This is a genomic window from Lactobacillus sp. CA30L (assembly GCF_059900845.1).
The window spans coordinates 115,344-172,476 of the sequence record NZ_JBWXGB010000003.1 but is presented as its reverse complement, the minus strand read 5'-3'; the positions used below and the strand labels follow the sequence as shown (position 1 = coordinate 172,476).

Below are 57,133 nucleotides of genomic sequence, written 5' to 3'. Positions count from 1 at the left end.
AGAATTGTGCTTGATCGCATTAACCGCTTTTGAATTTTACTTGAATCGGTGATTTTCCAGTCGGACCAAGATATATTCTTCTTCTTTTTAGTGGCACGTTTGCCTTTTTCTTCTTTTTGTCTTTGCGCCTTCTTCAATTTTTCAACGTGCTTTTTTTGATTACGGTAAGTAACTGTCTGCTTTTCCCGCTCCTTTTTCATCGCTTCGCAAAGCTGAACGTATGTTCCGCTGAATTGACTTACTTTTTTATCTTGTAATAACCAGACGGTGTTTACCGTTTGTTCCAAAAAATGGCGGTCATGACTAATAATTAAAACTGGTTGTGCCAAATTATTTACCAATTCAACTAGCCAGGACTGCTGGTCAATATCAAGATTAGACGTAGGCTCATCCAAAAACAATAGTCCAGTCCTGCAATGTTGTAGTCTATCCACTGCTTCTACAATAGCAGATTTTTCTTTTTCTCCCCCGCTCTCTTCATCATAATCCAGTATCTGGGGTACCGAGACAATTTGACAATTACGCTTTACCTGTCCTGTAATATCAAAAACCACTGGTTCATCATTTAACGCTTTGAGCAAAGTTGTTTTTCCAGCACCATTGTTTCCAATCAATCCGATGCGCTGTCCTTCTTGGATATTCAGACTACTTATGCGAAGCAGCTCTTCATTCTTATATTCAAGTTTAAGATTACTTATTTTGAGATATTCCATGCGGTGACACCTACCCTTCAGTAGCAGCTGCCAAAGTAAAAATTAGCAGCGAGCTTAACGGTTAATTGATTTCTGAAAGTCTGCTTATTTCCTGGGAAATTTTTTGAATCTCATTCATTGAAGAATCCGACCGGGCCATCAATTGATCTCGTTTAAATTTTAGAAGTTCCAGCTGGTTATCTTGCTGGGCATTCTTCTTGCTAACAAAGGTGGTGGGCAAGACCAGCTGCTGCTTCTGAATCTTCCAGGTGGTGAAATTAAGGTTATCCAAAAACTCTTGGTCGTGGGAAACGACAATTACGGCAAAGGGGTAGTTCTGCAAGAATTCCTCTAGCGCTGTGATGGCGGATAAGTCCAGGAAGTTCGTAGACTCATCCAGGATGAGCAGGTTGTGCCGGCCGAGCAAGACTTTAGCCAGCTTGAAGCAGATCAGTTGGCCGCCACTCAGGTTGCGGATTTCGGTTTGCAAAAATGGTCGCAGGTGCAGGTCGCCCAGCAGCTGCATGGTTGCAGTATTGTCGAAGATGCTCGTCCGTTGAATTTCTGCTTGCACGGTCTTGGATGACGTTCTTTCCCGGGTCATGTTTTGCCGAAAGAAGCCAATCTTCACCTTAGGGTTAACCCACTGCACAAGATTGTTCCGCCATAATTCTCCGAGAAAGACGGACTTGCCGCTGCCGTTAGGCCCAACGAGCGCAATCTTCATGCCATTCTTGATTTTCAACTGACTGGGTATTGCAAACAAGTTTCGTTTCCCAATCGCAATTTTCTGCGGCTCAATTCGTAAGAGAGTGGTGTTTTTAGGCAATTCAAGGTTATCGAATTGTATATTATTGAGCGTGATTGAATGCCGCACTACCGGCTTTTTCAATTTAGCCGCTTCTTTTTCAACGCGTTTTTCCAGCACTTTGCTTGAGCGCAGTATCCTTTTTTGCGTTCCGCCTAGATGAAGCTTCTTATCCTTCCAGTCGGACCAGGAAATATTCTTTTTCTTTTTATTGAATTGCTGACCCGTTAACTCGCGTTTTTTCTGGGCCTCTTTTAATTTGTGGACTTTTTTCTCCTGGAGCTGGTATTCAAGCGTCTGCTTCTCCTCTTCCTTCTCTTCCACTGCAACAAGCTCATCATAAGTACCACGATATTCCCTAACCTTGTGATCCTTAACCTGCCAAACCGTGTTAGCCGTTTGCCTCAAAAAATTCCGGTCGTGACTAACAATGATTAGGGGCTGGGGCAGGCTGTTGAGCAGCTGAACCAGCCAAGCCTGCTGCTCGATATCCAAGTTCGACGTGGGTTCGTCCAACATAAGCAGGCCATTGGGGTACTGCCGCAAGCGTTGAACCGCGGCAATGATCGCGGCTTTTTTACGTTCACCACCACTTTCCTCATCGTAGGTCAGAATCTGGGGCACTGAGATAATTTGACAATTGCGCTGGACTTGTCCTGTGATGTCAAAAACTACCGGTTCATTGTTCAAGACTTTGAGCAGTGTTGTCTTGCCGGCACCATTTGCTCCAATTAGTCCGATATGTTGTTTTTCTTGAACGTTTAAACTCGTCACTTCAAAGAGCTGTTCGCCCTGGTACTCTAGTTTGAGATTGTTTATTTTGAGATATTCCATGTGTAACACCCACTTTTAAACGGTGCTTTAGCTTTTGCGTAAAGAAAAAGCACTGCTAACCGATTGCCTAGAATCAGGTTAGCAGTGCACAAAAAGCCAGTGTCACAAAGAGACAACCGCACAAAGTTCATTACTAATTTCTGATCATAGGCAAAAGCATGCACAAGACGTGCACAGATTATTAATCCCTTTTTGCTTATTAATAAAATCAGAAATTAGTTCTTCATTTTAGGCAGTTACCTCGTTTTCTTAAGTTAGACTTAATATATCATTGTTTTTTAATTTTGCCAAGTAGTTTATCCAGTTTCTCTTAACGCGGAAAATCAGTCCACCTTGGCAAAGACCTCACACACCATCGGCGCTTGGGGGTAAAACTTTTTGCCCGCCCTTTCATATTCTTGCTTAAAAAAGCGGTCATGGATTTTCCGCCAGTTTTCATAAGTGCGATCGCCTTCATGGTAGGCATGTTCAACCGAAATCAAATTATAGGGCACAATTTCTACCACCTTTTCCTGGACCACACATACCGGACTCCCAGCGCTGGTCAGAACAATGCCCCACTCGCCGACTTGAGGCAATTCATCGTTCTGGTCGTATAACTCATAAGCCGACGTCGTTGCCGTTTTAATTCCACGCTTTACTAGAGCGGCCAGTCCGTCTGGATCATCGCCAAAGGCCCAGGCATCAACCGGCGTGTCCACTGCCATACTGTGCCGCTTGCAAAAATTTTGCCAAAAATCTTTAACTTCCTGGTTCATTATAGCCACCATTCCGGCGTTAATTCGCCTATTAGCGCTACCTTGCCCTGCTTGTAATCCAGCATCACTTCAACGCTCCGGTAATCTTTTTCCATCATCTCGACGATAAACTCGCGGCAGGCCCCGCATGGCGCACCGGTCTTGCCGTTGGACATCACGGCCAACACCCGGGCAATTCGCGTTTCGCCCTGCGTAATCATGTTAAATAGGGCATTGCGCTCAGCACAGACGCCTAATCCGCACGCCGTATCGATGCAGACCCCAGTATAAATCTGGCCGGATGCACCCAAGACCGCGGCCGCAACGCCGCCAGCCTCCATATGCGGTGACAGTGCGTGGAAGCCTTGCACGCGCTTGGCTGCCTGGTACATTTCTTGCCATTTTTGATCCATCATACATCTCCTTAATTGGCTCTGCAAAAATGCAGTCCATATCACTTCGACGTTAAATTTTTCGCCATGAGAATAAATTCATAGGTGCCCCCATTTGACGGTGCTTGTTCCGCGCCGGTGACCGTAAAGCCTGCCCTAGACCTTAAGGGCGCTCTTGTTGAAGCTGGCTACCGCTAGGATAATCGTATCGCGGTTTTGCATCCGCCGCACGTAGTCCTCAATCAACCGCATTAACTGGATGCCCAGGCCGTGGCCGGTTAAACTTGGAGCCATGCCCAGGCCAACTTCTATCTGGCCCGGTATGGTCGTCTCCTCCAGGCAGAAAAAAGCGACGAGTTGGCTCCCTTCGTCCAAGACCTGGAAGTAGCGGTCGCCCCGCAACGTGGGCGACATGATCTCCTCGTAGTCCTCTTGGTCATTTTCCATGTCATAGAAGGCGTACTCGCCATCGTAATGCCAATCTTGGGCAATAGCTGCTGCGTTCTCCTGCGTCAACTGCCCAATTGTCTGAAAGGTATTTTGCTTCATTGAATTCCTCTTTTGTTGAATTATAAAAGTAATTTTATATTAATTATATTTTAATAAATTTTCAAGTGCAAGCTTAATGCCCATTGATACCAAAAAACTCGTTGCTACCTAGATTATAGTAACAACGAGCTCAGAAATTTTTATCAGCTATATAGTATTGGTTAAGAGGCTACTTCTGCGTGGCTTGATATTTTTCAATTCCGTGCAGCAGGCGTTTAAGACCGTCTTCCACCATTGCTGGCGGGCAGGCCAGGTTCATGCGGATAAAGTCGTGGCCGTTGCCGCGGTAGACGCTGCCCGGCGAGACAATCAGGCCCGTTTCGCGCTGCAGGTATGCGGCTAGGGTTTGGCTATCCGAACTCACCGCATGCACGTCCAGCCACATGAGGTAGGTCGCCGTCCCCGCAACTACATGGACGCCGGGCAGGTGCAGGTCAATGAATTTTCGCGCATAGGCAAAGTTGTCGTTCAACTGCTTAAGCAGGGCTTGCCGCCAAGCGTGGCCCTCCTCGTAGGCCGCGATTGTCCCCGGAATGGCCAGCAGATTCGGCTCGGCCACCTCGTCACTGTTGAGACCACGGTTGACCATCGCCCGCAGGTTTTCACGTGGAACAATAACGGTGGCTGCATGCAGCGCCGCCACGTTGAAGGTCTTGCTGGGTGAAACAAGGGCGATCACATTATCTTGCGCCTTGCCCGTAACCGTAAAAGCCGGCGTGTAATCCTCACCTGAACGAACCAGGTCGCCATGGATTTCATCAGATACCAGCACCACATGATATTGGTGGCACAAGTCAGCCACCCGCTGCACTTCCGCACCCGTCCAGACTTTGCCAATTGGGTTGTGCGGGTTGCAGAAGATCATCATCGTAGTCAGTGGTTGGGCCAGCTTTTGTTCAAGATCATCCCAGTTAATCGCATAATCTTCACCATCAAAGAGTAAGTCATTGGATAAAACGTGGCGGCCGTTATTCTCAATCGAGTTATAAAACATGTTGTAGACTGGTGCCTGCACGAGAACGTTATCACCAATGTGGGAAGCGCGGCGGACAATCGCTGACAGTGCGGGGATAACGCCGGTGACGAAGATCATCCACTCGCTCTGCGGCCGGTGGCCGTGCTCCCGCTCATACCAGTCCGCCACAGCGGCAAAGTAATCGGCTCTTGGCCATTCGTAGCCAAACGCGCCCAGGTCAATCTTGTTTTTCAGTGCCCTGATTATTTCCGGCGCCGTTTTAAAGTCCATGTCGGCCAGCGCCATCGGAAGTTCACCCGGCTTGACATCCCACTTGACGGAATCAATCTGACTTCTATCCGGTGCGCTGCTAAAATCATACTTGTTCATTGTTAATCCCTTGGTTCTTGGTTTTGATCTGAATGTGTTGTCTTCAATCCAATTTTAGCACAAACAATTTCCGTTTGGTCGGGTTCAACCTTGTCTGAATCCACAATCAGCTCGCCAATTGCGGGGGCTGCAATCTTGCCCGAAATGGGGTTCTTGACGCTGTCAATTTTACTCGTGATTTCCGCTGTTACACGTGAAACGTATTCGAAGGCTAGGTCAGTGTGAAGCAGACTCGTATTTTTGATTTCTAACTCATCGATGTAGTTAAGCCCCTGCTCACTCTCAATCGTGCAGTTGACAAACTTAAGCTTGTGTCCGTTCCAAGCTAAATATTCGCCATCAATCGTGGAATCATAGACCGTTACGTTCTCACAGTTCCAGAACGCGTCCTTGGAAATAAAGGTTGAGTTATGCACCTCGACGTTTTTGGCACCGTCAAAGACATAATTGCCGATCACGCTGACGTGGTCCAGGTAGATGTCTTCGCTGTCCTTGCCGAAGTAGTCGCCGCTAATCGTGCTATTCGTGATCCTGATGTCCTTGCAGGTCCACATCGTCTCTTCCGCATTGGCAAAGTGCACGTGGTCAAGCACGATTCCTTGTGCCCGCCTAAAAAGCTTCGGCGCCTGGAGCGCGGAATTCCTGACCGTAATATTCTTGGTGTACCAGATTCCGCTGCGGGCCATCGTCTCAAAGGTGGTATTCTCAACTTCAACGTCTTCATCGTACCAAAGTGGATACTTCCACTTAAAAATCGAATCTTGCAGCTTAATGTTGCGCGCTTCTTTTAGCGGCGATTCGCCCTGGCCAAAGGTAACGCCCGTTAGCGTAGCATCCCTAAGGCCGAACAGGCTGCGCTCTCCTTCGTAATAATGGTTTTTGATGCTATTCATTTTTCATTCTTTCCATATATAATTTTGCGGTAAGTTTGTAGACTAAATGCGCGAAAGCCCCTTGCCTCCACGCACCTTTTTATGTCTATTAATTATCCGCCTCTAGCCGCGCAAATAAAAATACTTATTAGTTAGCCTTTTCAATTACAAAAAGTAATACTTCTTCATATTGCAAAGATATAACTATTGGTAATCGATCATAATTAGCAATCGGTATTTCCCATTACTGACTTTATGGCTAATAATGGTGTTAGAAAAGCTGCTGACGTCAGCAGCAATTATTAGCACTGCAAACATATTAAGGAGATTACATAATGGTTAAAAAACAAACAGCTGGTCGTGACAACTTGGGTGAATTCGCACCCAAATTTGCCGAATTGAATGATGACGTGCTATTTGGCGAGGTCTGGTCGCGTGAAGACAAAATGAGCGCACATGATCGGAGCTTAATAACCGTTTCAAGCCTAATAACCCAGGGCGTGCCCCAGGTAAAGGCTCACATAGCAATTGCTAAACAAAACGGCGTTACTAAAAGTGAAATGGTTGAACTAATCACCCATGTTGCCTTTTATGCCGGATGGCCAAAAGTCTGGTCAGCATTTGCAATTGCACAAGAGGTTTATTCGGATCAAAAATAATGTTTGGTGAAAAAGCCGCCTTGCAAGATAAGCTTTAGCTTATTTACGGAAATCACCATTTTATCAGAAGCACTTTAAAATATTATTTCACTCACGCTATTACAGAAAGGAGCGGCGCTGTTTCTGCACATTGACCTGCCTGCAGCTGCAAGAATTTATCCCGTATTAAATTTTTGCCTAACACTAATACCCCCATTTAAAAACGTACGCAGTAGGCATATGAACAGCAAATCGACGCCTAAACAAAAGATGTTAATTTTGAACATTAACGGCAAGCAATTTACCGCATCACTGGCCCCCAATTCCTCGGCTCAAGCACTAGTCGACTGGATTGGTTCCACTGAAAAGACCTTAAAATCAGATGACTATGGCAGCATGGAAAAAGTCGGCGAATTAGGCACAAACTTGCCGCAAAACGACCACCCAAGCCGGCGATCTGATTCTCTCTCAAGGGAACAAGCTTGTAATCTATTACGAGCCGAATTCATGGAATTTTACCAGACTAGGCAAAATCAACGACCTCAACGTTAAGGAATTCAAGCAATTGCTCGGCCACGGCCCGGTGACCGTCAAATTATTGATTATTTGTTTTTATGAGGGCAAATGTTCTTTTTAAACATTTGCCCTCACTTATCATGGGAAGAAGGAATTTCACTATGATTAGACCAAAAATAACGCTTTTTATTCTGACTTCACTAGATGGCCGGATTACCGGCGATTTTAGCAAAGCCTTGCCGACAAAATACACTTCTAAAATCTTCCAGCAAATAGGTTTCGAGCACTCGCTGACCGAAGACTATAACTTCCAAGGGTGGATCTACGGCAGCAACACCTCCACTTCATACTTTGCCAAGGGAACACCCGTTATCAATGAAGCGGTGCCCGAAGTGCCTGCGGGCGACTATATCAGTCCCGTTGCCCACGACGTTTACTACATTGCCTTAGACCGCAAGGGCCGCCTCAACTGGTCATCGGACACGACCAGCTACGAGGGGCATCCGGCTGGGGTAATTGAAGTATTAACCGATACGGCCAGCAACGGCTACAAGCACTTTCTGCGGGAACGAAATATTTCTTACCTAATGGCCGGACACGAAAATATTGACCTTCCCCTATTGTTGTCCAAGTTAGTCAAAATTTACCACATGAGCAATGTATTGTTAGGCGGCGGTGGCATCTTGAACTGGAGTTTCCTTTCGGCCGGGCTATGCGATGAAGTTGCAATGCTGGTCGCCCCGGCAATCGACGGGCAGCCCGACAGTGCACGCTTGTTCAACTCTGCGTTTACCCAAGATCCCCACCCGATTGGCTTTACGCTGAAGGAATGTCGCGTGCTAAAAGAAGGCAACCTGTGGCTGCGCTACACGCCCAACAACGTAAGTGCACGCGACAAAGTTGATCAGCAGGTTTAAGCCTTTGAAACAAAACTAATTAAAAATTGAACGCAAGCAAAACACCAAACTACTAGTATGTAATTTGGTGTTTTTTTAGTTTTATTTATCATTTAACGTATCAGAAATACAGCAATTGAATTTGTATACCTCAATGTTTTTGGAACCAGTAAAATTCGGGACATAAGAAATAATGCTGCTAGCATCCCTAACCAGTTCGTATTCTGCATTCTCTTTAACGTTGAAACATCAATTAAAGAAGCGCCCTGCTTCCTTACTTTTAACGTCATAATTATCCCCCGACTCTGAAACATCAATTATCTTTATACCGTAATTATGCGTGTAATACAGATACGAGCAAACTTGTCTTAGCAATTGATTACGTGATTTTAAATTATTTACCCAAAATAACCAAAATCTCTTAAAACAAAGGGTCTAATACCAATTCGTACTTGGCATTAGACCCTAATATATGATTTCCACATAAAAATTGTAAATCGCTCTGTTATTCAGCAATTTCTGCTACAACTGTACCTTTTTCAACTTTACCTTCAGCAGTCAAATTAACGAGCTTATCCTTTAAACTAGGGAATAACAAAATCATACTAGCTTTTTTACCCTTTTTTTCAATTAAATCCAGATCCATTTTTCCCAAAGCATCGCCCTGCTTAACCTCTTGGCCAGCCTCAACCTGAATCGTAAATGGTTCGCCCTTTAATTCAACCGTGTCGATTCCTAAGTGTAACAGAACTTCATGATCATGGTCATCGGTTAAACTAATGGCGTGTCGTGTTGGGAACACGGATACTACCGTACCAGTAACTGGTGAACAAATCTCACCGGCTGTTGGCTCAATCGCAAAGCCTGGACCCATCATCCCGCTTGAAAAAACACCGTCATTTAATTCTGTTAATTCTTCGATTGTTCCCGTCACTGGTGCTACAATTTCTTGCTTTTTACTCTTTTTTAAAAATCCAAACATCTTAAATCCCTTCAATAAAATGATTAATCCTAGTCAGTGCTTCCTTAATCTCAAAACGGGGCATTGCTAAATTAACACGGATAAAATCAAAACCATCCTGAACAAAGTCGAGGCCAGATTCCAGGATGACCCCCGTTTCAGTTGCCAGCTTTTGGGTCATCTCAATTCCGTTCATCCCTAGATCACTTACCTTAATCCAGAGCAAATAGGACGATTCCATCGGCATAAGCATCAACCGGTTGTCTTTTAGCATTGACTTGGCTAGGCGATAATTATCAGAAACATATTCAACCATTTGATGGCGCCAATCGGCACCCGTCTCGTATCCTGCAACTATAGCATTTACACCGAAAATATTTGGCGAAGTAATGGAGTTTTTACGATAATTATCACGTAACCTTGTGCGTAAAGCAGCATCGGATATTACAGAATAAGACGTTTTCAATCCGCCTAGGTTAAAAACCTTATTTGGCGAAACTAAATAAATTAAATTATCTAGGTATTTCCCGGGTAATTTTAGTGACGAATAATGCGTATCTTTATTATCCAGAATATGCTCGCTATGAACCTCATCGCTGACCATGATTACGTGATACTCTAAGCACAGCTTGGCAATATGTTCGACTTCTTCCTGCGTCCAAACACGGCCGGAAGGATTGTGGGGGTTGCAGAAGAAAAAGAGTGCGGGCTTTTGCCGTTTCATCTTTTCCTCTACATCTTGCCAGTCAATGTAATATCGGCAATCATCATGGATTTCTAGCGAGCTGGTAACAACAGGAATATCATTGTCCTTAGCACAACGTGCAAATGGTTCATAACACGGGGTTAGCATCATTACGCCATGCTGATTCGAACAAAATTGCTGCACCAAGTTATACATAGTAGCCACGCTGCCATAGCCTAAGGTAATCCAGTCCTTTTTTATATCCACATGATGACTGCTTTTTTGCCAATTAATCACTGCCGAATAGAATTTATCATAGGTATAGGTATAGCCAAAGGTGCCATTCTTGCTTATTTCTACTAAGGTATCAATAATTCCCCGTGGTGCCTTAAAATCCATATCGGCAATCCACATGGGAATAAAATCATCTTGAATCGGGCCAAAGCGTTTTTCAATAATAGAACGATCCCATTTACGGCAATGACTGGCACTACGATCTACTACTTCATCAAAGTTATACTTCATCAATTATCATATTCTCCCAATATTTTATCCTAAATTGTTTTCTTTACTAAGAAGTAGCCAATTTACCCTGCTGATCAATTAACTGATCAAACTTTTGCCGGACGGTTGCAATCTGGGTACCGATAATAACCTGTACATTGTGCTTGTCTAAAACAATCACGCCCAATGCACCGGCTTCTTTCAGTTGATTCTCATTAACAAGGTCAGTATCTCTAACAATTAAACGTAAACGTGTGACACAATTGTCAACGTTAACAATATTAGCTACACCACCTACGCCTGCTAAAATATTTGGTACGTTAAATCCACTTTCATCCTTGTTATCAGCACTAGACTCTTCACGCCCGGGCGTTTTCAAATTAAACCTCTTAATTGCCCAGCTAAAGACAAAGTAGTAGGCCGCAAACCAGACGGCACCGACAATTGGAACAAGCCAATATTTAGTTTGTGGTCCCTGAAGAACCCCAAAAATCAACCAGTCTAAGATACCACCGTCTGTGTTGCCAATTCCAACTTTTAATAGAGCCATGACCATGTAGCCCAACCCAGACATAACACTGTGGAACAGGTACAATGCCGGTGAAATAAACAGGAATAAGAACTCAATTGGCTCAGTAATTCCCGTTACAAAAGAAGCAATTACCCCCGATATTAGCAATCCCTTAATCTTTCTTCGATTCTTAGGAAATGATGTTTTATAGATTGCTAACGCAACTGCCGGCAAAGCGAACATCATTGTTGGCATGTAACCCTGAGACAGAAATGCCGTTGCACTATGGCTAATTGGCAATCCATGCTGCAGTTGCTGGTAAAAAATATTTAGCGCACCAACCACTTTATGGCCAGCTACAATCGCCGTGCCACCTGCCTGCGTAAATCTGACCATTGCAAGCAAAATGTGGTGCAATCCAAACGGAATAAGCAAGCGAATACAAGTACCGTAGATAAACGGACCAAAAATACCCGCCTTTTGGATAATCAAGCCGATCCAATTAATAATTGCGGCAAAAACCGGCCAAATTATTGGAATAATTAAACCCACAACTGCTAAAACAACTGCTGACATAATCGGCACGAACCGGACGCCACTAAAGAAAGCAAATGAATCGGGCAATTGTGTTTTATAAAACCGATTATGCACGACATAGACAATCAAACCTACAACAATACCACCTAAAACACCCATTTCAATTGTTTGAATTCCAAAGGTATTTGATTGGCCGGCTGCTTGCATCTTGCTTACCGGTGCCAATTGTTTGGTAATAGTCAAATAAAAGTTGATTGCCATATTCATGACAAAATAACCAATAAAACCCGAATAGGCGGCAATTCCCTTTTCTTCGCGTACCAAACCTAACGGAATCGCCATTGCAAACATAATTGGCAAGTACGTGAAGGCAAAGCCACCAATAGTTGACAGAAACGAGAATACCAGGTGAACAGGTTGTGCCTGCAAGATTGGCACTAGTTTCATCATGCTTGGGCTTGAAAATGCACTGCCAATTCCTAAAAACAAGCCCATAAAAGCTAATAAAGAAACCGGCAGCATAAATGTCTTACCAAGTCCTTGGAAAAATTCCCAAGCAGTTACTTTTTCACTGTTTTCGTCTTTCTTTTTCTTTTTCATTATTGTCTTCCTCCTGTATACGCTTACAAATTAAAACAGACATTGCACTGAATTTCTAGCTTTCTTCAGCGTAATGTCTGCATTTACAATTTTTGTAATTGCTTACAATTTGTATTCATAAAGGTACTCATCAACAATGATTTCAACTATTTGAATTAAGGGTACCCTAGTCGACAGGTCAATATCATGGTATGAAATATTGGGAACCTGTACTTCAAAGGCCTCACTAACCATACGTGCAAGCGAACTATTAACACTGCCAATAACTCCTACTGTATTAACATGCCTTTTAAACAAAGTTTCAGCGTAACTGCCCATAACCGGTGTCTCACCGGAACAAGAGATTAGAAAAACCAAGTCTTCAGGATCAATTGTGGAAACAACACGTTCAATCTCATCCCATTCAGATCTATTGGAGGCGTTTTTACCAGCAAACATTAGCCGCCTGGCACCGTCAACAGCTACCGTATAAGATGGTCCCAAACCCAAAAATTCTATATGATGGGCTTGATTAATTAATTTTGTTGCACGGTGCAACTTAGTCAAATCTAAATCATCGCGGACAATACTTGGTATCTGCGTTGGGTGCTGTAAAAAATTTGCTTTAGTTACTTGTTCTGGCTCTTCCCCATTAATTGCTTCCTGCAAGTAAAATTTAAATTCTGCTAAATTATGGTACCCCAGCTTTTTAATTGTGCGACTAACCGTTGCAGTTGAAACATAAGTATTCTTGGCAATTTCAATGTTGTCTTCACGCAAAAAGGCCGTTGGGTGCTTGACTAGGTATTCATATACCTGACTTTCTGATGAACTTAGATTTACTTGTTGCCTAGCCAGTTTTCTAAAAAATAAGGACATAAATAATCATCCAATCTATATTTTAATTAATTTAAGCGAGTTACATATAGCTTTAAACAAAGACTAAAAAATAAAGCTTTACTAGCTTAATGCTTAATCTAATTAAAAAATCACATTACTTTGATTCGGTTTGCTTAATCATACCATTATACTTGCTAACTTATGATCCATTAATCAAATCATTTTTGGCGCAAAAAGCAGCGCATATTTATAACCCCTGTTGGCTTTTCCCCTACCTTCTCCTGTCGCTTGCAACGGGTGGCAGAATAAGAAACGTGATGCCCACGTCCAATAATATAAGCGCAATTAATGAATTGAAATCTAAAATATAGTACAAAATACTTACGCAGATCACTACCATGCCCTCAATTTGGTCCCACTTTTGTGCCGTGGTCATGTCGTCTTTTTTGATTGTCTGCTGGTGGGCAACCCACTTGGTTTTCACCCCGAATAATGGCAACGAACACAAAATCGCAAACGTACCAAAAAGGAGCAGGCCAATCTTGCTTTTATTCACAAAATATTTGAAGAGGGCAAAGACAATCTGCACGATAAGCAAAATTTCCAGTGCGTGTTTTTCCGACAGCTTGTTAGTAAACATGTTTTCCCTCACTTGATAAACGAAGATTAGGACGGCAATATATATCTGATTATATTATATGTATTTAAATGTGCAAGAATATTTAATGCTGACCAACAAAAAATGTCGTAAAGCTCGCCCAAGCAAAAACAGGAGAAAGCAATTGTGCTTTCTCCCGTCTTAAAATATTCATTCTGGCGCAGTTTGACCGCCAAGTCAAAGGGCCATTATTTCCGCGTAAGCTTGATCGATTCGAGGGTCGACTCAATTATCTGCCCCTCGGTCAGCTCAGCCGTTACATGCGTGACGTAATCTTCATCCGGCGTTGCAGACATCATCTCGTTGATGGTGTCTCCATCATCATTTTCGCTAGATATTAGGTTGCCAATACCGCGCAGGCCGCTGATCACGTAGCGCCCGGGCTTAATGTCGCGGCCCACCATCCAAAAGCCGGCGCCTAGGACATTTTGGTAGGTATACTTGCTCGGCGTGGGCGTAAAGCTAGTCGCCTCAATGCCCTCGATGCTGATCTTGTCGCCCTTAAGCAGGTTGGTCGTGAACGAAGACAATTCATCGCTGTCAACATCAGGGCCAAGAATGATATTGATGGTTGCCGTCGCATTGGACAGGTTGCCGCTGCCGCGCACGGCCCTGATTACGTAGCGGCCCGGCTTGATGTCCTGGCCCACGTAATACCTGCCGGCGCCCAAGGTAACCGGCCGGCCGGGGTTCCTGTCGTAAAAGTCGTAGTCCTTCTCTTTGGCCGCCGCCGGAATCGCCTTCTTTTTTGGCACCTTCTTAGCAACAGGCTTAGCTTTCTTGTGCGGCTTTTTGGCAGATTTAGCCGTTTTCTGAGTCTGGTGACTTTCCGCCCGGTCAGTTCGGTCACCCTGATCAGCTTCTGAGCCCACCGCAACGAACCATGCAATTATGAAAAACACAATCAGTGCCCATGACCACCAACGCCGGGTCAACAGCTTCCGGGGCGGCTTAGTGCCCTTGGCCTTTGCGACCTGATAGGATTCCGTTTTCTTGATTTTGCGGTCGTCAACAATCATAAAGATGATGAACGCGGCGAGGGCAATGAACCATACGATAGCCAATTTCTTCCTCCTTAAAGCGATTGCCACAGGTTTTGCGTCACTGGCGTTGTGGACATCTGACATTTTATTGATCAGCAGACTTCAGCAGCACGCCGATCAGCCCTTCTTTTCCTTGATATAGGCAATAAGTTTCAGCATCAGCGGCTTGCAGAAGGCGTAGGCGATGCGGACCGTCCAATAGGCAATAACTACCATTACAATGAATATCATTATGAAAAACAGACAGCCAAAACCTTCCCATGCTTCATCACTTATCATCATTGCACTTCCTTCCCGCTTTACCGCTGATAATCGCCGGCCATTACAATTGCCGCCTACTTCTTGCTCCCAATCAGCTTTTCAATCAGAGCATCTTTCCTGGCACCGTCAACAATCCGGTAGTTGGACTGCCACAGCGTCTTGCTCTTGCCCGTCTGCTGCGGGTTTGTGTCGGTGTCAAAGGTGTTCTGCACGAGCCGCGTGCCGACCTTCTCCCAAATATCAATCGGGTCAAACTCCCAGTGCACGTCCTGCTTGTCCTGGTCAAAGGCTAGCAGTGCACGGAAGGCGCCAAAGATCGGCATCATGAAGCCGGCAGAGATGTCATACTTGAGCGGTCTGCGCGTGTATTCCGACTTGAACTGTTCCCTGTTCTCAATGCCCCGCACGGCGCCGAAGTCAGCCTTCTGGTCGTTTTCCTGCTTGAATTCACGGTACTTGGCAGGCATTTCGGCCTGAATGGTTTCGTATAATTCCACCAGTGCCGGGATTTGGGGCGCCAACAGCTTGTAGACGTTGTCCTGCTTGTCGTATTCCCGCTTGTAATCCTGGAAGACCATGGCCTTCCCAGAATAAGCCGCCCTCGGCACTTGACTATCATTCGGAAACTTCTTAATATTAAAGGCAAACATCAACTTAATCAGGTCGACGATCGGAATGTTCTTCTTGTCGTTGTCCTTGTAAGCAATGTCGTTTGCATAAGGCTCATCGGCAATAGCCTGCTTGATGATGTCAAAGTTGTTGTCCAATTCGTACAGTGCGATATCGCTCACCTGCACGGAAGTGTTGCGGGCATCGGTTAGAGCATTAACGTCCAGCTTGTTGCCGACCACAATTTCCAGTCTGACAAACTTGTCGACATCGGTCGGGGCAGCGTCCCGGTTTTCAATAATCGCGGTGTAGGTATGACCGCCGTCCAGCACGCCGTACTGCTTAAGATCATCACCAAAGTCGACGGTCAACACGCCAGTTGTGTGGTTAAAGGATACGTCCTTAGCCGTGAGCACAAGCCCGCGGTTGTTGATGTCAAAGCTGTTGTTCGAATCCTTGACCGCCTTGATCAGTTGCCTGGCAACGGACGTGGTCATCTTCGGCTTTCTGGGGTTAACCTCAAGCGACAAATCCGCGGGCAGGTCATTAAAGTTGACCCACGCAAAGTAGGTCTTAATGTTGGGGTCCGATGGTGAAATAATCGTCCTGACCGCCACAACCTTGATTTCTTTTTTACTCATTTTGATAATACCTCCAAAAAAACTATTCGGCTTGAGCATGTTTGCTAAACCTTGATTCATATCTTATAATAAAGCTTGAAAAATCTGCAAGGAACCATGGTTACAAATTATGACGGTAAAACAAGAATTAAAAACAAATCTAATCGAAATTGGCAAGATTATTAGGAACCATAGGGCGGATTTGATGCTGCCCAAGTCTTCCCGCGACTACTTCATCCAGGACCGGGTGGCAATGCATCTATTGCCCGCGGACTGGTTGTCCGAAAAATCCCTGACCAACATTGAGAACGGCCGCAACCTGCCGAGCATCGTCACGCTGAAAGCGCTATCTGTTGCGCTTGAGGTTGACTTCATCGGCCTGATTAAAGAGATTGAGCCCTACCTCTACTAAAAAATCAATTTAACGCAAAAAAGCGGCACCCGTCTATTCTTCTGAATAAGCAGATATCGCTTTTTGAATTGTTATTATGTTTTAAAATTATGCTTTCTAGCTCTCTGCAATGAAGTGATACATATCACCCGACTGAATGTAGTTAACCTGAAGTTCATGACTGTTAATTGCGTCGGGCAACCACGCTGCCATGTAACGCATCCCCGCCTCTTCGGTATTGAAGTGCCCAATCTGCACGATGGACTTGTTCAGGCCCAGCATGTTGCTGTCACGAATATATTCTGCCAGCGTAAAGTCAATCATCTCCAACGTCAATACGCAGTCGATTTTTTCTTTATCAATCAAGGTAATTAAATCGTTGGCACCACCTAGGTTATGAAACGGAATTATTGCCTTCTTTACCGGCGTATCAGGATTGCCCTCGATTCTGCAGCCATTCAGATGCAGCGCCGAAACCAGGTGTTCACCGATTCTTCTTGCAGTTGTCTTTTGGGGAAATACCAAGTATAGTGGCGTGCCAGCAAAGTTCTTCAGATACTGGGTCCACCCCAGCTCCTTGACGTAGCCGTAAAATATGCCATCGGCCCATCCGTCAGGGCTTTCGCTAGCGGGTATACCCGAATGAATATGATCATGATCACGCCTGACCACAATTTGGTACTTGTCTAAAAGCTTGCGTTTGGCCGCAAACGTCGCATTTTCAGCCTCTTCAAGCCAGTCAGTGTAATCGCCATGATTCCAAAACATTGCCTCGTGGCAAATAATCAGGTTGGCTCCCCGTTTATGCGTCTTTTCAATCACGTCTACGCTGGGCCAGCACGTTGTCACAATGCCTGTGCACTTGTCATTTAAATGCTCCTGGCCGTAAAGCACCTTGTCCCTATCAGTGTCATGACCCAGTTTAGCAAGCTTGCCCGCGCTCTTTTTGCCATTAAGTTCTTCTGTATCGGCCTCACCACGTTCGTACTGAACTAGATTGTCAATCACTTGTGCTATTTTCATTAACCATCACCTGCTATTCGTCCTCTACGCTATTCTCAATTTGTTTTAAGTGAATGACCAGATAGAGCCGTTCGCTGCTATTCAACTGATAATCCAGTTCCTGATAAAAGTAATCTTGCAATTTTTTTAATGTCTCCTTTAATTCGGGAAACTGCTTCAAAAACGACGTAAGAATTTTTTTGTTGTCCGATGACGGATCATCTATATAAGTATTGCTGCCCTGGATCTGCGTCAGCAAAAAGCGCAAGTGAACCGTCAACCGTTCAAGAGCAGTGGGCTGCGCTGGATAGCCTAAATTCGCAATAATTATTTGCAGGACTTTGCTTAAATGCAGCGCAACAAAATTCTCACTTGTTGGCCGCTTTTCGTTAATCGGGCTCATTTCATTTTCTACAAAGTGAATTGCAATCAATCCGGCTTCTCCGGGCGGCAGCGAAACGTTGAACGTTGCGTTTATTCGCTTAACGCTTTCACTGGCTTCTGCATACTCCAATGGGTATACTTCCTTAACGCTGACCAGCGAGGAGACATCGTGCTTGCTGCTCCTTTTAACGGCAAAGTAGATATGATCAGCCAGACTGATAATCAAAAACTGGTTGAAAGTTGTCCCCAACTTTTTTTGCGCGTGTTCAATGATATTTTTAGAAACCGCTAAGTACTCAAGCGGCACGCTTTCCAGCAAATTTGAGAGCGAGTTGAGCCAGCCTGAATCCTTAATGTTTTTGATAAAAGTCTGTACGCCCTTGCCTTTGGATATTTCATCACCCGGACGCTTCTTAAACCCGATTCCGTTGCCAAAAAGAATTGCTTGCTGGTTGTTTTGATCGCTGACCAAAACAACATTGTTGTTGAAGACCTTTATTACTTTCATGTTTATTCCCTATTCATCATCTGCTTCGTCATCACCATCGTATTCGTTCATGTAAATCATCTGCTGTTTAGCCTGATCAACCAGCTTAATTATCTTTTGCCGCGTCAAGCATTCACTAGGGTCCAGCACGATTGACAATGCAAGAGCAAGATTTATCCCCGTAATAACATTGATGTGATGCTCTTTAATCAGTTGCGTGCTGTTTTGATTGACGCTGCCGCCCAGCAAATCTGTCAACAAAAAGATCTGGTCATGCTCGTCAAAGCCATTAATCAACGCGGAAAGTTCTGCGGTGGGAAATTCATTTTCTCCGTTCTGATAAGCACAAATGTAATGCAGATTGCGGACATCACCAGCAAAAAAATTGATTGTTTCGGCCATGCCTTGGGCCAACGTCTTGTGTGAAATAATTACTATTTGTTTCATTTTAAGCCTTAAAAATACCCAGCGCTGCACCAGCCATTGCAATAACAATTACTAATAAAATCAGCGTAGTCATCTTACGTCCCTTTTTCAGCATCCAGTATAGTAGTCCCGTTAAGAGTACCGGCAGCAGCCCTGGCATTATCTGATCAAGGATTTGCTGACCCGTTAGGGAAACCCCCGCCTGGCTAAATTTTAGAGCCAGTTGAAAATTGATGGTTGATGGAATAATCGCACCGATCACTGCAATCCCCAAAATCGAAACGGCATCGGTCAGAGCAGCAAGCTGACCACTCATGTTGGTCATTAAGGATGTACCAGAATCATAACCCACGTGATATGCAAAAGAACGAAGGAAGAAAAACAGGGCATAAACGGCAAAGTAGACCCACATGCCAATGCTATTACCGTGCTTGCCCATCGAGGCCGCAATTGCACCCAGCACCGTTGGGAATAAGACCCAAATCAGCGTATCGCCAATGCCCGAAAATGGTCCCATCAAGGCTGTCTTCAAATCCTGAACTGCCTGCAATGACTTGTTCTTGCCCTTTTCTTCGATAGCCAAAGTAGCACCCGTAATAATCGGTGACATCCACGGATTGCAGTTATAAAACTTGAATTGGTTATCGATTGATGCCTGCAAGCCATCCGGATCATCCCTATAGATTTTGCTGAGAGCTGGGAAGAGCTCCCAAACTAAGGTGGCGGCGAAACCACTATCGTAGTTATACGTGCTGATAGCCAGGTAGTGCCGTCTCATGGCCCGCCATAAATCTTTTTTAGTTAAAACGCGGCCATCTTGTCTAGTTTCATTTTCTTTACTCATCTTCCATATCCTCCTGGGTTAATCCGTTAACAGTAGCACCTGCATTGGTTTCTTTGCCCTTCGAATAATTCATAAACGTTGGAATTGCACCTGCAATACCGATTAGGGCGACACCCAAGACAGGCATCTTTAGGTAGGCAGTTAGCGCAAAGCCCACCAGCAGCCAGTAACCGTATTTTTTCAGCGGCATATAGGTCAGAAGCATTGCCATACCAACAGCCGGAAGCATGCCGCCGGCCACGTTAAGGCCAACGGTAAACCAAGCGGGCATAAAGTTTAAAATGCTGCTGACAACGGTCTTACCGAATAGCACCGCAATAAAGACAGGAACGGCTGATTCCAGTGGCATCAGTGCAGTCATTACCGGAATAAGCATCCTCATCTTGCGATACTGACGTTTATCGGCCAGTTCGTGTGCCTTATTGGTAATAAAGGAATTGAGAATTTTTAACAAAACGTCCAGTTGGATACAGATCATCCCCACGGGAACGCCTAGAGCCAACCCTGCGGCCATGCCCTTGCCTGTGCTAATAGCAACAGCCGTAGAAATTATTCCGGCAACAGCATAATCAGGCGTTGAACTGCCACCCAAGGCAGCTACGCCCAGAGACATTAGCTGAACAGTGGCACCAACAACCAGGCCCATTTGAAAATTACCCAAAAGGGCGCCTACAACACCAGACCAGAACATATAATTCATAGGTACAATCTGTGTCGTTTCAAAATCTAGTCTTTGGATGTATGCAATTAACGTTATCAAAATTACCTGCCATACTGTGAAACCCATTATTAAGCACCAGCTTCCTGATTATTTAAAATTTTAGCAACGTCTACACGATCATCCTGGGGAACATACTGGGAAACTATTTTGCAGCCTTTAGCAATAATTGCCTTATAAGTATCAACTTGGCCCGGCTTGATATACGCCCTCTTCGTCACCTTAATGGCGTTATCAAAGGTTAGGGTCCCGCCCAAGACAAGATTATTTATTTGTTCTCCCTGCTCGAGCAGCTGCAAAAAAATCTCCGGCGTTTGAGACACAACAAAAACCCGCTGCCGGTCGTATTTATGGGCCTTAAAATTATCTAATGCAGTTTGCTTGGCAATGATTGAAACCGCCATGCCAGATGGCCTGCCCAATTTCATCGCCTGCTTCTTTTGTGGGTCACTAGCCACTTCATCATCAACCACCATCACGCGCGTAGCATTTGAGTCCGGTGCCCAAGACGTTGCCACTATTCCGTGAAGTAAGCGATTATCAATTCTTGCTCCTACTATTGCCATTATTTTTTCCTCCTGAAAGACAAAAAACCAAAATATTGTCATTCGTGCACCACAAAAGCACATGAATAAACAATATTTTGGTTTCGCCAGTTTCTAAACTGTAACGATCCGTTACTTATTTTTAATTATATTATTGAAACTATTTTTTGCAAGCGATTTCTTTATCATTTTGTTGCTTCTTTGATTGCTTTTGCAATTTCCAGACACATGTCTTCTGCCTGGGGCTCGCTGCCAAAGAAGTTAAGACTGCCATGATCACATCCCATATACTTGATAACATTCAGTTCAACGCCATGCTTCAGTGCCTTCTTGATAAAGGCCTCTGCCACCAGCGTGATCAGATCATATTGGTTAATGATAAAAGTAATTGGTGGGATTTTGTGCCAGTCCTTAATATTGAAAATATCCACCACCTCATCATGAGGGTCTACCTTATGATGCAAATAATTTTTCTCCATACCAGGTAAAGACTTAATCATTCTAAGAACCCGATTTTTAGCATATTCTTCATCTTCGGGACAAACTTCAAACTTGTTCCAATCATAATAAGGTTCCATATCACTATCGGTTACAGGGTACAGCTCGATTGCCTTTGCAATCACTGCCGTATCATCCATGCGGACAATACAGGAGTTAATCAGCCCGCTGCCGGCACTGTCACCCGCAAGGACAACTTTTTCATTATCAGAACCAAGCCTGTTGTGATTTTGCTTTACCCAGTCAATAATTCCCAGGGCATCGTTAACCGCTGCTGGGTACGGGTTTTCCGGTGCTAAGCGGTAGTGCGGAAAGACAACGGTTGACTGGGCCTGTTCCGCAATATACTTCATCTGCTTGCCAAACTCTTCGATTTTGCCAGTCATGTAGGCTCCGCCATGAAAGTAGATTAAGATGGGGTTCGCCCTAAGCGGGTTTTCCGGTGAGAAGATAAACGTATCAATGTAATGATCTCCATCTACCTCCACTAGCTGCTCATCGAGGTTTACCTCACTGGTAGTCAGATCATAAGTAACATTTTCCGGTCTGTTGCGGTCAAAGTTCAGGGAAAATGGCTTGTTGCCGATTCCCTCATCCATCTTCTTTTGAATAATCATTTTGACGTGTGGGTCGACGATATTAAGCTTCACTTCGCCTTTTTGTCCTGGCACGGGTTTAACGGTCTCTTCTACCCCATTAATCACCTTCTTTAAAGGTTGAGTCTGCAACTCATCAATTAAAGACTTAGGATATTGTCTTTGCTCCATACAAACACTCCTTTTTGCATAAAAAAACCGCAAAAGCATACGCAAAAACATGCTTTTACGGTTTCGCCAGTTTCTAAACTGTAACGATCCTCTTCTAATTTACAAAATCATATTACCATACTTTTTAGTTTTTGGAAAGCGCTTCCCAAAATAAAGCTAATTTATCAAAAAAGCGCGGCCCACTGACGTGAACCCCGCCTTTCGTTTATTCCAACGTCTGGACCCAGCCCTCTGGGCCCTCTTGGTCGCCGTATTGGATAGCGACCAATTCATTATAGAGCTTGGTCGTGATCGGACCGGGATGATCTTCGCTGTAGATGACGTGCTTTTCCCCCTTATAGGTAATCGAGCCAACGGGCGAAATCACGGCCGCCGTTCCCATCGCACCAGCTTCTTTCATCGTGAAGGCCTCCTCCAGGGTAATCTTGCGTTCAACCGGATTCAGCCCCAACTGCGCGGCCAGCTCCAGCAGCGAGCGCTTGGTAATCGAAACCAGGATTGACTTCGACTTCGGCGTGACAAACTGACCCTCCTGCGTGATGCCAAAGAAGTTGGCCCCGCCAAACTCATCAATGTACTTGTGCTGGCGCGGGTCTAAGTAGAGGCAGTCGGCAAAATCCTGTTTGTGCGCCTCGACTGAAGGCAACAGGCTGCTGGCGTAGTTGCCCGACGTCTTTGACCGCCCGGTTCCAGCATAGGCCGCCCGGTCATAGTCGCTGACGAGATATGCGGCCGGAGTTAAGCCCTTGATATAGGCACCCACCGGAACGGCAAAAATTCGCAGGAGGTATTCATCAGCAGCAGTCACGCCTAGAACGTTAGAGGTGCCAACCATGAAGGGGCGCAGGTAAAGCGTTGCACCACTATCATATGGTGGCACAAATTCTTCATTGGCCCGCACCACTTGCTTGACCGCCTCAACAAAACGCTCTTCTGGAAACGGCGGCATGGCTAGCCGCTTTGCAGACAAGCTAAAACGGTGCGCGTTCTGCTCTGGGCGGAAAAGGTTGATCTTGCCGTCCTTGCGCCGGTATGCCTTGAGCCCCTCAAAGATTTCCTGACCGTAATGCAGCACCTCGGCGCCTTCGGACAAGGTAATGGTTGAATCTTCAACCAATTTGCCCTCCTGCCATTTGCCCTCCTTAAATTTGGCCTCATAGCGGTACGGTAAGTCCCGGTACTGAAACCCTAAATTGGTCCAATCGAGTTCATTTGCTTGCTGTTTCATAATATCCCCACGTTTCTTCTATAGCCTGCAATTAGCCAGCGGCTGCTTTAATTTTTATTTAATTACTAGTTAATTTAGACCATGTGCTGCCTTCTGTCAATAGCGAGGACAATTAACTTGCGGACCGACTGCATGTTTCACATGAAACAAAAGCTACCCCGATTCAATCACCCTAATGTTTTTTCACGTGGAACAAAAGAAGCAGGCGCTTTTTGCAATCTTTGACAACAAAAAAGGAGTCGCTCCTTTACGGAGTGACTCCTTAAACCAATACGGCTTAGTTATCCCGGCTAGCCACATCCTTATGCTCGCCAGAAGTGTCTTTTGCCTCAACGTCCAGGATTGCGTCCCCATTGAGGTAAACGTGCTGGTCATCAGCCGTGAATTTGACTTCCTTGGTCGCAGGCTCCTTCATCAGTAGTTTGGCAATCGGTGTTTCCAGATCCTGCTCAACCACCCGCCGCAGTGGCCGTGCACCAAACTCCTTGTCGTAGCCCTTGGCTGCCAGGTAGGCCTTGGCCTCAGGTGCAACCTCGACCTTGACTTCTTTCTTGGCCAGTACGCGCTCCATCTTCTTCAGGTAGAGGTCGATGATCTTGTTCATGTCCGCCTTGGTCAGCGAATTGAATGGCACGATTGCATCCAACCGGTTCAAGAATTCCGGTCTGAAGTAAGCCTCTAGAGCCGTCACCAGCTTGTCATGGTCGACCTTGCCGTCTTTGAGCAGCTTGTCGGAATAGCCGGCGTTCGAGGTCATGATCAGAATCGTATCCTTGAAGGAGACGGTCCGCCCCTGTGCGTCCGTCAACCGCCCATCGTCCATAATCTGGAGCAAGGCGTTGAAGACCTGGGGGTTAGCCTTTTCAATCTCATCAAACAGGATCAGGCTGTATGGTTGGTGGCGAACCTTTTCGGTCAACTGGCCACCCTCGCCGTAGCCGACGTATCCCGGTGCCGATCCGATTAGCTTGTTCACGGCCATCTCGTCCTGGTATTCGGACATGTCGAGCCTAATCAGGTGGTTTTCACCACCGAAAAGCTGAATCGCCAGCTGCTTAGCCAGCTCGGTCTTGCCCACGCCCGTCGGTCCCGTCAACAGGAACGTGCCGGTTGGCCGGTCATTGTCCTTAAAGACCTGCTTGCGCGCAATGGCATCGGTAATGACATCGACCGCCCTATCCTGATCAATAACCGCCTTCTTTAGTTTAGCGGCCAAATCCAGGTTCTTTTGGCCTGCACTGGCGTGCAACTCACTCATCGGAATCTTCGTCTTAGCTTCGATCAAAGCGTAGATGTCCTGGTCGGTGACGCGTGGCGTTGCGGCGTCATCCGCATGGTTGACCTTATCTTGCAGGTTTTCAATCCGCTTTTTCAGTTCGCTAGCCTTTGCATAGTCTTCCTGCTTCACGGCGTTTTTCTTGTCTTCGTCAAGCTTCTTGATCTGCTCATTCAGGCTGGCCACGTCTTGCGGCAGGGTATCCAGGCCTTTTTTAGCGCCCGCCTCATCCATCAGGTCAATGGCCTTGTCCGGCAAGTAGCGCCCCTGAATGTAGCGCTGCGACAGTTCAACGGCCAGGCGCAGGGCATCATCACTATACTTGACGTGGTGGTAGTCCTCGTACTTCTTTTTCAGACCGTTCAAAATATGGATTGTGACCTCAGTTGATGGTTCAGGCACCTGGACCGGCTGAAAGCGCCGGGCCAGAGCAGAATCATTCTCAATCCTGCGGTATTCACCGGTGGTTGTTGCCCCGATCAGGTTGAGGTCCCCACTGGCTAAAGCCGGTTTTAAGATATTGGCGGCATCGCCATTATTGTTTTCCGAATCCGTTGAACCGGCCCCAACAATGTTGTGCAGCTCATCGATAAACAGAATAATATTCGGGTCCTTCTTAGCCTTATCAATTACAGCCTTCAGGCGTTCCTCAAAGCTGCCACGCAGACTAGAGCCGGCCACCATGTCGTTAATATTAACCGCAATGATGTGCTTGTCCTTCATCTTGTCCGGAACGTCACCCTGCGCAATCTTCTGGGCCAGTCCCTCAACGATTGCCGTCTTGCCAACACCCGCCGGGCCCACGAGCACCGGATTGTTCTTCTTCCGCCTGCTCAGAATCTCGATCACTTCCTGGATCTGCTCGTCACGGCCAATCACCGGGTCATACTTGTTTTTCTTCGCCTGCTCAACGAGGTCAACGCCAATCGGCTTTTCCTTTTGTTCCTGCGGTCCCTGAGCGCCCCGGGAGAATTGCTGCGGCGAAATATTCATGCTATTTGCGTAGTGAACCGGAATTGCACCGCTCCCCTCACCAGAATTACTAAAAAAAGTATCGTTTAGTTCTTTAAATAAATTATCAAAATCGTTATCAAAATATGCCATATATAACACCCCTTGCTATAGGTTATAAATTTGTAATTAGCACTCTTTTGCTAGGAGTGCTAATTGCTTACAGCTATTATTATAGCAGGTTATCCACAGAAAGCAATGATTTTGTTTAACTTTTTCCACAGGCTACTGCAAGTTAGTAAGCCCGCCCTTCAAGCTCACAAAAAAAGCCCAACTTCAGCTTTTTACCGCTTAATCTAGGCTCCTTATTCTTATTTCTGGTAAAGTTCAAAGTGGTCCCGCAGGTATTTGGCGGTTAAACCGACACCCTTTTGCACAATACCCACAGGTGTGCCGCTGGCAACAATTTTGCCGCCCTGCGCTCCTCCGCGCGGACCCATGTCAATCATATAGTCACTGTTGGCCATGATGTCGAGGTCGTGCGTAATGGTAACAATGGTTGCCTTCTGGTCAAGGAGCTTCTGCAAAACCTGCAAAAGCGTCCTGACGTCTTGGGGGTGCAGGCCGACCGTCGGCTCGTCGAAGACAAACAGGCTGCCCTTTTGCTGCCGGTGAATATGGCTGGTCAATTTTAGCCGTTGGGCTTCACCGCCAGACAGTGCAGGTGTCGATTCGCCCAGGTGCAGGTACCCCAATCCCATGTCGTGCAGGGTCGTGATGGTCTTGGCAATCCGCGGCTGGTCGTCAAATAGTCTCTGCGCCAAGGCATTATCAACGGAATGGTCCAATACGTCCGCAATGCTCAAGCCCTTCCACTTCACGCGCAGGACGTCCGTGTTATAGCGGTGGCCGCCGCAGACGGAACAGGTCTCCACCATGTCCGGAAGATACTGGATATCAAGTGCAATCACGCCGGTACCGCCACAGGCCGGACAGGCCCCTTCCTTGTTGTTATATGAAAAATGCGCGGCCCGGTACTTTAGCTTTTTCGCTAGCGGCTGCTGCGCAAACAGCTTGCGGAGGTTGTCCATGATATCCGTGTACGTAGCAACCGTTGACCGCTGGTTCTTGCCAACGGGCGTCGAATCAACGCTAATGACGTTCTTGATCCCATCATTAATCAGGTTCGCCACCCAGGCCGGACCGCTGCTACCCTCTTTTTGCGCCTTGAGGGCGGGCAGCAGCGAATCAAAAATCATTGAAGTCTTGCCCGCCCCCGAAAAGCCGGTAATGGCGGTCAGGCGGCTCAGGGGGATCCGCACGTCAACGTGCTCGAGGTTAAAGTGCCTGGTCACCTTGACGCCAACCTCGCCGTGCCGAAAGAGCAGTTTTTTCTCCACTTGCTTGCGCACGTGCAGGGGCTCATCCCCCCGCAGGTAGGGCCCAATCAAAGATTCCCGGTTCGCTATCACCTGTGCCGGTATTCCCTGAGAAATAATCTGGCCACCCTTGCTGCCAGATCCCGGCCCAATTTCAATAATCCAGTCGGCGGCACTGATAATTGCGGCCTCGTGGTCGACCACAACCAGGGAGTTGCCCTGATTGACCAACTCATGGAAGACATCAATCAGCCCCGCAACATTATCGGGGTGCAAGCCGACCGAGGGTTCATCCAAAACGTACAAGACGCCCGTTGTTTCCGTCCGCAAGGTCCGCCCCAGCTGAATACGCTGCAATTCACCCGTTGACAGCGTCGCAGCCTGCCGGTCTATACTCAGGTAATCAAGGCCCAGCTTTAACAGGGGCCTGACTTGGTGCAGCAATTCGCCCGTCAAGTTCTGTGCCAGGTCGGCCATGTTTTCCGGCAGCCACGTCGTAATCTCCTGCATGTAATCCGGCAGTTCCCCTAAGGTTAGCTGCTCAGCCTGGATGATATTCTTTCCGGCAACCTCTTGCTGCCAGCGGCTAGGATCAATGCGAAAGCCGTGGCAGCGCGGACACGTGCTGAAGTGGTAAAACGAATTGATGCGCTCAAGTCCACGCTCGGACTTAGTGGTCTTGCGGGAATTGGCCACGGCATTATAGGCATTTTCATACAGGGCATCGAGGTGGTAAACCCGGCCGGTTGAAGTCGGCAGGTCAATCGGCACCTTCCGTTCCGCCCCGTGCAAGACGATCTCCTTTTCTGCTGCCGTCAGGTCCTTATAGGCAATATCAGTGCGAACGCCTAATTCACGGGCGATGCGCCACATCCAGTTGCGGCCCGGAATCTGCCAGGTAGCCACCGCGCCATCCTCAAGCGACTTGTTTTCATCGGAAATAATCTTCTGATCATCAATCTGTTCAATGGTGCCAAGACCCTGACACTTTTGACACGCACCGTCGGAGTTAAAGGCAAAGTCTTCGGCACTAAAGGCGTAAAATTGGACGCCGCAGGTCGGACAGGTGATCCGCCCCATCGCTTCACCGGTCAAGTCCATCGCCTGGGCAATCTTAATCGTGGCTGGCACCCGGTGCCCATTGGGACAAACGGGCGACCCCAACCGGGAAAAAATCAGGCGTAGAATGTTAAAGACCTCGGTGACCGTCCCAACAGTTGAACGCACGCCGGGAACCGTTGGTCGCTGTTTGAGGGCCAACGCCGACGGAATATGCAGCACCTCGTCCACCTCTGCGCGGCCCACCTGGCTAATCCTTCTTCTGGTATATGCGGCAAGGGAATCCAGATAGCGGCGGGCTCCTTCAGAATAAAGAATGCCCATGGCCAGACTGGACTTGCCGGAGCCGCTCAGACCTGAAATAGCCACAAACTTATGCAGGGGAATGTTAACATTAATATTCTTTAGGTTGTTGACCCGGCCCCCGATTACTTCAATTTTAGTTGGCTGCTCCTTGTAGTTCATCTATGATTATTCTTTCCTTTATTACTAGACTTCAAAATCTTCTTGTGCGGTCGTTTCAGCAGATACTGTCGGATAATCTGAATCACTTGTTTATTTTGGGGCAGGTTCGAATGATCGGCCTGCTTGCCCGTGACGGTCATCGCCGTGTAGCTCTTGACCTGGTTTTGAAAGATAAATTTACCTGCCGCCACGCTTGATTCAGGGACAATGCCGTCTGATTCATAGTTTTTGCCTCCGGATAGAGAATAGACCCTTAAATATCGCGGTAGACGAGACCGTTGCTTGATAAAGTCATCAAGCATCTGCGTCCGCTTTTCAATATTTTTCTCCGAAAAATTATAGGGCGTGCCCAGGGTCAGCAGCCGCCTCATCTTTGTTTCATGCGCATACTGGTCGTAGTAATGCTCCAGCCAGTAGGTCCAAATAAGCCCGCCGTTAGAGTGTCCGAAGGCCTTGAAGTTGTTGAACTTATAATTCTGCATTAGCGCCGCAAAGGCCGCATCAAGCCAGGTCGCCTGCTTTTTAATATTAGCATAGCCGTCTTTATTGTTGGCAAAACCAATAATGATGAAGGGTTCAAAGTCATTCTTGGCAATTGAACCGCTGTAATTCAACTTAGCTTCACGTGAAACAGTAATTTTTAGCACACTGTGCCTGTGCCTGGTCGTCCTGTTAAGTTCGTCAATCAGCTGGTTGAACCGCTCCGTAGTTGCACTCGAGCCTGGCACCATAATTATTGGTGAAAGCAGTGACTTGCTTCTTTCTGCCCTGGCATTATTGTCCTTCTTCATCCACGAAAAACTGGGAATGGCCACCAAAATTAATAATGCAATTAGGAGAATAAGCCATTTATAGTTTGGATTTTTACGCATTGCTTTCGCCCATCTGCCTGCAACTCAATTCCACTTCCACCCTTTCGTTAACTTTAACAACCGGCCACAACAGCAGGAGATCCAATAAAAAGAGCGAAATTGTAAAAAGCAGCGCCCGCCAATTGCCGTTAGTACCCAAAAACGAAATTAAGATGCCCGGTGTGCCTTTCAAAATGGGGTATACACAAACTGGAATAAGGTGCAAACCGATGGCTCCAGCCGCTAACGTCATGTTAATTAATGGAATTAAACTACAAGGCACCATGAAGACCGGATTTAAAATCAGGGGCAGACCGATTGCAAATCCTAAGGTCGAGCCAAACGCAGCCGGCAGGAGATTTGCCCGAGCACAGGCACCGATTTCCAGATTGCTCTTGCGCAAAAGAATGAGAACAATTAATGCCAAAACACAGCTTGCACCACCCATTACGCCGTAACTGTTAATGAGCGAACTACCCAAGAATTGGTAAGGCACGTGCCATGAACTGCCATGCTGCAAAGCAGCAGTCAAGTTTTCTGCAGTAAAAGCATTATTGCTTGTACCCGCAAGCGAACTCAAAGGATAGCCTATCCCTAGCCAGTTCAAGAATGTCACAACCAGTGAAAGCAGCAGCACCTCAGCCAAATTATTGGTTGTCTGAATCCGACTAACAAGCTCGCTAAAGCTGGCAGAATTGTGCATCTTGAGCTGCAATTCGTAGATAATAATACCTAAAAAAATGCCCACCGCAAGTGAAACAGTCAAGGGCTGAGCTGCATTCCAAGCCCGGTATTGCAACCACTTTGTTGGCTCAGACTGAACCGAGTAGTAATTTTTGCCCAGCCAGCGAAAGACCTGCCCCACACCAAAGCCGACAAGCAGCGCAATAAATACGGCATTGACTTCTAACAGGCTGCTAGCAAGCAATTCACGTGCTCCCCTGTCGCTACTCAAAGCATAGGTACAGAACAACATAATTAAAACCGCGGACAAGCCCGCCATCGTTGAGTCTTTATGATACATTTGGGCCGTATAGCATGCCATGAAGTAACTGGTATAAAGACCAAAGACACCAAAGGTGATTTCGACCATCCCATGACAGACAAAAGAACCACTATACCAAACGTAATCGGACATGACCTTATCTAGACTCAAAATATTATAAATCAGGCCATTGGCTGAAAAGAATAGATCTCCAAGTAACTTGAAGTACGAACCAATTACTGCAAGCGGCATTAATATGGCAAGCGTGCGCTGGGCCGACTGTAAAAAAGCCGATTTGCGAATTTTAAGCACGAGTTTGACCGCCAGCTCAATCATATCTTAATCTCCCTATGTTGACTTCATTCCTAACAGCATCCCAATTATACAACGCCAGCTATTTCATAGGTGCAATAACTAACTTATTAACTATAAATTTACCTAAAATGGTATAATACAGGTGATTTTTAAAGAGGTAAGAAGAATGAGTAAGAAAAAAATTGAATTAACTGCAAAAATAGCAAAATTAGCTGCAAAACACCTTGAAACAACAAATGCCAGCTTTGATGACTTGGTCAATGAAGCTCTTAAGTGCTACCTCCTGGACCACCTAAGTTCCAGTCAAATCAAGGACGCCCTCAAAGAAATCGATGATGCCAGCTCTCAATATACGGGCAAGTTATTCCAAAGTGAAATTGACAATCTAAACAAGTATTAGGCTGCTACGTCTCAAATAAATATTAGTCTGGTATATTAGTCTGGTAAATATATTTAACAAAAAAGAGCAAGAAAATGAAGTGAGCCCCAAAAGTCAGATAACTTTTGGGGCTCACTTCAAAAACCTGCCCTTTTTCTATTCAATCAAGTTAGGGACGCGTAGAACCTGCAATAACATCATGCCTAAACTGATTACCAGCAAGGTGGCGGTAGAAGTTCGCCCTAGTCGTTTGCACGTACGGAATCAACCAGATAAAGCCAATTCCCATCGTGATCATCGATAAGATAAACCAACCCAGAAAGCTCAAGTCAAGCACAAAAAGCTCCCACTTATGCCCTGCCATTAGCTGGCGACTAGCAGTAATGGCTTCGGTTGCATGTACTCTTTGACCACTTTCCACCAGGTCGCTAACAATATAAGGCGTCATAGCGTAAGAGAATTGTTTGATGACACCGGGAATAACCAGCAACAATGTCCACAGGTAAAGAAAAATGTAACTCATCAGGTAATTCAAAAATTCGGGAATAAAACGATCATCGGTGAAAACCGAAAAGATTGCTTTGATGAAAGGCAATTTACGGTTACGCGCAAAATTCAAAAAGGTGATGGCCATACTTAGCATGAAGAGCCCACTTAGAAAGGAAATGCTTGAACTGCCGATAAGCCGGCCGCTCCAGTAGCCAGGTTCTGCAACGGAAGCGATCTGTGTACTGTCCCAATTGTTAAAATTGTTTAGAATATTAACGGTTTCTTTAATCCTTGGTCCAAAAATAAGTGCATTAATAATTGTTAGCACTAATGCAACAATTATCGCCCACCCCCAATTACCACGCAGGCTGTTCTTAGCTTCGGTTTTTAATTCTGCTCTACTCATAAATCCGCTCCTTACTTAATATTGAATATATTCTACGCCTATTTCCCGCCGTATAGCAAATGATAAACAAAAATATCGAAAAAAGCCTAGTTCCACCAATATCGGAACTAAGCTCACACAGTGTTTGTGCCGCCATCACTGACCACATATAGAAAAATTTCATTTTCGCTACCGAAGAAAATGAATACCATTCCTATGACGACACAAGGAAATTTTAGCACGCTATGAACTAAAAAACAAGGGTCAGCCAATTATATTTTCACTACTCCGATGAGTGTCCCAATAGACGCTGCATAATTTGATCAATTCGCCTCTTTAACCAGCCGAATTGGCCCATTCGTGTCTTGTTAGTCTGAATAATAATCATTGTCTTAGCATCGTCAGTGGTACGCATAAAGGTATAGTAGCCCTCACCTGCGCCATTAGCCGTCTTAACCTTGAGTTGTTCATCATGATAGAGACCGCCGTTATAGTAAGAGGGCGGTTGCGCCTCATAAAGCAGCTTGCGGCTCTTTCGAGATAACAGCTTGCCAGCCAAAATGTAGTGCAGCACTTTAGCCAGATCATGATTGGACATCACCACTGACCCCGCCCCCAATTCGCTGTGAGCATCACGCAGTGCCACCTGGTGCTTGACTGTGCTGTAGTGGCCAGCCCGGTAAATCATCCCTGGCACCAACTGACTCGCTATAATTTTACTCGGCTTTGACCATAGGAACTCGGTATGTTTTAAACCCAATGGCTGCACATAAGTTGCACGGAATAGTTGTTCATAACTCTTGCCCGTAATTTGCGTGATAATGCCACACAGATAAACATAGTTGAGCGAACTATAATACCACTTGTTAAGCATTTTAGGTACAAAAATCGTCTTGGCAGCATCACTTTGAATGTTGTCCTGATCAGAAATAAAATGCTGCTGGCCCAACTTAGCTCCAGGCTTCAGCTCCAGCCCCGCCGTCATTGTCAACAAATTATGCAGCGTTATTTTGTTTGCGCCAGGTACCTCAGGATAAAATTCACTCAAATGGTCACGCAGGTGCAGCCTGCCCGCCTGTACCAGCCGCATTACTATTGCGGCCGTCATCGACTTTTGGACAGAATTAATTAAGTAACTAGTGTCAGCAGTATTATTTTCAGCGTAATCAAGCAGAACCTTACCGTTCCTGATGACTAACACTGACCCCTTAACCTTCAGGGCGTCAATTTGCTGGCGCACTATTTTTCTTTTAAAATTTCTTTACGACTGCCACCGGCTGGAGTCCTGTCACTCACACTGACTGCGTAGGGCTTATTCTGCCACTTCTTAGTGTAAAAATACTTGTGCAGATTATAGCTATAAGGACCGTCAGGCTGCTGCATGAATGGCCTAACCGCTTCGTCAACGACAACCCAGCCTCGCCAACCGATGTGAATGGTATCTTCCATGAAGTACTTCTCACCGCCACGCCTTGACAAGTCCTTAACATTGTCAAAGCCCTGACTGGCTAACTGGTACTTAATCTTAGAAACAGACTTTTGGTACATCGTCTGTGACAAGCCCGTGTAATCCGCCCATTTCTGGTTAATCGGCGGAATGATGAACAGGACATTGGTGTGCTGCTGGGCAAACTGGTGCAGCATCAACTCGAAGTCGCTATATTCAACAGACTTCGTATAGTCAAACTTGCGCTGGCTGCCTTTCAGCTTAGCCAGATTCTTCTTATTTAGCCGCATCTTAAAGAACTTATTGTTAATACCAAAATCATTGGAAGTGGTATGGGTTGCGGCCTGCTTGTCTGCTATCCGGTCAAGTTCCTTGACTGAATATGTATCTGGCAGGAGCTTGGCCTCATTATTAATCTTCTGTATCCGGTCACGCAACTGGAACGTACTGAAAAACTTATCTTCGTTATTAAGCATGCGCCGCTGATTTTCCAAGACAAAGCGCTGCGGGGCGGACAGTTGCCCACCGCGAGCGATTGTCTTCATCCCAGATTTAATTACCCCCTTTACCTCGGGCATTTGCAAAAAGCGCTTGGCCGCATAACGATTTGTAATACTATCCTTTTTTATGCCCAACAAGAAGTTGCAGGCTTGCAACGGCGAATAGTACAGACTAAACGCCTCCGGATTCTGACCATACTTGGTAAACCACTGCGGCGAAATAATCACTACGGCTTTTTTATTTTGCAACTGTTTGGCCGTGCCCTGCATTTCTAAAAAGTGGGCCAGCGACTGGCTACCAGGGCCGCCCAGTAGGAACGGGCGATAATCGCGGTGATACTTTTCTGCCAGCACACTTGGATGCAGCGGATCCATCCGAGACAATTCACTTGAGCCATAGAACGGTACAAAGCCACTCTTGAAGGCATCCTGCTTAATCCGCGAACCTTTGAAAACAGTCGTAGTCTGCGAGTTAGCCGCCTGGTAGATTGCATCTTGGGAAAAAGTCCGTTCCCACGGCAGGAGAAAGATAACTGTCAGTAAAATAATAGCGCAAAGGACCGGGCCAAAAATTTGCCACAGTCGGCGTTTATTACTCATTTTTTAAATTTTCCACCTTTGCCACAATCTTGCTTGGTGTATCCCACTCAGTGCGATCAAATTCAGAAACAGGCACATCAATCGCAAATTTTTCCTGCAAGTTGAGCAACATCTGAACACTGGCCATTGAATCCATCAAGCCGTTAGCAAATATATTTTCGTCCATCTTAGTGGCCAAATCTTCACCGGTTAAATCTTGTAAAATAGCTAAAACTTCTTTTTTAATATCCATCGTAAAACCTCTAAAATAAAACTACTTCCAACCAAACCATAGCTGGCTAAGGAAGCCGGAAAAAATCAGAAAACTGAAACAAACAACATTGAAAGTCACCAAGATTGCGAGTCCCTTGGTAAATTTATTGGACGGTAACTGGCCCCTATGCTTCTTTTTATACCTGATCCAGCAATCATTGATGATAATCGCCAGCGCATGGAAGAGTCCATACACAATATAATACCACGTCAAGCCATGCCAGAAGCCCATCACCAAGAAAAGCAATAGGTAGGCTGCCTGGGACAGTCTGATCGGGTTCTTGAACAACTTCTTCTTCATCGCGAAGAAAGTAAACCTCATATAGATGTAGTCCCTGAACCAGAAGGATAGCGTCATGTGCCAGCGATTCCAGAATTCCTTGATATTTGGCGAGATAAACGGTTTATTAAAGTTCATCGGGGTGTGAATACCCATGAAATATGAAATCGATACCGCGAAGAGCGAGTAGCCTGCAAAGTCAAAGAAGAGGTACATGCTATAGCAGTACATATAGGCTACAACCCACCAAGATAGCTTCAAACCGCCGTTGGCTGTACCCGCTATCAGAGCCGCTTCCGTAATCTTGGGCAGCCAATAAGTACCAAAGAACCACCCCAAAACAAACTTGTACAGAAAGCCTTGAAACAGGTAGCGCGTTGCCAGCGCTAGGTCAGCAATATATTGCTCACGCTTAGGGGCAGTGTCACACTCCTTAGCAAACCGCCGGTAGCGGTCAATTGGACCTGACGAAAACGTCGGAAAAAACAGTAAAAAGCGCAGGTAGGTGCCCCAGTTAATGTCCTTAATGGCGCCGTCGCGCACCTCCATGATTACCTGCACGGTCTTAAAGGTAATATACGAAATACCTAGAAAGCCTAAGACTCCGGGCATACCTGCTTGCGGAGAGGCGATCTTAACTTTGACCAGTGCCAAGGGGAGAATTGCTAAAATTACTGCGAGATAAAAGATCCAAGTTTTATTTTGTCCTCTTTTGCGGTACTGCTGGTAGCCATATGCGAGCAGCAGCTGGAACAACAAATAAATTATTAGACTGACGCCCTGCTCCCACTTTTCGCCGTCAAAAATGAGAAACAGGAAAAGCAGGGAAAAGACAACCTCGTAGACCTTGAACCGATGGCCGAAATACAGACCCAAAATTATTGGGATGAGGCCAATTAGTAGGTAGATAAAGTATTGTGGATTGCCATAAGGTTGCAAGTTAATGAAATTAAAATGCACTACTTGTTGACCTCCTTAATCACGGTGTTGATGTCTACCTTGCCGTTCTGCGAAATCGGTAGCTCATCACAATAGACAAAGCGCTGCGGGATCATGTACGGCATCAGGTCCTTGGCCAGATCAGTCCGAATTGCCTTCGTAACCTCGGCTTCCGTGTACTTTTCCTTAATGCCATCCTTAAGCTTGATTGCGGCCACAATTTGCTTAACCGTATGGTCCTTGCCATACTTAGGTGCAGCGACCCCGCGGTCGACCAACTTGTTGCGACCGATGTAGTGGTTGATTTCTTCCAATTCAATCCGGTAGCCGTTAAACTTAATCTGAAAGTCGATTCGGCCCCGGTAGAAGAGTAGATCTCCGTCAAAGAAGCCTTCGTCACCCGAACGGTGACTCAGGTACTGGTCACCTGGCTTTTGGAAGAAGGCCTTGGCAGTTTTTTCCAGGTTATTCATATAGCCCTTGGAAGTACTCGGCCCCGTAATGATGATTTCACCCTCGTCGGGCTGGTCGCCCTTGGTCTTGTCGATGGTGATAGTCGTGTCTTCCTTAACCTTACCAATTGGCAAGCGATCATATTGAGCTAGCACTTCAGGCGTGATTTCCACTTGCGTGACGGCAACCGTAGTCTCGGTTGGACCGTACGTATTAAAAATACGGGCTTGGGGAAATCTCTTCTTGAGCATGACGACCTCAGTATGAGGCAATTCTTCACCACAGAAGAGAAAGTGCGTCAGATTAGGATGATGAACCATATCGAACGTCTTGTCTAAAAAACACATCTGGGCAAACGACGGCGTCGATACCCACACGTTGAACTGTAGCTTAGGTAACGTCATAAACAGCTGGGCAAAATTTTGGGTCACGTTGTGCGGCAGGACAACCAACTCACCCGCACCTACAAGTGCTGGATAAAGGCTCATGACCGAAAGGTCGAAAGAATACGGAGCCTGGGCCAGAAAGTGCGGGTGCGGTGGCAAATCAAAGTCCGTCATTTCCCAGTTGAGGAAACTAAGGAGGTTGTTGTGACTAATCTGCACACCCTTGGGCTTACCGCTGGTTCCGGAGGTGAAAATAATGTAAAAATTATCATTGCCGCTGACAAAATTTGCTGGATCGACTGTGTAATCGCCGTTATCAACTGCGGTAGGCTCCACGACTACCATATCTGGCAAGGTGATGGCTGGCAATTTTTCAATAGCCAGCAACGCTTCGGCCCGGGCGACTTCTTGGATTAACACAATTCGCTCAGCATTGGAGTAGCTGGCAATTGGAATATAGGCGTGCCCCGCCTTTACACAACCTAAAAAGCTGGCAATCATCTCGAAGTCTTGCCCACCCCAGATCATCACTGGACTACCAGGCGTAATTTTCAAATTCATAATTTTATGGGCCCATGCATCGGAACGCCGCTTAAGTTCGCCATACGTATTGGTCTTGCCCAGGTAGTCGTATGCCACCCGGTCCGGCTCTGCCAAGGCAATTTCATCGATTTTTTTAATTACATCTTTAATCATATTGTTGAACCACCTTAAAATTCATTATAAATAAAGTGAACCGAAGTAAGACCGCTATATTGATACAAGTAGATTAACCCCATTAAAATAGCACAATAAACAAGTGTTGTCAGAACAAACTTACTGATCCGCTTGCTGGTTGACGTGCGCTTTTCTTTCTTAACCATTGACTTTCATCTCTTTCAATCCCAATAATGTATTACCGAATTATAACACCGATATCAGATATCAGATATATCATTTGCGCTTAATCTTTTACTAAAATTAATTTTTTGCCGCTAGGAACCGTCATTCAGCTTACGACAGGCCCGATAAGCCAAGTAAAGCGAAATTGCAACCACGAATGGAACCAGTACAAGCGCGACAATCATCAAAATGAAAACGTTTTTGTAACCAGCACTGCTCCCTTGCAGTCGCCAATAAGTAGCTAGCAAACAGGATGATCACGGCTAGTTCTCCCCAAAATAAAAATGCGTAACTGTCGACGTCATCTAGCTGAGCTATTCTCAACCAACCCCAGGCCGGCAATATGCACAACCACCCCGTAAAGCGCAGCCAGAAAATAATCTTCTGGCGGTAAACTTGCTGCTTCATTATTCCTCCTCACTTAGTTACTGTAAGACGCCAAAACTCATCTAATTGTAACAGAGCGATTTTCAACAAACAATTCTCCATTATCGAAGCACACTAATTGATGGTTTATTTGCAAAATTTCTGTCTGTAAAATTAAACCGAGAATAATTTTACACGTCAGCTCACATTTTTTATAGCTATAGCCGATTTTTTTACATGTTCCGTATTTTCTTTAACAGTTTTAAAGAAATTCTTTACCCTTTCATAAGAGAATTTATACCTTTGCTTCATAATTGGGGTATATCATCTTAGGTGTAGTAAGTTATGAAAGCTTACTACATACTCCCACTTTTTATTTCATTCATTCTTACTCCTTCAAAGTAGATGAAAACAAACGGGCTCGCACATCTTGCGGGCCTTTTTTCATTATTATAAGATTAAGCTAGAAAATTCTCTATCTAAGAAAGGTCTCACACATGTTTTCACCCACAATCAAGCACCTGCTTGATGAAAAATCTGGTTCATTCATTATCCCCGCGTCGCGCATCGCCTTTGTTGAAGACGATAATCCGTTGTACCACGCCTTCCTAATCTTGACCCGCGTTAAGTATTCTAAAATTCCGGTACTAGACCGCGAAAGCCGTGTCGTGGGTCTGCTCAGTCTGGCAATGATTACCGCTAAGATGCTAGAAACCAACGATATCTCGCTTGATCCCCTAACCGCACTTAAGGTAAGTGACGTCATGCAAACCAAGTTTGACAAAATCAATTTCGTCCAAACGACGCTGGAAACGCAGCTGCACTTGCTGGTTGACAACGCCTTCTTGCCCGTAATTGACGATTACGGCGTTTTTCAAGGACTATTAACTAGGCGGGAATGGATTAAGGCCTTTAACTATATTAGCCATAACCTTGAAAAAGAATACCAGGTGACCCTAAGAGACAGCACCGAAGGCAAAATACAATAAAAGCAGCGATTCATTGATACAGCCAGCTAAGAGGAAGCAATGCTTCCTTCTTGTTTCTGTTAACCGCTGCAGGCAGTCCGCTTAAATTTTAAAAGCAATTTAGACCCAGTCTAAACAAAGCGGCAAACTAGTGCTAAAATAAAAGCAGCAACGTTTTTATCTATTCAGGAGGTAATTTTAACGATGAGTTTCATCAAACGACAGTGGAAGTTCATTCTCGTACTGGCAATTGGGGTAATCGGGCTTATCTGCCAGTTCGGTTTGCATGCTCCCAGTATTTTTCACATCGGCAGCCTGCAATTTCCCGTCCACGCGATTTTAATCGACTTGGTCGGCATAATGATGGCACTTTCCTTATTAAGCGAAATCGCCAGTGACTTTAAAACTGGCCGCTATGGCGTCGATCTTTTGGCTGTTGTAGCTGTTGTTTCCACTATCCTAATTGGGGATATTTGGGCTGAATGGATGATTTTGGTCATGATGACCGGGGGCGAAACCCTCGAAGATTACGCTACTGGACAAGCAGATAAAGAATTACGCTCACTTTTAAGCAATTCACCGACCATTGCCAATAAAATTGTCAACAAGGAACTCGTCGCAGTTGACGTTGACCAGTTGCAAATCGGCGATCACGTGCTCATCAAGCCCGGCGAACAGGTACCCGTTGACGGCCAGGTTGTGAGCGGCGAATCTAGCTTTGACCAGTCGTCACTGACCGGTGAGTCTGTTCCCGTGACCAAAAAAAGCGGTGATGAACTCATGTCCGGCTCGATCAACGGAAATGTGGCCGTTGAAATGGCTGTTACCAAAAAGGCCAGCGATTCAGAATATCAAACGATCGTGGCCCTGGTCCAATCATCCCAGGCCAAGCCCGCAAAATTCGTCAAAATGGCCGATCGCTACGCTGTCCCGTTTACCATTATTTCCCTCTTAATCGGAATTGGCGCGTGGATTCACTCGGGCAACCCGATTAACTTTGCCGAAGTGATGGTGGTTGCATCGCCCTGCCCGCTCTTAATCGCCGCTCCGGTTGCCCTGGTTTCCGGCATGAGCTCAATGTCCAAGAACCACATTATTGTGAAGTCCGGGCCCACGCTAGAGAAGCTGGCAACAGCTCAGACCTTTGCGTTTGATAAGACCGGCACGCTGACCGAAAACCAACTAGTAATCGATGAAGTGGTAGCCGCCGGCCGCGACTTTGACCAAGAACGGCTAAAGAGCTACGCCGCCAGCGTTGAGCAGCAATCAACCCACATTATTGCCAACTCGCTGGTGCATGCGGTCGACAAGGAACTTCTTAAGCCCGCAAAAGACATTAAAGAAACTACCGGCCAGGGCATCAGCGGCCAGGTTGACGGCCACCGCGTCAAGGTCGGCAAACTGGATTTTGTCAGTCCCGGCCAAACAGTTCAAGCCGTAAACGCAACTGCCATTTACATTTCAATCGATAGCCAGTACGCCGGCTATATTACCTTCAAGGACCAGGTCCGGCCTGAGAGTGCGCAAACGGTTGCGCGTCTGCGCCGCCAAACCGGAGCACACATGATGATACTAACCGGAGATCACAAGGACGTTGCCGCTAAAATCGGCCAAGAAGTAGGCATTAAGGACATCCGCGACAGCCTCCTGCCCGCCGAAAAGATTGCGGCAATCAAGAATGTAGGCAAGGAAAAGCGCCCTGTCGTCATGACTGGGGACGGCATCAACGATGCCCCTAGTCTAACCGCAGCAGACGTTGGCATTGCGATGGGGGCCAAGGGTGCATCTGCGGCCAGTGAGAGTGCTGACGCCATTATCATGGTCAATGATTTGTCTAAGATCAATGATGCCGTGGCTATTTCCAAGCACACCATGAAGGTTGCTAACGTTGACGTTTTAACGGCGATCACAATCGTTATTATTATTGAGCTAATTGCATTTACGGGGGTTATTCCCGCATTCTGGGGAGCCATCCTCCAGGAAGTCGTTGACATGATTTCGATCAGTCTGGCCCTCTTGGCAAAGACCAAGCCGAAGAATCCCAAGCAAACCGGGATTGCGACCCCAGCCTAACTCATGCAAGGCAAAAACAAAAGTCATGTTGCAGAACATGGCTTTTTTATATCAGCAAGAAATTTCACGGCTGCATCCAACTTCGCATTAAATCGGGCAAGAAATTAATCAACCCTATCATCAAGCAAGAAGGCCCAGTGAATTATACAGTATGTGCGCAATCACTGAATACCGTAGGTCCTTCGTGGTCGTGTAGACCCACGCTAACACGCAGCCCAGGGCCCAGTAAACAAAAAGAAATTTGGTCAAGTCGGGATCGTGGACGTAGCCGAACACAAAGCCGCTGACAAGTATTCCCAGCCACTTGCTTAGCGTTGTCTTTTGGGCGAAAAAGGTATTGAACAGGAGTCCGCGAAAGATCGTTTCTTCGAATAAGGGCGCAACAAGTGCAACCATCGGGGGGAAAAACACGCCCGCTTGCCGCGAAATGTCATTTAACGCGGCCTCGTTAGTCGACGTCGCATTACTTCCCAATTTCAGCAGCGCCTGGGTCGCGGCACTGGCTGCAACCAGCAGGACAAATCCTAAAAGCGCAATCAGCAGACGACGCACGCTCCAGTGCGGCCGTGCATTAAAGTTCCAGTCATTGCCCTTATCCAGCTGCTTACGGTAAATAACAAACAACAGGAATAACGCAAACGCGGTAACTGCCACTACTAAGAGCGTGTAGGGGACAGCACCCAGATGCAGCACCCGTTCAACTTTAAGGGGATAAAAGTAAAATCCTTGTACCAAGCCATACATTAAAAAAGCCAGGACAAGGGCACCAATATTTCCCAGGAAATAAAACACTTTCTTCATTTAAACTCTCCCCTTTTCTTATTAGCACACCACTACTAGTGCGACTGCTATATATATTATCACAGTATACTACAGATGCTGCCGTTCACTGGGATTTCTCCTCTCATTTATCTATAATGTATTTAACAATCATCGCGTAAGGTGGGAATCATGCTTAACTTTTTTCAGACTTTTGGCCAGAATCGGCCCTTCATCTACCTTTCTTTGCTCCTCCTTGCTACGTTTGTCTTCTTTTTGGTCTTCTGGCTAAAAGAACCGCGCAGTTTGCTCAACGGCATCCTTTTTTCCGTCTTTCTCATCATGCTCGGCATCTGGTTGACCGTCATTGTGCAGTCCACCAATATTCCGGCTTTGACCCTGGCCTATGAGATTCTGCTGGTGCTTTTTTTGGGCGTGATCAACCTTGTGGTCCTCTTTTCGTGGCTGTTCTTTCTGTGGAACGCCTACTTCGTTTGGAAACGTGAAAGTCATACCCTGCCCAACCTGCTGACCCTATTTATTGGCCTATTCCTGCTTGGGGCCTGGGCACTAATTTTGCTCGATCCCTTCAGCAATCTGCCCGTCTGGCTTAAGACCCTTACCTATGCTCCCCTGGCAATCATCGTCTACCTGCTGCTTGTTGCCTACAACTTCCTCATCAGCCTGCTGCTCTACCAGTTTGTTCCCCGCCAATACAACCAGGACTACCTAATCGTATTGGGTGCCGGGCTGGCTGGCGGTGAAACCGTTACGCCCCTTCTTGCCGGACGCATCAACCGGGCCATTGAATACGCCCAAAGGCAGATTGCCAAGGGGCGTGCCATGCCCAAGCTAATCATGTCCGGTGGCCAGGGCAGCGATGAGAAGGTCCCCGAGGCCCAGGCAATGGCCGAATATGCACTGGCGCGGGGCATCAGTCCCGACCACCTGCTGCTCGAAGTCAAATCGAAAAACACCTACCAAAACATGCAATTTTCCGCACGCATCGCCGCTAGCGATTTTGGCAGCACCAAGTTTCGCGCCAAGTTTTTCAGCAATAATTACCACATCTTTCGTGCGGCGCTGTACGCCAAGGCAACAGGACTAAACGCAAACGGCGTCGGCTGCTACACCAGGTTTTACTTTTTGCCCAATGCGATCGTGCGTGAATTTGCGGGCGTTTTGCTTATCAACAAGAAGCACCACCTGCTTGTTGTTTTGGCCATTATCATATTCTATGTTATGTACACCCTCGTTCAGCAATTAACCGGAATCACGTCCCTGTTGGGCTAGCTGATTATACAAATCGATATTTGATATTTATAAAATGCATCATTCACGGTCAAGCTTGTGTTAAACTTACTAATAACGACAAATCAATTTAGATTTACTTTTTTGTAAGTGTTAAAATAATTATTATTTATTAAAAAGGGAACAGCATATGCTTCAATTAAAGAATCTCCGCAAGTCTTATCAGGTCGGCGACACAGTTACCCATGCGCTTGACGACGTTTCAATTTCGTTTCGCAGCCAGGAATTCATTGCCATTCTAGGACCCAGCGGTTCCGGCAAAACCACCCTGCTAAACGTGATTGGCGGCCTGGACCGCTATGACAGCGGCGATCTAATCATTAACGGCAAGTCTACCCAAAATTTTAAGGAAACGGATTGGGACGCATACCGCAATAATTCAGTGGGCTTTGTCTTTCAAAATTATAATCTCATTCCGCACCTGACGATCAGCGCCAACGTGGAGCTCGGGATGAACCTGTCCGGCGTCTCCGCTTCAGAGCGGCACCAGCGCGCGGTTGAGGCCTTAACCCAGGTGGGATTAAAGGACCAGATTGCTAAGAGGCCCAACCAACTGTCCGGCGGTCAAATGCAGCGTGTGGCCATTGCCCGAGCGCTTGCCAACAACCCCGACATACTGCTTTGTGATGAACCCACCGGCGCACTCGACACCGAAACGTCCGAGCAGATCATGAAGCTGATTAAGAAGCTGTCAAATGACCGCTTAGTTATCATGGTGACCCACAATCCCAAGCTGGCAAATGAGTACGCAACCCGGATCGTTAACTTCCAAGACGGAAAGATCCTCAATGATTCCAACCCCTTCACGGCCGCCGGCGAAAAGGACACGTTTAAGCTCAAGCGCACCAAGATGTCGTACTGGAACGCAATCAGCCTCAGTTTTACCAACATCATGACCAAGAAGGGTCGTACCACATTGACCGCCTTTGCGTCGAGCATCGGAATCATCTCAATTGCGATTGTCTTGGCCCTGTCAAACGGCTTTCAAAAGCAGATTGACACAACCATGAGCAAAGCGCTAGCCCAGTACCCCATCACAATCACGCAAACCGCCACTGACATGGACAGCTTCGGCAAGCGCGGCGATGCCGAAAAAAACGTCCGCAGCCGCGGCTACGTCACGGCCAAAAAGGACCGCTTCCAGCAGGTCACGCACCAAAATAAGATCACCCAGAAGTACATTGATTACGTTAAAAAGATTAGCCCCAAATACGCCAACAACATCTCCTACCAGGTTGGGATCACCCTCAACCTGTTAGCGCGAAGCGGTGGCAAGATCAGACGCGTAGAATTTTCGCCGCTTGCCCCTGGTGCCAGCGACCAGCAGGCACTGGCCCAGATGCAGTCGCAAACGGCCAGCGCTTCCTTCATGGGCTCACCCGTTTTTCCTACTGCACTGTCTAAGGGCAAGGGCAACGTGGTCAAAGAGAATTACCAGCTGCTCAGCGGGAAGTGGCCTCACCGGATCACCGACCTCGTTTTGGTTGTTGACAATAAAAACACGATCAGCGTCAACTCGCTGAAAAACCTGGGCATCAAGATCAAAGCCGGTCACAGGCTAAACTATAACAAACTGGTCGGACGCAGGTTCAGGGTAGCAAGCAATGACAGCTATTACCAGGCTTTGCCGACCGGAAACTTTATCCCCCGAAAACCTGACCCGGCCATGTACGACAGCAGCAAGATTGAGCTGCAAATCACGGGCGTCATTCGGCCCAAGAACAAGGACGCAATGGCCCTGCTCGCCGACGGTATTGTTTACAGCAACAAGCTGGCCCAGAAAGTCATTAAGCAAAATCGTCATTCTGCAATCGTTAAAGCGCAAAAAAAATCCAGCCAAAACGTAATCACCAACCAACCGATGAACACGGCGGGCAAGAAACAGGTAATGCAATCTATCGGCGGCTCCACTTTGCCAGCTGGCATCATGATCTATCCGAACAACTTCAACTCCAAGGACAAGGTTTTGGATTACCTGGACAAGTGGAACAAGGGCAAGGCAAAGAAGGACAAAATCATTTACACCGACATGTCCAGCGCCGTGACTTCAATCACCGGCGGATTGCTGGGCGGGATCACGGCCGTGCTGGTTGCTTTTGCCGCAATCTCGCTCGTAACATCGATGATTATGATTGGCATCCTCACCTACACCTCGGTACTGGAAAGAACCAAGGAAATTGGCATCCTGAAGGCGCTCGGCGCACGCAAGAAGGACATTACCCGCGTCTTCGATGCCGAAACCTTTATCCTGGGCGTGTTCTCAGGCGTCCTGGGCATCTGCATTGCCTGGCTTCTGGTCTTCCCCATCAACGGTGTGCTCTACAACATTACCAAGCTGGGCCACGTGGCCCAGTTAAACCCGGTTCACGCTTTGATTTTAATTGTTATTTCAACCATCTTGACCATGCTGGGCGGTCACCTGCCGGCGCGCATGGCAGCTAAGAAAGATGCGGCAGCGGCCCTGCGTAGCGAATAAAACGCGCGTGGCACGTGCAAAAGGCTCGTTTAGTGTTTCATATGAAACATTAAGCGGGCCTTTTTGGCAACGCAAACTTAATAATTATCAGCCAATTAGCAGTTGACAAATTGGTATATGCCAATTTATAATTAGCGTAAAGAATATGGAGGCGCAACGATGAAAATTATTATTACAGAAGACAAAGCCAGCGGCAGTGCCATGGCCTTTGACCTGTTCCGCAGCAGTATTGAAAATGGTGCAAAAGTTATCGGTTTAGCAACCGGCTCGACCCCGGAGAACTTATATGAAGAATGGATTAAGAGCAGCGTTGACAACCGCGATCTGATCAGCATCAACCTTGATGAATACGTTGGGCTGAGTCCGGACAACGACCAGAGCTACCACTACTTCATGCAGAAGCACCTTTTCGACCAAAAACCGTTTAAGAAGTCATACGTTCCCGACGGGCTCAAGGCGATCAAAGACCCCGAAGGCGCTTCAGCGGATTACAATGAGATTATTAAGGAAAATCCGCTCGACGTGCAGCTTTTAGGCGTCGGTCAAAACGGCCACATTGCCTTTAACGAGCCGGGCACCCCGTTTGATTCAGTTACCCATGAGGTCAAGCTGACCGAAAACACGATCAAGGCCAATTCCCGCTTCTTCGCCAATATCGCGGATGTGCCCAAGTCCGCCATCTGCATGGGAATCGCCAACATCATGTCGGCCAAGCAAATCGTCCTGTTGGCATTCGGCACAAACAAGGCCGATGCGGTCAAAAAGATGATTGAAGGGCCAGTTACCGAAGACGTTCCGGCATCAATCTTGCAAAAGCACCCGAACGTAACCGTCATTGCCGACCAGGACGCAGCAAGCAAACTGTCTGATAAATATAAAAATTAAATTCATAACTATGTTTAAAAGAAGTGCAATTGCACTTCTTTTTTTGTCTGCACTGTACTAAAACGATAACGTACATATATCGATGCATATCATTTGTATAGCAAAATAATCAGTATTAAGCTTAAGTTAATATAGAGGGGATGGTGATGAATTGAAACGAAGTAAAAAGTTGTTCATGGTAATAAGCATAATTTTATTGTTGCCTTTACCTGTTTATTTTTTGTGGGAGACCAGCGGTCTTTGGCAAAAATACTTAAAAATCCGGCTGCCCGCCGCCGGCACCCCGGACCCAATATTGACCTGGTACCTAATCGCAATCAGTACGCTGGTTGCACTGGTTCTGCTTATTAGTTTAATAGTCACCCTGTTCTGGCCCGTCCGCCGGTACTTTAACCTGATTCACAAGCATGACGGCCAAATCAAGGTTACCAGCAAGGCAATCAACGGCTTTGTGGCTAGCTCGCTGGCTGGCTTGCCCTACCTAAACAAGGTCAAGGTGGATTCACGGCTCACCAATCACAAGGTAAAAATCAAAATCAGTGGTGACCTGGGCGCTGGTGAAAACGTGGCGGACCTGCTTGACGAATACCTGGAGGAGCTGCGGAAAAACCTCAAGCTGCTCTTAGGGGTTGAACAGAAGCCGAAGATTGTCGTTAAGTTTGTCAATTATCATAATTCCGAAAAGACAGAGAGACGCGTTCAATAAAGGAGGTAGACAATGAAAGAATATTTGCAAAAATACCTCCCGGAAATATGCGGTGCGGCAGTCGGCCTGCTGCTGGCATTCTGCTTTTTGGGACTGGGATTTTTCAAAACTATTTTTGTTATTTTAATGTTGGTTTTGGGTGCTTTAGGCGGGCACTACTACCCCCTCCTAAAAAACCTCAAGAACAAGTAACTCACGAAGGGATTGATGCAAGATGGCACAAAATAATACAACGCAGGGAAAACACGAAGTAAAAGGTGATTTGAATTACGATTCCAAGGTTATCCAAAAAATTATCGGAATCGCACTTTCGGATATCAAGGGGCTTTTAACCATTAACGGCGGTTTTTTCTCCAACCTCGCGGATAAAATCGTTAACAACGATGACGTCACTTCCGGGGTCAACGTCGAGGTCGGCAAGAAACAGGTTGCCGTTGACATCGAGATTGTTGCCGAATACGGCGTCGAGATTACCAAGCTATATGACCAAATCAAGCAGAAGATCTACGACAAGGTCAAGGAAATGACCGGCCTGGACACCGTTGAAGTGAACGTCACCGTCGTTGACATCAAAACCAAGAAGGAACACGAAAAAGATTCGGTCAGTCTTCAGGACCGCATTTCGGACGTGACCCAGGATGCCAAGGAAAAGATCGGCAATACGAAGGACAAAATCGGCGACCAAAAAGATGAGCACGAAGAAAAAAAGGACGACCAAAAGCGGGTTAAGTAGCTAATTGCTTTTGATTACTAAAAAGGGGGTGCACCGTAAGACGCTCGGTGCACCCCCTTTTTGTCTGCTCTTTTAACTAGCTATTTTGCCTTGGTCCTGCGTTTTTGCACGAAATAGTTAAGCAAAGCGATGGCCAGCAAAATCACATTGCCCAGCGCACATATCAACATAATATTGCGTGGTGAAGCCGTTCCCATCATTTTGTTAACGCCGTTCATAACAGTTGGTGAAACAACCGTTCCAACGTTCAAAGCAATCATCAAAATTGATTGACCGGTATTTGAAGTTTCAGCATCCGTTAAAAGACCCATCCAGTTGTAAAGATATGGCAAAACAAGACTGTTGCCAATGCCTAACAATAACAACGAGAATAATAGAAAAACAATATTAGACGAAATAGAAATTAAGTAGTAACCAATAACTTGGATAACGAAACCAATCGGAAATACTTTGTTGCCTATTCGCTTTAATAAAAAACCGAAAAGAGCAGCTGTCACCATGGTAAATATCCTTAAGAGTCCGGTAACCCAGGCCGATGTAGCAGCTGTTCCCATATTTCCTGCAATGATTAGACGAGGCAATGTAAAGTTGGTCGGCATATATAAAATCAAATTGGAAAACATAAAGAAGACAATTAGCAGAACTTCACCCGTAAATTTGAAATGCTTCTTAGTCTTAACCTGTATTTGCCTGTTTTCAGCGTCTTCATCATCAATGCCATTAACAAACAAACCGAATAAAATTATTAATACCAGTGGAATCAGATACACAAGAAAAACTTGGTGCCAGCCGAATGAAACTAACCAGCCAACTACGAAAGAACCGATGGCACTGCCCAGTGTTTGAATGGTGTTTTGATAACCCATCATATGAGCCATTGTGTCTTTGTCTTGCCGGTAAAGCTGGACAATTAAGCTGGTTGCCAAAGCCATAAATAAGCCAAAAGCAAGTCCAACCGCTAGTCGGGAAAGCAAAATAACGGGATAAGAATTGCTAAAATAAGGAATTATTCCTAAAACCGTTACGCCCAATAAACCAATAATAATTGTTTTTTTCTTACCAATAAAGCGAAAAATAAGCGGACTAATTAAAATGCCCACAATTTTCATCAAATTAGGAATAGTACTTAAAGTATCAATTTGTGCTTGACTGACGCCCGGAAAATGCATTAATGGTAATGCAGGAGAAATTGACGGTGCCAGCATAATTGCAAGTGAAATTGACAGAAGAGAGATTTTAAACAGCACACTATTATGTGATAATTTTTTCATAATTTCAGCCTCAAAAATGTTTAGTTTTTAGTGCAGAGATGCAGAGGAAACTGTCTCTGCCTGAGAATCTGTGTCATCAAACATATGATGAGTAATGTAATCTTGTGCTCCGGCCGCGGCAACTGCCCCATCACTTGCAGAAGTCACGACTTGACTTAAATACCTCTTTCTAACATCACCCGCAGCAAAAATACCATTTTTGGTGATGCTCATATCATCCTTAGGGTGAAAATAACCATCTTCATCCGTTGAAGCTAGATCTGCAATGAATGCGGTAGCAGGAATCATCCCACCATAAAGGAAGACACCATCACAGCTTAAATTTTCTTTTTTATCAGTGTCCGTGTGCTTAACGATGATACTTTCAACGTTCATTTCACCGTTAATGGCTACCAATTCACAATTCCAAGTAAACTTCATTTTGGGTTCAGCTTCAGCTAGCTCTTTGTTTTTGCTACTGCAGTCAAATTGTCCCTCAGGATGATTAACGATGACGTCCACTTCCTTTGCGTATTTGCAGGTCATCAGGCCTTCGTTGATTGCTTGATCATTACTGCCGATAACAACAACCTTTTGATTGCGATAAAATTCTGCATCACAGGTTGCACAATAAGACACACCCATACCGGCAAGTTCATCCTCACCTGGAACGTCAAACTTCTTTGGCTGCATCCCCGTTGCAACAATTAGGGCCTTAGCCAGGTAGTCTTCTTTACGCGTATGAACAAGCTTGTAATCATCTTGAAGCATAATTTTTTTAGGTTTAGCCTTAATAATCTTTGCGCCAAAAGATTCTGCATGCCCTTTTAAGTTAGCGATAAAATCCGGACCAGAAATGTTTTTGATTCCGGGATATGACGTTAACTTGGTTATCTGATTGGTTCTGCCCCCTATTTCATCTTTTTCAAGAATTAAGGTCTTAAGCTGATAACGACTACTATATAAACCTGCAGTCAATCCCGCAGGACCTGCACCGATAATTACAACATCATATTTTTCCATGTAATCCTCCTAATACTTATCTATATTTATTTTTAGTTTACATGTGAAGTTCTTAATTTAGATATAGCATTTGCCTATATTAGATAGCGCTTTCTTATGGTTGAAGCCTTATTTTTAATGGTATAAATATTGTGAACGATATAATTTGTAAAACTGCTAAGGAGGTTTTTATGAAGGAATTGGTTCCGGCTTCTTTTGAAGAATTAGTAACAAATGGAAACAGGTGTTTGGTTATGTTTTCTCGTAAAACATGTCCTGTCTGCGCCAAGGTTAAGCCTAAAGTTCTTGATCTTGAACAGGATTATTCGAATATTCCTTTCTATAACGTTGATGTAGTTGCACACCCTAATTTACAGGCAAAATTTCACCTAAAGGGTGTGCCCCACGTCATCTTGTTTGAAGATGGCGAACCGGTTAAGAGACTAACGGGTAATCATGATGAAGATGATTACGCAGATATGCTTGATAATAATTAGGAGGTATCATAATGGGACGCACAGTTTATCCTACTGGAACAGTAAAATTTGACCCAAGTAAAACTTGGAGTGGCTATACGCTTTTTAATGGTGACGGTGAAGGTACTCTGTTAATTGATATGAACGGTAAAATCGTTCATGAGTGGAAGAACCTTCAGGGCTTTCCAAACAAAATGATTCGCGGTGGTAAGGTATTTGGTTCATTAAAAGCACGTGATCGGTATGCTGCCTACCAAGATCAATCTGACGTTACTGAAGTTGATTGGGATGGTAAGAAACTCTGGAGCTTTAACCATAATCAGGAAGTTGATGATGAGGATACCGGAAAGGTTTGGGTTGCACGTCAACACCATGACTACCAAATCGAAGGTAACCCTGTTGGTTACTATGTTCCGGGTCAAGAAAGCAATGACAACTTTCAAAAAATGTTAATTCTTACTCACAATAACTTGAAGAAGAAAAGGGTATCGCCACAGTCTTTGCTTGAAGATGTCTTAATTGAAATCAATCGGTCGGGTGAAATCATGTGGTCATGGAGCTTAATGGATCACTTCAAAGAATTTCATTTAAGTAACATCGAATTGAATGCAATATTCCGTGATCCTAATACACATGATACGGGTGACGAAGGTGAAGGTGACATTTTCCACTGCAACTGTGCGAGTTACTTAGGGCCCAACAAGTGGTATGATCAAGGTGACAAACGCTTTGCGCCTGACAACATTATTATTGATGCACGTGAAGCTAACATTATGTGGATTATTGACCACGAAACAGGCAAAATAGTCTGGCAAATTGGGCCCGATTACACGATGAGTCCTGAACTAAGGACACTCGGTCCCCTTGTTGGGATGCACCATGCACATATGATTCCTAAAGGTTTGCCTGGAGCTGGCAACATTTTAGTATTCAATAATGGTGGCTGGGCCGGTTATGGCATTCCTAACCAAGTCTCTAAGACCGGTATGAAAACTGCTCGGATTGATACTTCAAAGGTAATTGAATTTGACCCGATTACGCTTGAAGTGAAATGGACATTTGACTCTTCTGACTTGGGTGAAACCATGATTTGGCACCAGCACCGTTTCTATTCACCATTAGTCAGCGATACACAAAGATTGCCAAATGGAAACACCTTGATTGATGAAGGAACTGAGGGTAGATTCCTTGAAGTTACTCCCGATAAAGAAGTGGTTTGGGAATATGTTTACCCTCACGTCAATAATTACCTCGTTTATCGGGCATATCGAATTCCTTATGATTGGATTCCACAATTAACTAAGCCTGAAGAGATCGAAGTTACACCGCCAGCAAATGATCAATTCCAAGTCAAAGGTGCTGCTAATCCTAACTTCACTAAAGAAACTACCGTTGAAGTCGAAGGCGCTGCCGGTTATGGTGAGGGAATGGATGCGTGCGTCGACGAACTAGATTAAAAGGTCATTATGCAATTAGTTCAAATTCAAGACGTTATTGCGATTGCAGAATATAAATCAATATCCCAAGCAGCTAAAGAGTTGTTTATTTCTCAACCCACATTAAGTGAGGCACTAATTTCACTTGAAAAAGAATTAGGTTTTCAAATCTTTGAACGGGGTAGACGTGGCGTTACCCTAACTGCAAAAGGACAGGAGATTTACCGAATTGCACAAAATATTCAAAAAAGCGTAGATGAAATAAAAAGCCTCTCTACACGGGGAAAAAGCATCAGCTCTGTTAGACTTACTTCTATTCCGATGATTTCAAGCACTATTTTTATAAATATTATTGACAACCTTTATCGCAAGATGCCAAATTTAAGGATTTATCCTGACGAGGGCCGTCCTAATCAAGTATTAAATAACCTAGAAGATGGAAAAACTGACATCGCTTTTGAGAATATCAATCGCATAAATAAGGAACGTTTTGCGACGTTAATTAATAAAAGCAATATGCAAAAAAAGCTACTGTGCAAAATTCCGGTAGTTGCCATTGTTCCCGCTGACTCACCGATGGCAAAGTTAGATAAAATAAATCGCCAGCAATTGTTTTCATATCATTACCGCCACATTTATCTCACTGACTACTGTGACTGTGATTTCCAGTCGGAAGATATTATGTTAGCCAATCGTGACTTGATACTTAATGCAGTGTCACACAATGTTGGTTACACGATGATGCCAGAAACTGCTATCTTTGATTATGACAATAAAAATATAAAAATAATCACAATGGCAGAAGAAAAAAAGGAGGATTTGTTCCTGCTTTATCCGAGCAAGGAATTGATCACCCCTATCCAAGAGAAAATTATCAACCTAATTACTAATTGTATTAATCAGTTAGGCTACAATAAGTAGCCCACTCCCCCTCCTGAATAACAAATTCAAGGGGGGATTTTTTGTTACCGCTTTGTTTCACGTGTAACAGCTCTTAAAATATGCAATATGCAATCATATTAAACGGCATAAGAACCCTTTACGCTCCTTTGCATTTTTAGATAATTAATTATTAGTCTTGCTTTATTTTAAATATAAGCATTTTTTATTGCAGACCAAATATCCGCTTGACATTACCCGCAATTTTTTAATTTAATTTTTGCTTGTGTACCACAATATCTCGTATTAAACTAGATAAGGATCTATATATTGTATTTAAGAAAGAACGTGATGACAGTTATTGTTTTAAGTGGGCCAATTGGGGCCGGCAAATCCAGTTTAACCAGCATTTTAGCTGAACATTTAGGCACGCAGGCTTTTTATGAGGGGATTGAAGATAATCCCGTGCTTCCCCTCTACTATAAGGACATGAAGCGGTATACCTTTCTGCTCAACATCTACTTGCTTAACCACCGTTTAGCCCAAATCAGTCAGGCCATCCAGGAAAAAAATAGCGTTTCAGACCGTTCCATTTACGAAGACGAGCTCTTCTTTAAGATGAACGCCGAAAACAAGGTGGCTGATCCAACGGAATTCCAGATCTATGCCAGTTTGCTCAAAAACATGATGGAAGACACCCCTGGCAACCCGAGCAAGAAGCCTGACCTGCTAATCTACATTCACGTGTCTCTTGATACAATGCTAGAACGGATTGAAAAGCGCGGACGTTCATTCGAGCAGATCAGTACTGATCCAAGCCTCAAGGATTACTACGCGTGCCTTTTGAGCTACTACGAACCGTGGTATGAAAGCTATCACGAATCGCCTAAGATCAAAATCGACGGTGATAAGCTTGACTTCATTACTGATGAAGCAGCCAAAAAAGAAGTTTTAAGTCAAATTGATGAAAAATTGCGCGCATTGGGCAATTTAGAATAAAGAAGGATCGTGATGACAGTTATTGTTTTAAGCGGGCCAATTGGAGCCGGTAAGTCTAGTTTAACCAGTATTTTAGCCAATTATTTAGGGACCAAACCCTTTTATGAGAGCGTTGACAACAACCCCGTATTGCCGCTTTTCTATGCGGACCCGAAGAAGTATGCGTTTCTGCTTCAGGTGTTCTTCCTCAACACGCGTTTTCGCAGCATCAAGGATGCGTTAACGGATGACAACAATGTTCTTGATCGGTCCATTTATGAAGATGCCCTCTTCTTCCAGATGAACGCAGATATTGGTCGGGCAACCACGGAAGAGGTCGACACCTACTACGAGCTGCTGAACAACATGATGGGCCAGCTTGAGCACATGCCCAAGAAGAATCCCGACCTGCTTGTACACATCAACGTTTCTTATGACACAATGATCAAGCGTATCCAAAAACGGGGCAGGCCGTACGAGCAACTCAGCTACGATGCAACGCTTGAGGACTACTACAAGCGTCTTCTGCGTTACTACAAGCCGTGGTACCAAAAGTACGACTATTCTCCTAAGATGGAAATTGACGGCGATAGCCTCGACTTTATGACTAATGAGGAGGACCGGCAAGTTGTTCTGGACCAAATTGTTGCCAAGCTCAAGGAGATTGGCAAGCTCCCCTCATCCTGGAGCAAGCCAACCGCAGTCGCAATTGACAATTAAATAATATTTTAGTCAAACAAAAAGCCAATCGTGCAGACAACCACGCCTGCTAATTGGCTTTTTTCGTGTTCAAAATAAAATACCTAAAGCTAAGGTCAGTCCAACTGGTCAAGGACTGCGGCAATCCCGTCGTGATTGTTGTCCAGCGTAACCGTAGCAAATCTGGCTTTTAATTCAGCGGGCGCATTGCCCATTAATACCGGGTGCCCTACTGCATTAAGCATCGCCTCGTCATTATAGTTGTCGCCGAAGGCCCAACAATCACCCAATTCAACGCCAAAGGCCTGCGCCAGTTCGCTAACGCCCCTGCCCTTCGTTACGCCCTTGAGCATAACCTCCAGCAAATTAGGCGCAGATTTGACGAAGACCAGCTGCGGGTACAGGCTGCTTAACGCCCGCTGACCCTCATCGAGCACGGCCGGATTCCCCATAATCAAAACCTTGTGTACGCCCCGCAGTTTTTTAACCCCGGCAATGGAACTAGGCGTGGCTTTAAGCTTGACTATTTCTTCTTCCCTCTCAACCAGTGACGGATTATTACCCGGGGAATAGTACCAGTCATAGCCACTGTACACATTCCACGCCGTGCCAGCACACTTTTGCTCAACGTACGTACAGATTGCTGCCGCTGTAGCTGCTGGCATAAATTGCGAACTGAGCGGTCGCCCCAGCTCATCTAAAACCAGCGCCCCATTATATGCGATCATGGGGCATGATTTCATGATCTGCCCCACCACGGTCATAATTGCCTGCGGCATGCGTGCCGATACGGGAACAAAAATATTTCCCTTAACCACTTGCTTGCGAATCGCTCTCAGTGTTTTAGGCGTCACCTTTAGGTCCGAATTGATTAACGTACCATCGATATCTGAGAAAAGCAGTTTAGCCATATTTCCTCCTTAATGAACTTGTCCACCACATACTGGTCAATTTACCTTATTCTACTGGTTGTTTGCACCCCCGGTCAACGCTGCGGCCAATGCTTCTTCGCATTTTTTGTTGTCTATACCTTGACCTCGGCTATAAATAATTCGCATTTGCAATTATTTTACAGAGTGATAAACTATAGCAGTCGGTTATTTTAGACAAAACACGAACATTGATTTGTGGGAGAGGTTACATGAATTTTATAAAGAGTTACTTTCAACTCGATAAATACAAGACTAGCGTTAAGGTTGAGTTCCTTGCCGGACTGACCACTTTTATTAGCATGTCTTACATCCTATTTGTTAATCCCAGCGTTTTGGGCGCAAGCGGCATGGACAAGGGTGCTGTCTTCACGGCTACAGCCCTGGCAAGTGCTCTAGGCACTGCATTAATGGGAATCATCGCCAATTATCCAATCGGCGAGGCACCCGCATTGGGAATTAACGCATTTTTTGCCTACACGGTCTGCATTGGCATGCATGTTTCATGGGAAACAGCTCTGGCAGCCGTCTTCGTTGCTTCGATTATTTTTATCTTAATCACGATGTTTAAGCTCCGTGAAAAAATCATCAATGCCATTCCGTCTGACCTGAAATTCGCAATATCTTCCGGAATCGGCTTATTCATTGCATTCCTGGGCATGCAGGACGGGGGCCTGATCGTCGCCAACAAGTCGACCTTGGTCGGTCTCGGTTCGCTGCACGACCCGGCGGTCTGGATTACCATTTTCGGCTTGCTGGTTACCGTTGTCCTAATGATCCTAAACGTTCCCGGGGCCATCTTTATCGGTATGGTTCTAGCGGCTATTTTTGGCATTGTTACCGGACAAATTGCACTGCCAAGCAAGATCATCTCGGTTGCGCCAAGCATTGCGCCATCTTTTGGGCAAGCAATTTTCCACGTTAAGGACATTAATACCCTGCAAATGTGGGTTGTTGTCCTTACCTTCCTGCTGGTTACCTTTTTCGATACGGCTGGTACCCTGATCGGGCTGGCACAGCAGGCGGGCTTTATGAAGGACAACAAGATGCCACGCGTCGGCAAGGCCTTGGCGTCCGATTCAACCGCGATGATGGTTGGTTCCGTTCTGGGGACTTCGCCGGTGGGAGCATTTGTTGAATCAAGCGCCGGTATTGCCGTTGGGGGCCGGACTGGTCTAACTGCAGTCTTCGTTGCAATTTTCTTCATGATCTCAATGATCTTCAGCCCCCTCTTGGGACTGTTCACTACGCATGTTACCGCCCCGGCTTTAATCATCGTGGGCGTTCTGATGGCCCAAAACACGGCCCATATTCACTGGGATAAAATGGAAATTGCCGTGCCTGCATTCCTAATTCTGATTGGCATGCCGCTGACCTACTCTATTTCAGACGGTCTGGCACTGGGATTAATCACTTATCCAATCTGCATGGTTGCGGCTAAACGCGGCAGAGAAATAACGCCAATGATGTGGATTCTCTTTTTCGTCTTCATCTTCTTCTTATGGGTGTTAAACTTCTAATTTATATACGGTATTTAAAAAGACCGCATTATGATAG

At 45.7% G+C, this 57,133-nt stretch carries 56 protein-coding genes and 1 pseudogene (1 of these 57 running past the window's edge); 19 read left to right on the top strand and 38 right to left on the bottom strand.

The window, feature by feature from the left end:
* The 7 genes from AC2JF8_RS04915 to AC2JF8_RS04885 all read right to left on the bottom strand — a co-directional run.
* Positions 1-713 carry the beginning of an ATP-binding cassette domain-containing protein gene (locus tag AC2JF8_RS04915; RefSeq protein ID WP_500761588.1) on the bottom strand. The gene continues 847 nt to the left of window position 1, outside the view, so the window shows 713 of its 1,560 coding nt (coding positions 1-713); the start codon lies at positions 711-713; its stop codon lies beyond the left edge, outside the window.
* A gap of 61 nt (positions 714-774) precedes the next feature.
* On the bottom strand, positions 775-2,334 hold the full coding sequence (locus AC2JF8_RS04910) for an ATP-binding cassette domain-containing protein (RefSeq protein WP_500761586.1): 1,560 nt from the start codon (positions 2,332-2,334) through the stop codon (positions 775-777).
* 323 nt (positions 2,335-2,657) lie between these two features.
* Positions 2,658-3,092: an ASCH domain-containing protein gene (locus AC2JF8_RS04905; RefSeq protein ID WP_500761583.1), complete on the bottom strand. Its 435-nt coding sequence runs from the start codon at positions 3,090-3,092 to the stop codon at positions 2,658-2,660.
* Positions 3,092-3,484 carry a cytidine deaminase family protein gene (locus tag AC2JF8_RS04900; protein ID WP_500761770.1) on the bottom strand — a complete coding sequence of 131 codons (393 nt, stop codon included), beginning with the start codon at positions 3,482-3,484 and terminating at the stop codon, positions 3,092-3,094. Before AC2JF8_RS04900 ends, AC2JF8_RS04905 begins: the two co-directional genes overlap by 1 nt.
* A gap of 135 nt (positions 3,485-3,619) precedes the next feature.
* Positions 3,620-4,012 (bottom strand): GNAT family N-acetyltransferase, encoded by a 393-nt coding sequence (locus AC2JF8_RS04895; RefSeq protein WP_500761581.1) that lies wholly within the window; start codon positions 4,010-4,012, stop codon positions 3,620-3,622.
* Between the two features lie 169 nt (positions 4,013-4,181).
* Positions 4,182-5,357, bottom strand: coding sequence for a MalY/PatB family protein (locus AC2JF8_RS04890; protein WP_500761579.1), 1,176 nt, complete (start codon positions 5,355-5,357; stop codon positions 4,182-4,184).
* A gap of 2 nt (positions 5,358-5,359) precedes the next feature.
* Complete coding sequence (locus AC2JF8_RS04885) at positions 5,360-6,250, bottom strand: DUF3737 family protein (RefSeq protein ID WP_500761577.1); 891 nt, start codon at positions 6,248-6,250, stop codon at positions 5,360-5,362.
* Positions 6,251-6,564: 314 nt separating this feature from the next.
* Here AC2JF8_RS04885 and AC2JF8_RS04880 point away from each other — a divergent pair, with 314 nt between their 5' ends.
* The 3 genes and pseudogenes from AC2JF8_RS04880 to AC2JF8_RS04870 all read left to right on the top strand — a co-directional run bounded on the left by AC2JF8_RS04880 (position 6,565) and on the right by AC2JF8_RS04870 (position 8,300).
* Positions 6,565-6,888 carry a carboxymuconolactone decarboxylase family protein gene (locus AC2JF8_RS04880; RefSeq protein ID WP_500761575.1) on the top strand — a complete coding sequence of 108 codons (324 nt, stop codon included), beginning with the start codon at positions 6,565-6,567 and terminating at the stop codon, positions 6,886-6,888.
* A gap of 219 nt (positions 6,889-7,107) precedes the next feature.
* Positions 7,108-7,504 (top strand): annotated as a pseudogene (locus tag AC2JF8_RS04875) (cyclophilin-like fold protein).
* Positions 7,505-7,544: 40 nt separating this feature from the next.
* Positions 7,545-8,300 carry a dihydrofolate reductase family protein gene (locus AC2JF8_RS04870; RefSeq protein ID WP_500761573.1) on the top strand — a complete coding sequence of 252 codons (756 nt, stop codon included), beginning with the start codon at positions 7,545-7,547 and terminating at the stop codon, positions 8,298-8,300.
* Between the two features lie 484 nt (positions 8,301-8,784).
* Here the strand turns inward: AC2JF8_RS04870 and AC2JF8_RS04865 are convergent, their stop codons facing one another.
* The 7 genes from AC2JF8_RS04865 to AC2JF8_RS04835 form a co-directional block, all read right to left on the bottom strand.
* Positions 8,785-9,261 carry a PTS sugar transporter subunit IIA gene (locus tag AC2JF8_RS04865; protein WP_500761571.1) on the bottom strand — a complete coding sequence of 159 codons (477 nt, stop codon included), beginning with the start codon at positions 9,259-9,261 and terminating at the stop codon, positions 8,785-8,787.
* Between the two features lies 1 nt (position 9,262).
* Positions 9,263-10,450 carry a MalY/PatB family protein gene (locus tag AC2JF8_RS04860; RefSeq protein ID WP_500761768.1) on the bottom strand — a complete coding sequence of 396 codons (1,188 nt, stop codon included), beginning with the start codon at positions 10,448-10,450 and terminating at the stop codon, positions 9,263-9,265.
* Between the two features lie 46 nt (positions 10,451-10,496).
* Positions 10,497-12,077 (bottom strand): maltose/glucose-specific PTS transporter subunit IIBC, encoded by a 1,581-nt coding sequence (malX, locus tag AC2JF8_RS04855; protein WP_500761569.1) that lies wholly within the window; start codon positions 12,075-12,077, stop codon positions 10,497-10,499.
* 102 nt (positions 12,078-12,179) lie between these two features.
* Positions 12,180-12,935 (bottom strand): MurR/RpiR family transcriptional regulator, encoded by a 756-nt coding sequence (locus AC2JF8_RS04850; protein WP_500761567.1) that lies wholly within the window; start codon positions 12,933-12,935, stop codon positions 12,180-12,182.
* 232 nt (positions 12,936-13,167) lie between these two features.
* Positions 13,168-13,536 carry a hypothetical protein gene (locus AC2JF8_RS04845; protein ID WP_500761565.1) on the bottom strand — a complete coding sequence of 123 codons (369 nt, stop codon included), beginning with the start codon at positions 13,534-13,536 and terminating at the stop codon, positions 13,168-13,170.
* Positions 13,537-13,742: 206 nt separating this feature from the next.
* Entirely contained in the window at positions 13,743-14,618 is an 876-nt protein-coding gene (locus AC2JF8_RS04840; protein ID WP_500761563.1) for a hypothetical protein, read from the bottom strand.
* A 314-nt stretch (positions 14,619-14,932) separates the two neighbouring features.
* The gene (locus tag AC2JF8_RS04835) at positions 14,933-16,108 is read right to left on the bottom strand and encodes an AIPR family protein (protein ID WP_500761561.1); all 1,176 of its coding nucleotides are present in this window, start codon (positions 16,106-16,108) and stop codon (positions 14,933-14,935) included.
* Between the two features lie 109 nt (positions 16,109-16,217).
* Here AC2JF8_RS04835 and AC2JF8_RS04830 point away from each other — a divergent pair, with 109 nt between their 5' ends.
* Entirely contained in the window at positions 16,218-16,499 is a 282-nt protein-coding gene (locus tag AC2JF8_RS04830) for a helix-turn-helix domain-containing protein (protein ID WP_500761559.1), read from the top strand.
* Between the two features lie 96 nt (positions 16,500-16,595).
* Here the strand turns inward: AC2JF8_RS04830 and AC2JF8_RS04825 are convergent, their stop codons facing one another.
* From AC2JF8_RS04825 to AC2JF8_RS04770, 12 genes are all read right to left on the bottom strand, one after another.
* Positions 16,596-17,501: a Nif3-like dinuclear metal center hexameric protein gene (locus AC2JF8_RS04825; RefSeq protein WP_500761557.1), complete on the bottom strand. Its 906-nt coding sequence runs from the start codon at positions 17,499-17,501 to the stop codon at positions 16,596-16,598.
* Positions 17,502-17,514: 13 nt separating this feature from the next.
* A complete protein-coding gene (locus tag AC2JF8_RS04820) occupies positions 17,515-18,372 on the bottom strand; it encodes a PRD domain-containing protein (protein ID WP_500761555.1) in 858 nt (285 codons plus the stop codon).
* Positions 18,373-18,381: 9 nt separating this feature from the next.
* Positions 18,382-18,798 (bottom strand): PTS sugar transporter subunit IIA, encoded by a 417-nt coding sequence (locus tag AC2JF8_RS04815; protein ID WP_500761553.1) that lies wholly within the window; start codon positions 18,796-18,798, stop codon positions 18,382-18,384.
* 1 nt (position 18,799) lies between these two features.
* Positions 18,800-19,621: a PTS system mannose/fructose/sorbose family transporter subunit IID gene (locus AC2JF8_RS04810; protein ID WP_500761551.1), complete on the bottom strand. Its 822-nt coding sequence runs from the start codon at positions 19,619-19,621 to the stop codon at positions 18,800-18,802.
* Complete coding sequence (locus tag AC2JF8_RS04805) at positions 19,614-20,408, bottom strand: PTS mannose/fructose/sorbose/N-acetylgalactosamine transporter subunit IIC (protein WP_500761549.1); 795 nt, start codon at positions 20,406-20,408, stop codon at positions 19,614-19,616. Before AC2JF8_RS04805 ends, AC2JF8_RS04810 begins: the two co-directional genes overlap by 8 nt.
* Positions 20,409-20,410: 2 nt before the next feature.
* A complete protein-coding gene (locus AC2JF8_RS04800; RefSeq protein ID WP_500761546.1) occupies positions 20,411-20,905 on the bottom strand; it encodes a PTS sugar transporter subunit IIB in 495 nt (164 codons plus the stop codon).
* A gap of 164 nt (positions 20,906-21,069) precedes the next feature.
* Positions 21,070-22,149: an alpha/beta hydrolase gene (locus AC2JF8_RS04795; RefSeq protein WP_500761544.1), complete on the bottom strand. Its 1,080-nt coding sequence runs from the start codon at positions 22,147-22,149 to the stop codon at positions 21,070-21,072.
* 205 nt (positions 22,150-22,354) lie between these two features.
* The gene (locus tag AC2JF8_RS04790) at positions 22,355-23,380 is read right to left on the bottom strand and encodes a branched-chain amino acid aminotransferase (protein WP_500761766.1); all 1,026 of its coding nucleotides are present in this window, start codon (positions 23,378-23,380) and stop codon (positions 22,355-22,357) included.
* A 274-nt stretch (positions 23,381-23,654) separates the two neighbouring features.
* The gene (locus AC2JF8_RS04785; RefSeq protein ID WP_500761542.1) at positions 23,655-25,757 is read right to left on the bottom strand and encodes an ATP-dependent Clp protease ATP-binding subunit; all 2,103 of its coding nucleotides are present in this window, start codon (positions 25,755-25,757) and stop codon (positions 23,655-23,657) included.
* A 218-nt stretch (positions 25,758-25,975) separates the two neighbouring features.
* Positions 25,976-28,507: an AAA family ATPase gene (locus tag AC2JF8_RS04780; RefSeq protein ID WP_500761540.1), complete on the bottom strand. Its 2,532-nt coding sequence runs from the start codon at positions 28,505-28,507 to the stop codon at positions 25,976-25,978.
* A complete protein-coding gene (locus tag AC2JF8_RS04775; RefSeq protein ID WP_500761538.1) occupies positions 28,504-29,379 on the bottom strand; it encodes an alpha/beta hydrolase in 876 nt (291 codons plus the stop codon). The genes AC2JF8_RS04780 and AC2JF8_RS04775 overlap by 4 nt, the downstream gene beginning before the upstream one ends.
* A complete protein-coding gene (locus tag AC2JF8_RS04770) occupies positions 29,372-30,679 on the bottom strand; it encodes a PTS sugar transporter subunit IIC (RefSeq protein WP_500761536.1) in 1,308 nt (435 codons plus the stop codon). The genes AC2JF8_RS04775 and AC2JF8_RS04770 overlap by 8 nt, the downstream gene beginning before the upstream one ends.
* Before the next feature lie 145 nt (positions 30,680-30,824).
* Between AC2JF8_RS04770 and AC2JF8_RS04765 the strand changes: the two genes are divergently transcribed.
* Positions 30,825-31,058 carry a hypothetical protein gene (locus tag AC2JF8_RS04765; RefSeq protein ID WP_500761534.1) on the top strand — a complete coding sequence of 78 codons (234 nt, stop codon included), beginning with the start codon at positions 30,825-30,827 and terminating at the stop codon, positions 31,056-31,058.
* Positions 31,059-31,206: 148 nt separating this feature from the next.
* On the opposite strand, the gene AC2JF8_RS04760 is transcribed toward AC2JF8_RS04765, so the two are convergent.
* The 8 genes from AC2JF8_RS04760 to AC2JF8_RS04725 form a co-directional block, all read right to left on the bottom strand.
* Positions 31,207-31,932, bottom strand: a complete 726-nt coding sequence (locus tag AC2JF8_RS04760; protein WP_500761532.1) for a DUF975 family protein — start codon at positions 31,930-31,932, stop codon at positions 31,207-31,209.
* Between the two features lie 262 nt (positions 31,933-32,194).
* Positions 32,195-33,151 (bottom strand): serine hydrolase domain-containing protein, encoded by a 957-nt coding sequence (locus AC2JF8_RS04755; protein WP_500761530.1) that lies wholly within the window; start codon positions 33,149-33,151, stop codon positions 32,195-32,197.
* Entirely contained in the window at positions 33,151-34,458 is a 1,308-nt protein-coding gene (gene dltD / locus AC2JF8_RS04750) for a D-alanyl-lipoteichoic acid biosynthesis protein DltD (RefSeq protein WP_500761528.1), read from the bottom strand. Before dltD ends, AC2JF8_RS04755 begins: the two co-directional genes overlap by 1 nt.
* Positions 34,451-34,690 carry a D-alanine--poly(phosphoribitol) ligase subunit DltC gene (dltC, locus tag AC2JF8_RS04745; protein ID WP_500761526.1) on the bottom strand — a complete coding sequence of 80 codons (240 nt, stop codon included), beginning with the start codon at positions 34,688-34,690 and terminating at the stop codon, positions 34,451-34,453. Before dltC ends, dltD begins: the two co-directional genes overlap by 8 nt.
* Positions 34,691-34,711: 21 nt before the next feature.
* Positions 34,712-35,950 (bottom strand): D-alanyl-lipoteichoic acid biosynthesis protein DltB, encoded by a 1,239-nt coding sequence (dltB, locus tag AC2JF8_RS04740; protein WP_500761524.1) that lies wholly within the window; start codon positions 35,948-35,950, stop codon positions 34,712-34,714.
* Positions 35,950-37,464 carry a D-alanine--poly(phosphoribitol) ligase subunit DltA gene (gene dltA / locus AC2JF8_RS04735; protein WP_500761522.1) on the bottom strand — a complete coding sequence of 505 codons (1,515 nt, stop codon included), beginning with the start codon at positions 37,462-37,464 and terminating at the stop codon, positions 35,950-35,952. The genes dltB and dltA overlap by 1 nt, the downstream gene beginning before the upstream one ends.
* Before the next feature lie 14 nt (positions 37,465-37,478).
* Entirely contained in the window at positions 37,479-37,631 is a 153-nt protein-coding gene (locus tag AC2JF8_RS04730; protein ID WP_500761520.1) for a teichoic acid D-Ala incorporation-associated protein DltX, read from the bottom strand.
* A 130-nt stretch (positions 37,632-37,761) separates the two neighbouring features.
* Positions 37,762-38,058 (bottom strand): hypothetical protein, encoded by a 297-nt coding sequence (locus AC2JF8_RS04725; protein ID WP_500761518.1) that lies wholly within the window; start codon positions 38,056-38,058, stop codon positions 37,762-37,764.
* A gap of 455 nt (positions 38,059-38,513) precedes the next feature.
* Here AC2JF8_RS04725 and cbpB point away from each other — a divergent pair, with 455 nt between their 5' ends.
* Entirely contained in the window at positions 38,514-39,005 is a 492-nt protein-coding gene (gene cbpB / locus AC2JF8_RS04720) for a cyclic-di-AMP-binding protein CbpB (protein WP_500761516.1), read from the top strand.
* A 183-nt stretch (positions 39,006-39,188) separates the two neighbouring features.
* Positions 39,189-41,057, top strand: a complete 1,869-nt coding sequence (locus tag AC2JF8_RS04715) for a heavy metal translocating P-type ATPase (RefSeq protein ID WP_500761514.1) — start codon at positions 39,189-39,191, stop codon at positions 41,055-41,057.
* Between the two features lie 120 nt (positions 41,058-41,177).
* On the opposite strand, the gene AC2JF8_RS04710 is transcribed toward AC2JF8_RS04715, so the two are convergent.
* Positions 41,178-41,858, bottom strand: a complete 681-nt coding sequence (locus AC2JF8_RS04710; RefSeq protein WP_500761512.1) for a CPBP family intramembrane glutamic endopeptidase — start codon at positions 41,856-41,858, stop codon at positions 41,178-41,180.
* A 150-nt stretch (positions 41,859-42,008) separates the two neighbouring features.
* On the opposite strand from AC2JF8_RS04710, the gene AC2JF8_RS04705 reads away from it, so the two are divergent.
* The 6 genes from AC2JF8_RS04705 (at position 42,009) to AC2JF8_RS04680 (ending at position 47,927) form a co-directional block, all read left to right on the top strand.
* On the top strand, positions 42,009-43,109 hold the full coding sequence (locus tag AC2JF8_RS04705; protein ID WP_500761510.1) for a YdcF family protein: 1,101 nt from the start codon (positions 42,009-42,011) through the stop codon (positions 43,107-43,109).
* Between the two features lie 148 nt (positions 43,110-43,257).
* A complete protein-coding gene (locus AC2JF8_RS04700) occupies positions 43,258-45,603 on the top strand; it encodes an ABC transporter ATP-binding protein/permease (RefSeq protein WP_500761508.1) in 2,346 nt (781 codons plus the stop codon).
* Between the two features lie 159 nt (positions 45,604-45,762).
* Positions 45,763-46,488 carry a glucosamine-6-phosphate deaminase gene (locus AC2JF8_RS04695; protein ID WP_500761506.1) on the top strand — a complete coding sequence of 242 codons (726 nt, stop codon included), beginning with the start codon at positions 45,763-45,765 and terminating at the stop codon, positions 46,486-46,488.
* Between the two features lie 151 nt (positions 46,489-46,639).
* Positions 46,640-47,194, top strand: coding sequence for an alkaline shock response membrane anchor protein AmaP (gene amaP, locus AC2JF8_RS04690; RefSeq protein WP_500761504.1), 555 nt, complete (start codon positions 46,640-46,642; stop codon positions 47,192-47,194).
* A gap of 12 nt (positions 47,195-47,206) precedes the next feature.
* Positions 47,207-47,386, top strand: coding sequence for a DUF2273 domain-containing protein (locus AC2JF8_RS04685; protein WP_500761502.1), 180 nt, complete (start codon positions 47,207-47,209; stop codon positions 47,384-47,386).
* A 22-nt stretch (positions 47,387-47,408) separates the two neighbouring features.
* Complete coding sequence (locus AC2JF8_RS04680; protein ID WP_500761500.1) at positions 47,409-47,927, top strand: Asp23/Gls24 family envelope stress response protein; 519 nt, start codon at positions 47,409-47,411, stop codon at positions 47,925-47,927.
* An 80-nt stretch (positions 47,928-48,007) separates the two neighbouring features.
* Here the strand turns inward: AC2JF8_RS04680 and AC2JF8_RS04675 are convergent, their stop codons facing one another.
* Both AC2JF8_RS04675 and AC2JF8_RS04670 read right to left on the bottom strand, forming a co-directional pair.
* Positions 48,008-49,198, bottom strand: coding sequence for an MFS transporter (locus AC2JF8_RS04675; RefSeq protein WP_500761498.1), 1,191 nt, complete (start codon positions 49,196-49,198; stop codon positions 48,008-48,010).
* Between the two features lie 27 nt (positions 49,199-49,225).
* A complete protein-coding gene (locus AC2JF8_RS04670; RefSeq protein WP_500761496.1) occupies positions 49,226-50,200 on the bottom strand; it encodes an NAD(P)/FAD-dependent oxidoreductase in 975 nt (324 codons plus the stop codon).
* Between the two features lie 170 nt (positions 50,201-50,370).
* Between AC2JF8_RS04670 and AC2JF8_RS04665 the strand changes: the two genes are divergently transcribed.
* The 5 genes from AC2JF8_RS04665 to AC2JF8_RS04645 all read left to right on the top strand — a co-directional run bounded on the left by AC2JF8_RS04665 (position 50,371) and on the right by AC2JF8_RS04645 (position 54,668).
* A complete protein-coding gene (locus AC2JF8_RS04665; RefSeq protein ID WP_500761494.1) occupies positions 50,371-50,676 on the top strand; it encodes a thioredoxin family protein in 306 nt (101 codons plus the stop codon).
* An 11-nt stretch (positions 50,677-50,687) separates the two neighbouring features.
* Positions 50,688-52,112: an aryl-sulfate sulfotransferase gene (locus AC2JF8_RS04660; protein ID WP_500761492.1), complete on the top strand. Its 1,425-nt coding sequence runs from the start codon at positions 50,688-50,690 to the stop codon at positions 52,110-52,112.
* A gap of 9 nt (positions 52,113-52,121) precedes the next feature.
* On the top strand, positions 52,122-53,012 hold the full coding sequence (locus tag AC2JF8_RS04655) for a LysR family transcriptional regulator (RefSeq protein ID WP_500761490.1): 891 nt from the start codon (positions 52,122-52,124) through the stop codon (positions 53,010-53,012).
* A 306-nt stretch (positions 53,013-53,318) separates the two neighbouring features.
* Positions 53,319-53,969 carry a deoxynucleoside kinase gene (locus tag AC2JF8_RS04650; RefSeq protein WP_500761764.1) on the top strand — a complete coding sequence of 217 codons (651 nt, stop codon included), beginning with the start codon at positions 53,319-53,321 and terminating at the stop codon, positions 53,967-53,969.
* Between the two features lie 12 nt (positions 53,970-53,981).
* Positions 53,982-54,668, top strand: a complete 687-nt coding sequence (locus AC2JF8_RS04645; RefSeq protein WP_500761488.1) for a deoxynucleoside kinase — start codon at positions 53,982-53,984, stop codon at positions 54,666-54,668.
* Positions 54,669-54,763: 95 nt separating this feature from the next.
* Here the strand turns inward: AC2JF8_RS04645 and AC2JF8_RS04640 are convergent, their stop codons facing one another.
* Entirely contained in the window at positions 54,764-55,558 is a 795-nt protein-coding gene (locus tag AC2JF8_RS04640; protein WP_500761486.1) for a Cof-type HAD-IIB family hydrolase, read from the bottom strand.
* Positions 55,559-55,788: 230 nt separating this feature from the next.
* Between AC2JF8_RS04640 and AC2JF8_RS04635 the strand changes: the two genes are divergently transcribed.
* Entirely contained in the window at positions 55,789-57,096 is a 1,308-nt protein-coding gene (locus tag AC2JF8_RS04635) for an NCS2 family permease (RefSeq protein WP_500761484.1), read from the top strand.
* Positions 57,097-57,133: the final 37 nt, after the last annotated feature.

Excerpts from the sequence above, each read along its gene's own strand:
- AC2JF8_RS04910 (WP_500761586.1), bottom strand. The coding sequence starts at position 2,334 with ATGGAATATCTCAAAATAAACAATCTCAAACTAGAGTACCAGGGCGAA.
- AC2JF8_RS04905 (WP_500761583.1), bottom strand. The coding sequence starts at position 3,092 with ATGAACCAGGAAGTTAAAGATTTTTGGCAAAATTTTTGCAAGCGGCAC.
- AC2JF8_RS04900 (WP_500761770.1), bottom strand. The coding sequence starts at position 3,484 with ATGGATCAAAAATGGCAAGAAATGTACCAGGCAGCCAAGCGCGTGCAA.
- AC2JF8_RS04895 (WP_500761581.1), bottom strand. The coding sequence starts at position 4,012 with ATGAAGCAAAATACCTTTCAGACAATTGGGCAGTTGACGCAGGAGAAC.
- AC2JF8_RS04890 (WP_500761579.1), bottom strand. The coding sequence starts at position 5,357 with ATGAACAAGTATGATTTTAGCAGCGCACCGGATAGAAGTCAGATTGAT.
- AC2JF8_RS04885 (WP_500761577.1), bottom strand. The coding sequence starts at position 6,250 with ATGAATAGCATCAAAAACCATTATTACGAAGGAGAGCGCAGCCTGTTC.
- AC2JF8_RS04880 (WP_500761575.1), top strand. The coding sequence starts at position 6,565 with ATGGTTAAAAAACAAACAGCTGGTCGTGACAACTTGGGTGAATTCGCA.
- AC2JF8_RS04870 (WP_500761573.1), top strand. The coding sequence starts at position 7,545 with ATGATTAGACCAAAAATAACGCTTTTTATTCTGACTTCACTAGATGGC.
- AC2JF8_RS04865 (WP_500761571.1), bottom strand. The coding sequence starts at position 9,261 with ATGTTTGGATTTTTAAAAAAGAGTAAAAAGCAAGAAATTGTAGCACCA.
- AC2JF8_RS04860 (WP_500761768.1), bottom strand. The coding sequence starts at position 10,450 with ATGAAGTATAACTTTGATGAAGTAGTAGATCGTAGTGCCAGTCATTGC.
- malX (WP_500761569.1), bottom strand. The coding sequence starts at position 12,077 with ATGAAAAAGAAAAAGAAAGACGAAAACAGTGAAAAAGTAACTGCTTGG.
- AC2JF8_RS04850 (WP_500761567.1), bottom strand. The coding sequence starts at position 12,935 with ATGTCCTTATTTTTTAGAAAACTGGCTAGGCAACAAGTAAATCTAAGT.
- AC2JF8_RS04845 (WP_500761565.1), bottom strand. The coding sequence starts at position 13,536 with ATGTTTACTAACAAGCTGTCGGAAAAACACGCACTGGAAATTTTGCTT.
- AC2JF8_RS04835 (WP_500761561.1), bottom strand. The coding sequence starts at position 16,108 with ATGAGTAAAAAAGAAATCAAGGTTGTGGCGGTCAGGACGATTATTTCA.
- AC2JF8_RS04830 (WP_500761559.1), top strand. The coding sequence starts at position 16,218 with ATGACGGTAAAACAAGAATTAAAAACAAATCTAATCGAAATTGGCAAG.
- AC2JF8_RS04825 (WP_500761557.1), bottom strand. The coding sequence starts at position 17,501 with ATGAAAATAGCACAAGTGATTGACAATCTAGTTCAGTACGAACGTGGT.
- AC2JF8_RS04820 (WP_500761555.1), bottom strand. The coding sequence starts at position 18,372 with ATGAAAGTAATAAAGGTCTTCAACAACAATGTTGTTTTGGTCAGCGAT.
- AC2JF8_RS04815 (WP_500761553.1), bottom strand. The coding sequence starts at position 18,798 with ATGAAACAAATAGTAATTATTTCACACAAGACGTTGGCCCAAGGCATG.
- AC2JF8_RS04810 (WP_500761551.1), bottom strand. The coding sequence starts at position 19,621 with ATGAGTAAAGAAAATGAAACTAGACAAGATGGCCGCGTTTTAACTAAA.
- AC2JF8_RS04805 (WP_500761549.1), bottom strand. The coding sequence starts at position 20,408 with ATGGGTTTCACAGTATGGCAGGTAATTTTGATAACGTTAATTGCATAC.
- AC2JF8_RS04800 (WP_500761546.1), bottom strand. The coding sequence starts at position 20,905 with ATGGCAATAGTAGGAGCAAGAATTGATAATCGCTTACTTCACGGAATA.
- AC2JF8_RS04795 (WP_500761544.1), bottom strand. The coding sequence starts at position 22,149 with ATGGAGCAAAGACAATATCCTAAGTCTTTAATTGATGAGTTGCAGACT.
- AC2JF8_RS04785 (WP_500761542.1), bottom strand. The coding sequence starts at position 25,757 with ATGGCATATTTTGATAACGATTTTGATAATTTATTTAAAGAACTAAAC.
- AC2JF8_RS04780 (WP_500761540.1), bottom strand. The coding sequence starts at position 28,507 with ATGAACTACAAGGAGCAGCCAACTAAAATTGAAGTAATCGGGGGCCGG.
- AC2JF8_RS04775 (WP_500761538.1), bottom strand. The coding sequence starts at position 29,379 with ATGCGTAAAAATCCAAACTATAAATGGCTTATTCTCCTAATTGCATTA.
- AC2JF8_RS04770 (WP_500761536.1), bottom strand. The coding sequence starts at position 30,679 with ATGATTGAGCTGGCGGTCAAACTCGTGCTTAAAATTCGCAAATCGGCT.
- AC2JF8_RS04765 (WP_500761534.1), top strand. The coding sequence starts at position 30,825 with ATGAGTAAGAAAAAAATTGAATTAACTGCAAAAATAGCAAAATTAGCT.
- AC2JF8_RS04760 (WP_500761532.1), bottom strand. The coding sequence starts at position 31,932 with ATGAGTAGAGCAGAATTAAAAACCGAAGCTAAGAACAGCCTGCGTGGT.
- dltD (WP_500761528.1), bottom strand. The coding sequence starts at position 34,458 with ATGAGTAATAAACGCCGACTGTGGCAAATTTTTGGCCCGGTCCTTTGC.
- dltC (WP_500761526.1), bottom strand. The coding sequence starts at position 34,690 with ATGGATATTAAAAAAGAAGTTTTAGCTATTTTACAAGATTTAACCGGT.
- dltA (WP_500761522.1), bottom strand. The coding sequence starts at position 37,464 with ATGATTAAAGATGTAATTAAAAAAATCGATGAAATTGCCTTGGCAGAG.
- AC2JF8_RS04730 (WP_500761520.1), bottom strand. The coding sequence starts at position 37,631 with ATGGTTAAGAAAGAAAAGCGCACGTCAACCAGCAAGCGGATCAGTAAG.
- AC2JF8_RS04725 (WP_500761518.1), bottom strand. The coding sequence starts at position 38,058 with ATGAAGCAGCAAGTTTACCGCCAGAAGATTATTTTCTGGCTGCGCTTT.
- cbpB (WP_500761516.1), top strand. The coding sequence starts at position 38,514 with ATGTTTTCACCCACAATCAAGCACCTGCTTGATGAAAAATCTGGTTCA.
- AC2JF8_RS04715 (WP_500761514.1), top strand. The coding sequence starts at position 39,189 with ATGAGTTTCATCAAACGACAGTGGAAGTTCATTCTCGTACTGGCAATT.
- AC2JF8_RS04710 (WP_500761512.1), bottom strand. The coding sequence starts at position 41,858 with ATGAAGAAAGTGTTTTATTTCCTGGGAAATATTGGTGCCCTTGTCCTG.
- AC2JF8_RS04705 (WP_500761510.1), top strand. The coding sequence starts at position 42,009 with ATGCTTAACTTTTTTCAGACTTTTGGCCAGAATCGGCCCTTCATCTAC.
- AC2JF8_RS04700 (WP_500761508.1), top strand. The coding sequence starts at position 43,258 with ATGCTTCAATTAAAGAATCTCCGCAAGTCTTATCAGGTCGGCGACACA.
- AC2JF8_RS04695 (WP_500761506.1), top strand. The coding sequence starts at position 45,763 with ATGAAAATTATTATTACAGAAGACAAAGCCAGCGGCAGTGCCATGGCC.
- AC2JF8_RS04685 (WP_500761502.1), top strand. The coding sequence starts at position 47,207 with ATGAAAGAATATTTGCAAAAATACCTCCCGGAAATATGCGGTGCGGCA.
- AC2JF8_RS04680 (WP_500761500.1), top strand. The coding sequence starts at position 47,409 with ATGGCACAAAATAATACAACGCAGGGAAAACACGAAGTAAAAGGTGAT.
- AC2JF8_RS04675 (WP_500761498.1), bottom strand. The coding sequence starts at position 49,198 with ATGAAAAAATTATCACATAATAGTGTGCTGTTTAAAATCTCTCTTCTG.
- AC2JF8_RS04670 (WP_500761496.1), bottom strand. The coding sequence starts at position 50,200 with ATGGAAAAATATGATGTTGTAATTATCGGTGCAGGTCCTGCGGGATTG.
- AC2JF8_RS04665 (WP_500761494.1), top strand. The coding sequence starts at position 50,371 with ATGAAGGAATTGGTTCCGGCTTCTTTTGAAGAATTAGTAACAAATGGA.
- AC2JF8_RS04660 (WP_500761492.1), top strand. The coding sequence starts at position 50,688 with ATGGGACGCACAGTTTATCCTACTGGAACAGTAAAATTTGACCCAAGT.
- AC2JF8_RS04655 (WP_500761490.1), top strand. The coding sequence starts at position 52,122 with ATGCAATTAGTTCAAATTCAAGACGTTATTGCGATTGCAGAATATAAA.
- AC2JF8_RS04645 (WP_500761488.1), top strand. The coding sequence starts at position 53,982 with ATGACAGTTATTGTTTTAAGCGGGCCAATTGGAGCCGGTAAGTCTAGT.
- AC2JF8_RS04640 (WP_500761486.1), bottom strand. The coding sequence starts at position 55,558 with ATGGCTAAACTGCTTTTCTCAGATATCGATGGTACGTTAATCAATTCG.
- AC2JF8_RS04635 (WP_500761484.1), top strand. The coding sequence starts at position 55,789 with ATGAATTTTATAAAGAGTTACTTTCAACTCGATAAATACAAGACTAGC.